The 49,139-nt window shown below is 67.2% G+C and carries 44 protein-coding genes and 8 pseudogenes; 24 read left to right on the top strand and 28 right to left on the bottom strand.

Going from position 1 to position 49,139, the window contains the following annotated elements:
* Positions 1-117, top strand: a pseudogene (locus ACTWP9_RS34935) (IS5/IS1182 family transposase); the annotation flags it as partial.
* Positions 118-1,331: 1,214 nt separating this feature from the next.
* Complete coding sequence (locus ACTWP9_RS34930; RefSeq protein ID WP_443250348.1) at positions 1,332-2,030, top strand: hypothetical protein; 699 nt, start codon at positions 1,332-1,334, stop codon at positions 2,028-2,030.
* Positions 2,031-3,064: 1,034 nt separating this feature from the next.
* Here the strand turns inward: ACTWP9_RS34930 and ACTWP9_RS34925 are convergent.
* From ACTWP9_RS34925 to ACTWP9_RS34900, 6 genes and pseudogenes are all read right to left on the bottom strand, one after another.
* Positions 3,065-3,388 (bottom strand): annotated as a pseudogene (locus ACTWP9_RS34925) (hypothetical protein); the annotation flags it as partial.
* Between the two features lie 259 nt (positions 3,389-3,647).
* Positions 3,648-3,944 (bottom strand): annotated as a pseudogene (locus tag ACTWP9_RS34920) (toxin glutamine deamidase domain-containing protein); the annotation flags it as partial.
* A 330-nt stretch (positions 3,945-4,274) separates the two neighbouring features.
* Positions 4,275-5,441, bottom strand: a complete 1,167-nt coding sequence (locus tag ACTWP9_RS34915; RefSeq protein ID WP_443250347.1) for an NAD(P)/FAD-dependent oxidoreductase — start codon at positions 5,439-5,441, stop codon at positions 4,275-4,277.
* A 67-nt stretch (positions 5,442-5,508) separates the two neighbouring features.
* A complete protein-coding gene (locus tag ACTWP9_RS34910; RefSeq protein WP_443250346.1) occupies positions 5,509-6,279 on the bottom strand; it encodes an amino acid ABC transporter ATP-binding protein in 771 nt (256 codons plus the stop codon).
* Positions 6,276-7,184 carry an amino acid ABC transporter permease gene (locus tag ACTWP9_RS34905; protein ID WP_443250345.1) on the bottom strand — a complete coding sequence of 303 codons (909 nt, stop codon included), beginning with the start codon at positions 7,182-7,184 and terminating at the stop codon, positions 6,276-6,278. The genes ACTWP9_RS34910 and ACTWP9_RS34905 overlap by 4 nt, the downstream gene beginning before the upstream one ends.
* A 50-nt stretch (positions 7,185-7,234) precedes the next feature.
* Positions 7,235-8,095 (bottom strand): ABC transporter substrate-binding protein, encoded by an 861-nt coding sequence (locus ACTWP9_RS34900; protein WP_443250344.1) that lies wholly within the window; start codon positions 8,093-8,095, stop codon positions 7,235-7,237.
* Between the two features lie 314 nt (positions 8,096-8,409).
* Here ACTWP9_RS34900 and ACTWP9_RS34895 point away from each other — a divergent pair, with 314 nt between their 5' ends.
* The gene (locus ACTWP9_RS34895) at positions 8,410-9,345 is read left to right on the top strand and encodes a LysR family transcriptional regulator (protein ID WP_443250343.1); all 936 of its coding nucleotides are present in this window, start codon (positions 8,410-8,412) and stop codon (positions 9,343-9,345) included.
* Positions 9,346-9,549: 204 nt separating this feature from the next.
* The gene (locus ACTWP9_RS34890) at positions 9,550-10,056 is read left to right on the top strand and encodes a recombinase family protein (RefSeq protein WP_443250353.1); all 507 of its coding nucleotides are present in this window, start codon (positions 9,550-9,552) and stop codon (positions 10,054-10,056) included.
* Positions 10,057-10,274: 218 nt separating this feature from the next.
* Here the strand turns inward: ACTWP9_RS34890 and ACTWP9_RS34885 are convergent, their stop codons facing one another.
* Positions 10,275-10,727, bottom strand: a complete 453-nt coding sequence (locus ACTWP9_RS34885; protein ID WP_443250342.1) for an Lrp/AsnC family transcriptional regulator — start codon at positions 10,725-10,727, stop codon at positions 10,275-10,277.
* 81 nt (positions 10,728-10,808) lie between these two features.
* Between ACTWP9_RS34885 and ACTWP9_RS34880 the strand changes: the two genes are divergently transcribed.
* Both ACTWP9_RS34880 and ACTWP9_RS34875 read left to right on the top strand, forming a co-directional pair.
* Positions 10,809-12,002 carry a MalY/PatB family protein gene (locus ACTWP9_RS34880; RefSeq protein ID WP_443250341.1) on the top strand — a complete coding sequence of 398 codons (1,194 nt, stop codon included), beginning with the start codon at positions 10,809-10,811 and terminating at the stop codon, positions 12,000-12,002.
* A 258-nt stretch (positions 12,003-12,260) separates the two neighbouring features.
* Positions 12,261-13,769 carry an APC family permease gene (locus ACTWP9_RS34875; protein WP_443250340.1) on the top strand — a complete coding sequence of 503 codons (1,509 nt, stop codon included), beginning with the start codon at positions 12,261-12,263 and terminating at the stop codon, positions 13,767-13,769.
* Between the two features lie 233 nt (positions 13,770-14,002).
* Here the strand turns inward: ACTWP9_RS34875 and ACTWP9_RS34870 are convergent, their stop codons facing one another.
* On the bottom strand, positions 14,003-14,131 hold the full coding sequence (locus ACTWP9_RS34870; RefSeq protein WP_443250339.1) for a hypothetical protein: 129 nt from the start codon (positions 14,129-14,131) through the stop codon (positions 14,003-14,005).
* A 35-nt stretch (positions 14,132-14,166) separates the two neighbouring features.
* Here ACTWP9_RS34870 and ACTWP9_RS34865 point away from each other — a divergent pair, with 35 nt between their 5' ends.
* A complete protein-coding gene (locus tag ACTWP9_RS34865) occupies positions 14,167-14,412 on the top strand; it encodes a LysR family transcriptional regulator (RefSeq protein WP_443250352.1) in 246 nt (81 codons plus the stop codon).
* A 110-nt stretch (positions 14,413-14,522) separates the two neighbouring features.
* Here ACTWP9_RS34865 and ACTWP9_RS34860 read toward each other — a convergent pair whose 3' ends face one another.
* Both ACTWP9_RS34860 and ACTWP9_RS34855 read right to left on the bottom strand, forming a co-directional pair.
* The gene (locus tag ACTWP9_RS34860; RefSeq protein WP_443250338.1) at positions 14,523-15,785 is read right to left on the bottom strand and encodes an IS701 family transposase; all 1,263 of its coding nucleotides are present in this window, start codon (positions 15,783-15,785) and stop codon (positions 14,523-14,525) included.
* 92 nt (positions 15,786-15,877) lie between these two features.
* A pseudogene (locus tag ACTWP9_RS34855) lies at positions 15,878-16,570 on the bottom strand (IS701 family transposase); the annotation flags it as partial.
* A 356-nt stretch (positions 16,571-16,926) separates the two neighbouring features.
* Between ACTWP9_RS34855 and ACTWP9_RS34850 the strand changes: the two are divergent.
* The 5 genes and pseudogenes from ACTWP9_RS34850 (at position 16,927) to ACTWP9_RS34830 (ending at position 20,899) form a co-directional block, all read left to right on the top strand.
* Positions 16,927-17,445, top strand: coding sequence for a TetR/AcrR family transcriptional regulator (locus ACTWP9_RS34850; RefSeq protein WP_443250337.1), 519 nt, complete (start codon positions 16,927-16,929; stop codon positions 17,443-17,445).
* Complete coding sequence (locus ACTWP9_RS34845; protein WP_443250336.1) at positions 17,442-18,032, top strand: dihydrofolate reductase family protein; 591 nt, start codon at positions 17,442-17,444, stop codon at positions 18,030-18,032. The genes ACTWP9_RS34850 and ACTWP9_RS34845 overlap by 4 nt, the downstream gene beginning before the upstream one ends.
* A 65-nt stretch (positions 18,033-18,097) precedes the next feature.
* Positions 18,098-18,493 carry a DoxX family protein gene (locus ACTWP9_RS34840; protein WP_443250335.1) on the top strand — a complete coding sequence of 132 codons (396 nt, stop codon included), beginning with the start codon at positions 18,098-18,100 and terminating at the stop codon, positions 18,491-18,493.
* Between the two features lie 115 nt (positions 18,494-18,608).
* Complete coding sequence (locus tag ACTWP9_RS34835; RefSeq protein WP_443250334.1) at positions 18,609-18,866, top strand: hypothetical protein; 258 nt, start codon at positions 18,609-18,611, stop codon at positions 18,864-18,866.
* Between the two features lie 798 nt (positions 18,867-19,664).
* Positions 19,665-20,899 (top strand): annotated as a pseudogene (locus ACTWP9_RS34830) (IS701 family transposase).
* Positions 20,900-22,132: 1,233 nt separating this feature from the next.
* Here the strand turns inward: ACTWP9_RS34830 and ACTWP9_RS34825 are convergent.
* The 5 genes from ACTWP9_RS34825 to ACTWP9_RS34805 are packed head-to-tail and all read right to left on the bottom strand — an operon-like array spanning position 22,133 to position 26,361.
* Positions 22,133-22,735 carry a hypothetical protein gene (locus ACTWP9_RS34825; RefSeq protein WP_443250333.1) on the bottom strand — a complete coding sequence of 201 codons (603 nt, stop codon included), beginning with the start codon at positions 22,733-22,735 and terminating at the stop codon, positions 22,133-22,135.
* Positions 22,732-24,051 carry a hypothetical protein gene (locus ACTWP9_RS34820; RefSeq protein ID WP_443250332.1) on the bottom strand — a complete coding sequence of 440 codons (1,320 nt, stop codon included), beginning with the start codon at positions 24,049-24,051 and terminating at the stop codon, positions 22,732-22,734. Before ACTWP9_RS34820 ends, ACTWP9_RS34825 begins: the two co-directional genes overlap by 4 nt.
* Positions 24,048-24,848, bottom strand: coding sequence for an ABC transporter ATP-binding protein (locus tag ACTWP9_RS34815; protein ID WP_443250351.1), 801 nt, complete (start codon positions 24,846-24,848; stop codon positions 24,048-24,050). Before ACTWP9_RS34815 ends, ACTWP9_RS34820 begins: the two co-directional genes overlap by 4 nt.
* Entirely contained in the window at positions 24,848-25,750 is a 903-nt protein-coding gene (locus ACTWP9_RS34810; protein WP_443250331.1) for a zf-HC2 domain-containing protein, read from the bottom strand. Before ACTWP9_RS34810 ends, ACTWP9_RS34815 begins: the two co-directional genes overlap by 1 nt.
* Positions 25,747-26,361, bottom strand: coding sequence for an RNA polymerase sigma factor (locus tag ACTWP9_RS34805; RefSeq protein WP_443250330.1), 615 nt, complete (start codon positions 26,359-26,361; stop codon positions 25,747-25,749). Before ACTWP9_RS34805 ends, ACTWP9_RS34810 begins: the two co-directional genes overlap by 4 nt.
* A gap of 412 nt (positions 26,362-26,773) precedes the next feature.
* On the opposite strand from ACTWP9_RS34805, the gene ACTWP9_RS34800 reads away from it, so the two are divergent.
* From ACTWP9_RS34800 to ACTWP9_RS34790, 3 genes are all read left to right on the top strand, one after another.
* Positions 26,774-27,217 carry a hypothetical protein gene (locus ACTWP9_RS34800; protein WP_443250329.1) on the top strand — a complete coding sequence of 148 codons (444 nt, stop codon included), beginning with the start codon at positions 26,774-26,776 and terminating at the stop codon, positions 27,215-27,217.
* Between the two features lie 240 nt (positions 27,218-27,457).
* Positions 27,458-28,213 carry a transposase family protein gene (locus ACTWP9_RS34795; protein ID WP_443250328.1) on the top strand — a complete coding sequence of 252 codons (756 nt, stop codon included), beginning with the start codon at positions 27,458-27,460 and terminating at the stop codon, positions 28,211-28,213.
* 205 nt (positions 28,214-28,418) lie between these two features.
* A complete protein-coding gene (locus ACTWP9_RS34790) occupies positions 28,419-28,715 on the top strand; it encodes a hypothetical protein (RefSeq protein ID WP_443250327.1) in 297 nt (98 codons plus the stop codon).
* 566 nt (positions 28,716-29,281) lie between these two features.
* On the opposite strand, the gene ACTWP9_RS34785 is transcribed toward ACTWP9_RS34790, so the two are convergent.
* The 6 genes and pseudogenes from ACTWP9_RS34785 to ACTWP9_RS34760 all read right to left on the bottom strand — a co-directional run bounded on the left by ACTWP9_RS34785 (position 29,282) and on the right by ACTWP9_RS34760 (position 36,040).
* On the bottom strand, positions 29,282-30,139 hold the full coding sequence (locus ACTWP9_RS34785; protein ID WP_443250326.1) for an immunity 49 family protein: 858 nt from the start codon (positions 30,137-30,139) through the stop codon (positions 29,282-29,284).
* A 733-nt stretch (positions 30,140-30,872) separates the two neighbouring features.
* Entirely contained in the window at positions 30,873-31,385 is a 513-nt protein-coding gene (locus ACTWP9_RS34780; protein ID WP_443250325.1) for a hypothetical protein, read from the bottom strand.
* Between the two features lie 40 nt (positions 31,386-31,425).
* A pseudogene (locus ACTWP9_RS34775) lies at positions 31,426-31,611 on the bottom strand (glucose-6-phosphate dehydrogenase); the annotation flags it as partial.
* A gap of 993 nt (positions 31,612-32,604) precedes the next feature.
* Entirely contained in the window at positions 32,605-33,816 is a 1,212-nt protein-coding gene (locus tag ACTWP9_RS34770; RefSeq protein ID WP_443250350.1) for an NAD(P)/FAD-dependent oxidoreductase, read from the bottom strand.
* A gap of 42 nt (positions 33,817-33,858) precedes the next feature.
* On the bottom strand, positions 33,859-34,980 hold the full coding sequence (gene tal / locus ACTWP9_RS34765) for a transaldolase (RefSeq protein ID WP_443250324.1): 1,122 nt from the start codon (positions 34,978-34,980) through the stop codon (positions 33,859-33,861).
* A 400-nt stretch (positions 34,981-35,380) separates the two neighbouring features.
* Complete coding sequence (locus ACTWP9_RS34760; protein WP_443250323.1) at positions 35,381-36,040, bottom strand: uracil-DNA glycosylase family protein; 660 nt, start codon at positions 36,038-36,040, stop codon at positions 35,381-35,383.
* A 293-nt stretch (positions 36,041-36,333) separates the two neighbouring features.
* On the opposite strand from ACTWP9_RS34760, the gene ACTWP9_RS34755 reads away from it, so the two are divergent.
* The 4 genes and pseudogenes from ACTWP9_RS34755 to ACTWP9_RS34740 all read left to right on the top strand — a co-directional run.
* Complete coding sequence (locus ACTWP9_RS34755; protein WP_443250322.1) at positions 36,334-36,714, top strand: DUF488 domain-containing protein; 381 nt, start codon at positions 36,334-36,336, stop codon at positions 36,712-36,714.
* Between the two features lie 526 nt (positions 36,715-37,240).
* Positions 37,241-38,905, top strand: a complete 1,665-nt coding sequence (gene ctaD, locus ACTWP9_RS34750; RefSeq protein ID WP_443250349.1) for an aa3-type cytochrome oxidase subunit I — start codon at positions 37,241-37,243, stop codon at positions 38,903-38,905.
* The gene (locus ACTWP9_RS34745) at positions 38,902-39,264 is read left to right on the top strand and encodes a hypothetical protein (protein WP_443250321.1); all 363 of its coding nucleotides are present in this window, start codon (positions 38,902-38,904) and stop codon (positions 39,262-39,264) included. The genes ctaD and ACTWP9_RS34745 overlap by 4 nt, the downstream gene beginning before the upstream one ends.
* Positions 39,265-39,387: 123 nt before the next feature.
* Positions 39,388-39,726, top strand: a pseudogene (locus ACTWP9_RS34740) (hypothetical protein); the annotation flags it as partial.
* Positions 39,727-39,803: 77 nt separating this feature from the next.
* On the opposite strand, the pseudogene ACTWP9_RS34735 reads toward ACTWP9_RS34740, so the two are convergent.
* The 4 genes and pseudogenes from ACTWP9_RS34735 to ACTWP9_RS34720 form a co-directional block, all read right to left on the bottom strand.
* Positions 39,804-40,331 (bottom strand): annotated as a pseudogene (locus ACTWP9_RS34735) (amino acid transporter); the annotation flags it as partial.
* Between the two features lie 650 nt (positions 40,332-40,981).
* Positions 40,982-41,461 carry a hypothetical protein gene (locus ACTWP9_RS34730; protein ID WP_443250320.1) on the bottom strand — a complete coding sequence of 160 codons (480 nt, stop codon included), beginning with the start codon at positions 41,459-41,461 and terminating at the stop codon, positions 40,982-40,984.
* Positions 41,458-43,263, bottom strand: a complete 1,806-nt coding sequence (locus ACTWP9_RS34725) for a glycoside hydrolase family 15 protein (RefSeq protein WP_443250319.1) — start codon at positions 43,261-43,263, stop codon at positions 41,458-41,460. The genes ACTWP9_RS34730 and ACTWP9_RS34725 overlap by 4 nt, the downstream gene beginning before the upstream one ends.
* Positions 43,260-43,841 carry a transaldolase family protein gene (locus ACTWP9_RS34720; protein ID WP_443250318.1) on the bottom strand — a complete coding sequence of 194 codons (582 nt, stop codon included), beginning with the start codon at positions 43,839-43,841 and terminating at the stop codon, positions 43,260-43,262. Before ACTWP9_RS34720 ends, ACTWP9_RS34725 begins: the two co-directional genes overlap by 4 nt.
* Positions 43,842-44,034: 193 nt before the next feature.
* Here ACTWP9_RS34720 and ACTWP9_RS34715 point away from each other — a divergent pair, with 193 nt between their 5' ends.
* The 3 genes from ACTWP9_RS34715 (at position 44,035) to ACTWP9_RS34705 (ending at position 46,667) form a co-directional block, all read left to right on the top strand.
* On the top strand, positions 44,035-44,325 hold the full coding sequence (locus ACTWP9_RS34715) for a hypothetical protein (protein ID WP_443250317.1): 291 nt from the start codon (positions 44,035-44,037) through the stop codon (positions 44,323-44,325).
* 742 nt (positions 44,326-45,067) lie between these two features.
* Positions 45,068-45,781 carry a GTP cyclohydrolase I gene (gene folE / locus ACTWP9_RS34710; RefSeq protein ID WP_443250316.1) on the top strand — a complete coding sequence of 238 codons (714 nt, stop codon included), beginning with the start codon at positions 45,068-45,070 and terminating at the stop codon, positions 45,779-45,781.
* Positions 45,774-46,667 carry a dihydrofolate reductase family protein gene (locus ACTWP9_RS34705; RefSeq protein WP_443250315.1) on the top strand — a complete coding sequence of 298 codons (894 nt, stop codon included), beginning with the start codon at positions 45,774-45,776 and terminating at the stop codon, positions 46,665-46,667. Before folE ends, ACTWP9_RS34705 begins: the two co-directional genes overlap by 8 nt.
* Positions 46,668-46,976: 309 nt before the next feature.
* On the opposite strand, the gene ACTWP9_RS34700 is transcribed toward ACTWP9_RS34705, so the two are convergent.
* From ACTWP9_RS34700 to ACTWP9_RS34690, 3 genes are all read right to left on the bottom strand, one after another.
* Positions 46,977-47,135 carry a hypothetical protein gene (locus ACTWP9_RS34700; protein ID WP_443250314.1) on the bottom strand — a complete coding sequence of 53 codons (159 nt, stop codon included), beginning with the start codon at positions 47,133-47,135 and terminating at the stop codon, positions 46,977-46,979.
* Positions 47,136-47,725: 590 nt separating this feature from the next.
* Positions 47,726-47,884, bottom strand: a complete 159-nt coding sequence (locus tag ACTWP9_RS34695; RefSeq protein WP_443250313.1) for a DUF397 domain-containing protein — start codon at positions 47,882-47,884, stop codon at positions 47,726-47,728.
* Entirely contained in the window at positions 47,877-48,095 is a 219-nt protein-coding gene (locus ACTWP9_RS34690; RefSeq protein WP_443250312.1) for a DUF397 domain-containing protein, read from the bottom strand. Before ACTWP9_RS34690 ends, ACTWP9_RS34695 begins: the two co-directional genes overlap by 8 nt.
* Before the next feature lie 43 nt (positions 48,096-48,138).
* Here ACTWP9_RS34690 and ACTWP9_RS34685 point away from each other — a divergent pair, with 43 nt between their 5' ends.
* On the top strand, positions 48,139-48,447 hold the full coding sequence (locus ACTWP9_RS34685; protein WP_443250311.1) for a transposase: 309 nt from the start codon (positions 48,139-48,141) through the stop codon (positions 48,445-48,447).
* Complete coding sequence (locus ACTWP9_RS34680; protein WP_443250310.1) at positions 48,444-49,010, top strand: DDE-type integrase/transposase/recombinase; 567 nt, start codon at positions 48,444-48,446, stop codon at positions 49,008-49,010. Before ACTWP9_RS34685 ends, ACTWP9_RS34680 begins: the two co-directional genes overlap by 4 nt.
* Positions 49,011-49,139 lie beyond the last annotated feature (129 nt).

Genomic DNA, 49,139 nt, shown 5'->3' with positions numbered 1-49,139 from the left:
TCCTGGCTGGCCGGGTGCCGGCGCCTGCACCGCCGCTACGAGCGCAAGGCCGAGCACTTCCTCGCCTTCGTCGGCATAGCCGCGGCCCTCATCGGCTACCGCCGACTCACCAACTGAAACGACGTCTAAGTGGGCGAGTACCAGCCGGCGCGGCCAAGCCGAAGGGACGAAGGCAGGCGCGTGCGGTCCCGAATCCGCCGGTGTATCCGTGGGCCTTGATCTCCTCCCAGAGTGTCGACACATCGGTGCAGCCCTCGGCCCATCGTCCGTGCAGACAGGAGGGTTTGAAGTCGTCGAGCCTCGTGGATCGGTTTTGCCACTGTCTTTGAAGGCAACCGCCATGTGTGACCCGGGAGATCGACGTTGTGGGAGGTGAGGAGGGGAAGACAGCCGCGCGCCATCAGGCCGAGGTGATACTTGAGTGTTTGTCGTGGATCAGGAGCAGCGACGCGAGCAGAAGGACTCGAAGTCTCCGCGAATAGCCGACGCACATGTTTCCCTCTCCGGCCGTGCCGGGGAAGGTTCGAAGCTGCGACCAGGGGCAGCCGTGGTTCCGTGCTGCGGCACGCTTCTGAGCTGGGTTTTTGTGGAGAGCGCAGCGAAGGGTCGCTTGTCGTGCCGTCACTCACACACGCCTGGCCTGCGTGACCGGAGTTGCAAGGACGAGAGACAGGAAGCCCGTACTCCGCCCCTCTCCCGAGGTACGCGGTGGTCTCTCCCCGTTGATGTCACTCGTGGATATGTGGATATCAGGAAGCTCCTGCGGTCGTCACTTCTTGCCGCGCTTCCGGCTCTTGCCACTCCTCGGCTTGCTCTTCCGCCAGCCCGCGGCCTCCCTCGACCAGGGGCCGCAATGGATGTCACAGCGCGAAGCGCCGATCAACGCCAACCGCTGACAGCGTGTCCCCTTGGTCGTCATTGCACCGCACTTGGACTGTGTACGCGCCACGAACGCTCGCCCCCTGGTCCTCGACGTCCTCGAATCCAACCGGTCCGGCAAGCGTCTTGCGCGATATGCCGACCGTGGAAGGCGCATACGGCCGCAAAGGGAGTGCTCCGGCGCATGGTGCATCCGGCCGATGAGACCGCTGCCGTGCGGGAGACGTGTTCACCCGGACCGCGAAGGAGCCGGGCGGTTTTCGAAGGCGCTCGAAGTGCGAGCAGCGGCAAAGCGCGGACGACGGACGACCGCGGATCACGGCGTCCAATGCGGGTTCCAGCGAGTCCCCTCACCGTGCGGAGGAATGAGCATGGAAGGAGGGCCGAGACGTTTACGTGAGCGTTGCGGAATCCCCCGTCTCGCAGGCCGAGGTGCACGTTAACGTCTGCGTGTGCGATACGACGATGAGAACTGGCCCTCCTCCTGGGCGGGTCCGCTCCCGGGCGAGGACGCCGAGTGGTTCGACATCACGGGCCGTGGAATCGTGCCGTCCGTCGTGATGTCCTGCGTCGCGCTGATGGTCGGCTGTGCCGCGCTGCGGCTCGTCTTCGCGGGTGACAGCGAGGTCTCCTCCCGGGTGGTGCTCGGCGTCATCGCCCTGATGCTCCTCGGGGTCGCCTATGGGCTGCTGCGCACTGTGGTGAGGGCCGTGCGCAACGGCCGTATCCGCTTCGGTGTCGACGGGCACGGGGTGTGGTGGTGGATGAAGGATGGCGCCGCCCTGGTGCCGTGGGAGGAGATGCACGGGCTGGGCACCGCGAAGCTGGAGCGGCCGCTCGGCACCGCGGGCAAGATGCGATTCACCGACCGCGTGGAGGTTTTCCCGCACGCGGCACTGGACGCCCGGCATCAGGTGCTCCGCCACTTCCACCGCGGGGGCCAACCCGCGCGGGAAGGGCTTCCTGCGCCGTACCTGCAACTCGTCCTCCCCTCCTCCACCGCCCCCGGGTCCTCGCGGCGCAGCCGGGCCTCGATCCGCGTCGAGGAGGCCGTACGCCGCCACTGTCCTGCCCAATGGCTGGGGCATGAGGCCCGGCAACTCACCCCCGACGACCGCGCGGTGACGACCCCCGGCGCCGGCCGCCGGTAGCGCCGAGTTCGTCGGGGAGGTGTTCGCCAGTCGGTACGGCTCGGTCAGCGGCCCAAGGGCGGGCTGCAGCTACGAGTGGGACGCTCCTCGTTGCCGCCGGGGCCGCGCCGCTCGAGGTGACGGAGGTCTCGGGCGCGGCCAGATCAGCATCACCACGGACATCTACACGCACGTCGTCGTGCAGGACACCCAGCGGAGGCCATCAGCCACCTGGACCGGCTGCTGAGGAGACGCCCGGCACGGAGTCCTGACCGTGCCTGACCGCCGCCGTTGATGTCAGATGTGGATGCCAAAGGCCCCGGACCATGATCGGTCCGGGGCCTTTTCGCTGGTGCCCCCAACTTGCCACAACGCGAAAAACGAGATCCTCATCGAGGCCCCACCCCTCAATCTCCTCCCCGCGCATGCGAAGGTCCGAAGGGAGGGCTACCGCTTGTCCAGTGGGTCGGGCCGGAGGACCTGGAGACGTAGCCAAGGTACGGCTCCAACGTCCGTATACCGCTCGCCGCCGCTTTGTGGCCCGATGTTCCATCAGGCGTGCAGGTCAGTGTCAGCTGGGGGCGGCCCGTCATGGGCCGTCCCCACTGCCGTTCCCGTTCCTGGATCCGTGCTGGTTTGACGAGCAATCCCCCGAAACAGCCCGCTGGCCGCAGGTTCGAGTCCTCGGCAGGAGCCACCCGCAAGGGCTGGTCGTGATGCAGCCGCTGGGACGTGTGGGGAGTCGCTTGTCGTGACGATGTCGATGCGTCTTCCGAGAACCCGTGGGGGCTGACGCGGTGAATCGGGCTTCTCCGCGCGCATGGCGTGCGGGCATGAACCTGCGTCACAGGCGTCAAGTCGCGGCGTAGCGGCGCCCGGGGGTGCCGCCGGGCGCGAGTGGTACCGAGGGCCGGTCAGGGGTACCGCAGCAGCCGGAAGCCGCAGGCTTCCAGAGCGTTCAGGTCCGTCACCGGTTCCGATGAGCTGTCGATGAGAGCCGTGCGGCCCTCCGGTGTCCGGAAGGCGTTCAGCAGCAGCCCCACACTTTCCCGGCCCTACGTGTCCAGGCGGCGGACCCAGACCAGCGCGCGGGCGCCGGGCGGCAGGGTGGCCAGCTCGTCCAGCACGGCCGCTAGTTCGGTGTGCGTGGACACCGACCGCAGGTCGCCGAGCTGCTCCAGGGTTGGTGGTAGCCATGCCGCGATGGTGGGGTGCGGCGGCTCCGGCAGACCACCGTCGCCCGGCTCGGTGCCCTGGTCCCAGGCGTCGAACCAGGCCCGCGGGGCGGAGTTGGGCACGCTGAAGGGAGGTGATGCGTCCTTGGGCACGACGAGTGCGGCGTCGAGCATGCCCCGCGCCCGGTCGCTGCCGTCCAGGAACGCCGTCGTGTTGCCAGGCGAACAGCCGGCCGCGCCGGCGTTCGTCGTCGGGAGACGGCTCGACGAGTTCCACCGGTTCCTGGTAGGTGTGTGCCAGCCATGTCTCTGCCTTGACCCCGGCCGTCGTGAAGCTGTCGGCGGGGCGCTGCCACGGGGGAGCGGGCGGAGCGGGAGGGGCGTTGGGCGAGGGACGCCGACCGGCGTACTTCAGAACCCGGACGCCCGTCGTCTCCAGATGGGCGAGCCCGCCGGTCACCCCGTCGAGGAAGACGACCTTCCCGTCAGCGTTGTGGACGTGCACCAGATGCCCGGACACCTCCACCCCGGCCGCCTGCCGCCGGATCCACACCACGCCGCGGGTACCTGGCCCCGTCTCCCGCGTCGCGCGGACGACCTCGTCCCAGTCGACGCAGGTCAGCCGGTCGGCGCCGGGGAAGTACCGGTGCAGCAGCAGGTCCCACCAGCCGGCGCCTCGTGCGCGGGCGACCTGATCGACCACTGCGGCGTCGTGGGTCACGCCATGACCGCCGGTGATCTCAAGGCCGTCGTGCGTCATGCTGGTGATGTCCGTCCTTACGAGTCCGTTCCGAGACCGGCATGCGCCGGTCGGACGGGTGGACAAGACAGGTGACGGGGCTTCTGGACCAAGCGCCTGAAGCGCTATGAGGTCCAAACGCCGTCCGGCCGCGTGGCGTGGTGACGCCGTGCGGGCCTACACACCCCGAACAGGACAGGCGGAGTGTCAGTCAGTCAGAGCACGGGTCAGACCAGCCATTGGCGTCACCACGAACATCGTCACTGTCAAAGCCCGGGCAGCAGGGCCAAACCATCCCGGCGACCAGATGCCAACCGCAGCCGTGGCCCGGCGGGAATTCTGTCGTCGCGTTCAGTTTCCCGCGAGAGACGGCTGGTCGCTCATCACCTGCAAGCTCTCGTCCTGTACCTGGGCCGGCATATCGCGGCCGGGCCGGTAAGGGGCGAGACGTGAATCCGGCTGATCGCTGATCATCTCCTGGACCGCAAGCCGACCCAGGACGGGCGCGAGGTTCACGCCGCTGTGTGTGACCAGGTGGTAGAGGCCCTCGGCCTGGGGGGTCGTGCCAATGAGGGGGAGACCGTCTGCCGGCACCGGGCGGACACCGAGACGGGCCCCTGCGAGACGCGCCGTACGCAGCGCGGGAAGGACCTCTTGCCCCAGTCGGTGCAACTTCTCTTCCAGCCGGAGGTCAGCGCCGGAGGCGGGTCCGGACGACAGCATGGCATCGACGGACCAGGAGATTGAGCAGATCCGGGAGCCCGGTGCGGGGCGCAGGTCCACATCAGGCGCGGCGACAATCGCGCTCAGCCCGGCCTCGGGTACTGGTGTGCTCTCGCCGACCAGGCCCGGGATCTGTTTCAGTGGAAGGGAGACGCCCGCGTGCCGGGCTATCCGGTCAGCGTCGGGGCCCGCGCAGTTCACGACCCAGTCGGCTTCCCAGCGGCGTGAGCCTGATTCGACGCCAACGATTCGGTCGCCACTGCGGATCATGCCGGTCACCCGGAGGCCGTACCGGATATCGGCTCCCATGAGGGCTGCGCGGTCGAGGAGAGAGCGGACGAAAAGTGGCGCGTCGTACCAGGCGGAGCGGTCGTGGACGACCAGTTCCTCGGCAGCACAGGCGGCGGCGTCCACTGTCGGCGCGAGTTCGTTCAGTTCTGTGGGTTCGGCGAAGCGGCACGGATGTCCCCAGGAGCGCAGCCGGACGGCCCGGTCCCGGATGATCTGTTGCTCCCGGGCGGTGTGGCCCCACTGGATCAGGGGCATCGGATGCCGCCAAGAAGGAGCGCCCAGCTCTTCGGCGAGCACAATATGCTCCTCGGCGCTGAGCCGGTTCAACTCGTAGTAGGAGCGGGGCGTCTTCAGATGGGTGACGTCGATGGAAAAGGTCGCGCTGGATGTGCCGGAGGCCGGGCCACCTGCCTCGAGCACTGTGACCTCCGCTCCCGCGAGAGCGAGATGGTAGGCGGCGGATGCACCCAGCACACCGGCACCGAGAACGATTGCACGGGACATATGTAGTCCTAGTGGTAGGAAAGTACCGCGGCGAGCCGGAGAACTCCGCGGGACGTCAGAGAGGGCGTCAGAGAACTTTGCTGAGGAATGCCTGGGTGCGCTCGTGCCGGGGAGCGCCGAGTACGACGTCGGGGTCCCCCGACTCGACGACCACTCCGCCGTCCATGAAGACGAGCGAGTGGCCGACCTCCCGGGCGAAGCCCATCTCATGAGTCACGACGATCATCGTCATGCCGTCGTCGGCGAGGCCGCGCATGACGTCGAGCACCTCGCCCACGAGTTCGGGATCGAGGGCGGATGTGGGCTCGTCGAAGAGCATGAGGTCGGGCTGCATGGCGAGGGCGCGCGCTATGGCGACCCGCTGCTGCTGTCCTCCTGACAGCTGTGAGGGATAGGAATCCGCCTTGTCCGACAACCCAACTCTGCCGAGCAGTTGCCGTGCGCGCTCGCGGGCCTCATCCTTGGGCTCTTTTTTGACCTCGACAGGTCCCTCCATGACGTTTCCCAGCGCGGTCATATGAGGGAACAAATTGAAGCGCTGGAAGACCATGCCGATGCCGCGGCGCTGCTTGGCGACTGCCGTCTCCCTGAGCTCATGGATCTTCCCATCGTGCTCTTCGTAACCGATCAACTGACCGCGTACGTAGAGCCGGCCTGCGTCGATGGCCTCCAGATGGTTGATGCAGCGCAGAAAGGTGGACTTGCCGGACCCGGAGGGGCCGACCAGACACATCACTTCCCCTGGTGCGACCGCGAGATCGATGCCCTTGAGCACCTCCAGGGATCCGTAGCTCTTGTGTACGCCCTCGGCTCTGACGATCGGCGCGACTGTCTTCATGAGGGGGACTCCTGTTTCGCGGCAAGGGCTGCCCGCAGCCGCTGTACTGGTGTGGGCGGCAGGTCGCGGCTCGCACCGCGCTTGAATCTGCGTTCCAGGTAGTACTGGCCCACGTTCAGCACCGAGGTCGCCACCAGGTACCAGAGGCAGGCAACGGTGAGCAGGGGGACTTGCTGGAAGTTGCGGGAGTAGATCCCCTGGATCGAGGTGAGAAGTTCGGGCACGGCGATGGCGAAGACCAGGGAGGTGGTCTTCAGCATCGAGATCGACTGGTTGCCCGTCGGCGGGATGATGATGCGGAGGGCCTGCGGGAGGACGATCCGCCGGAGAGTCTGCCGACGGGTCATTCCCAAGGTCTGTGCCGCCTCGGTCTGCCCTTCGTCCACGGATGTGATCCCGGCGCGCACGATCTCAGCCATGTAGGCGGCTTCGTGCAGCCCGAGGCCGAGGACTGCGGCAGTCAGCTGGGTGATGAGCACGTTGGTTTCGAACTCGACGAACGTGGAGCCCCACGGGATGCCCAGACCGATCTTGGGAACCACCGCGGAAAGGAAGTACCAGAACAGCAGTTGGACCAGGAGCGGAGTCCCGCGGAACACCCAGACGTAAAGCCAGCCGAGATTCGCCAGAATTGGGTTGGCGGACATCCGCATGACGGCGAGCACTACCCCGCCCACGATGCCGATGGCCATGGCGAGCACAGTCAGCATGAGCGTGGTGCCCAGTCCCTCGAGAACCACAGAGGCGAACAGGTAGTCGCCGACAGTCGCCCACCGCATGCGCGGATTTGCCGACCACCCCTGGAGCAGGAAGACCAGCAGGAAGATGAGGACTGCGGCAGCGCACCAGCGGCCCGTGTGGCGCAGCCGCACCGCCTGGATCCGCGTGTGGTTCGGGGCGGTCATGCCTGGCTCTTGTACCTCCGCGCGATGAGTAGGGAGCGCGGACTGCTCGCTCACGACGTGCCGCCGTTCAGCGTGGCGCGGTCCAGAGCGCCGGACTCGACATCCCACTGCTTCAGGATTTTGCTGTAGGTGCCGTTGCCGATCAGCTTCTGCAGGGCCTGTTGGACAGCCTTGGCCAGGGACGAGTCTTCCTTGTTGACCAGAATCCCGTATGGCAGGAACCGGTAGGGCTTCCCGGCCTGCTTCATCTGCCCGTTCGACTTCTTGGCCTGGTAGGCAACGGTGGGGGAGCCGCCTACGAAGGCATCGGCCCGCTTGGTGGAAAGGGCCTGGAAGCAGCCAACCGAGTCGGGAAAGATGAGGACCTTCACGGGGCGCTTGCCGGCCTTGGAGCACTTCTTTTTCTGGAGCTCGGCGTCGTCCGCCTGTGCGGTGCCCTGCTCGACGGCGACCGACTTGCCGCACAGGTCGTTCAACCCGTTGACCTTCCCGGCGTTCTTCTGGCCGACCAAGATGGAGCTGCTCGTCTTGAAGTAGTCGACGAACGTGACCTGCTTCTGACGGTCGGGCTTATCCAGCATCGCCTGGATCGCCAGGTCGTAGCGGCGCGACTGGACGCCTCCGATGATGCTGTCGAAATTGGCCTTGACGAATTTCACCTTGACGCCCAGTACCTGGCTGATGGCTTTCATCAGGCTGGGCTCCATGCCGACAAGCGTTTTGTTGTCGGATCCGAGGAGCACGAGCGGCGGGTAATCGTCACCCGCAGCCACGGCCAGAGTGCCGGATTTTTTGACCTTGTCCGGCAGCAGGTCGTGCAGCTTCTGGTCCTTCTTCGCTGCTGGAGGGGCCGCCTGCCCGGTTGGGTCACTGCTGCCACAGGCCGCAGTGCCGGCGAGGAGTCCCGCCACGACGAGTCCTGCAGCCAAACCGCGCGTCCGTCTGCGGGCACATGGCCCGGGAAGCCGTATATCCATGGGGAGGAGCCCTTCTTGGGTCGGTCAGCCGTCTTGGTCGCTCAATGTGCGGCAGCTCCGAGACCTTGCGCAAGATAAACCAGGATGAGCATTAGCACACACAGTGTTCAGTTGAGCTGTCGCTCGCGCCTGTGACTTGTGCGACTGGCACGCGCAACGCCACGCCGGGCCACCCCAGCCGAGGGGGGCGCCAGACGCACATCGGCGAACCCTGTTGACGGAAGAGCGCTTGGTGTTAAATTCAGCTAATGCTGACCCCCATCCAGCTGCAGGCGATACGCGACGTCGTCGCAACTGGTTCTCTCAGGACCGCTGCCAAGCGCCTGGGCTACACGCCGTCCGCTGTCTCACAGCAGATCGCTTCCGTGGAGCGGGTGCTTGGTGTGAAGCTCTTTGAACGTTCCGCCCGCAGCGTGCGGCCCACCGAAGCGGGCGCTCAGCTCGCCCGCCGGGCAGCTCGATTGCTGGCCGAACTCGATGCGGCCGAGGACGAGATGCGCTCATTCGCCGACGCCGAACGCGGCCGGCTGCATCTGGGCAGCTTCTGGTCGGCCGGATTCCGGCTGGTCCCCGCCGTGCTGGCAGATTTCCTGTGCGACCGCCCTCAGGTCGACGTCCGATACGAGGAGGGCGATCCCCAGGTCACCACGCCGGCAGTCGTAGACGGACGACTCGACCTCGCCGTGGTCTTCGAGTACGGGACCGTCCCCCATAACTGGCCGAGCGACCTGGACATGACACTGATACTCGAGGAGCCGCTCTACGTCCTGGTTCCCACCGGGCACCGCCTGTCGGGGAAGCAGCACGTCCAGGTCGGCGATCTCTCCAGGGAACGGTGGATCTGCTATCGGGAGGACACCGACGCGGCCCGTTCCCTCTTGCGCATCTGCGCAAAGAGCGGCTTCCGACCCGAGATACTTTTCCGCACCAATGACTACAACCTGCCCTTCGAACTCGTGCGCCGAGGCCTAGGGGTAGCAATCGTGCCCCAGCTCGCCATGATCGAGTCGCACGATGTGCACGTCATCCGCCTCGCGGACCCCGCCCATGTCCGGCGCGTCTTCGCTGTCCGCCGGGCGGCCGACCCCAACCCGTTCCTCGACCACGCGATCACCATGCTTCGGACGGCCGCCAAATCCTTCGATCAACCGCTTTCCCCCTCCGACGTGCCCACTGCCTTGTAAGACCGCGTGAACCCGGAGACGCACGTGCAAAGGACGACGCGTCCGGACGAACCGAACCAGGCCCTCCAGGAAGACCCCTGGACATGGGTATGCGGTCAGCGCTCTGTCGCATTCCAAGGCATCCCGGACAGGAGGTGTGTGGTGCGACCATCGCGCAGGCCCTGTGCTGAGCCCAATGAGCCAGGGCAAGCGGTGCGGGTTGCCATGTGCATCCGTTACCACACGACGAAGATCACCAGCGGTACAGTCTGGCGGCTCAGGAAGCGAAACTCACCGCGTACATCCAGTCGCAGCCCGGGTGGGAAGCGATCGGAGCGCCCTTCCGAGACGAAGCCTCCGGGGGCCACCACTCAGCGCCCGGGACTCCAGAGTGCTCTGGCTGCCGCAGAGGCCGGGCGCTTCGATGTTCTGCTGGTCCACCGGGTGGACCGGCTGTCCCGTTCCCTCCGGGATCTGGCCGAGATCCTGGATCGGCTCGATGCCGGGGACACTGCCTTCCGGTCGGCCACGGAGCCGTTCGACACCTCGACACCGGTCGGGCGAGTGCTGGTCCAGATGCTCGGGGTCGTCGCTCAGTTCGAGCGCGAGACCATCATCGACCGCGTCATCAACGGCACGGAGCGCAAGGCCGCCCGAGGCCAGTGGTGCGGCGGTTATCGTCCTTCGGCTACGAGTCGACCAGCACCAAGGCGGCGGCCCAGTCGCCGCTGACGGTGCGCCCGACGGGGGTCCCCAGCGTCGGCCTCACTGCCCGCCAGGTCCAGATGACGGCAGTCGGCGGAGCCACCGGCGTGTGCCTCTTCCGCGGGCTGTCGGTCAGTGCCATATCACCGGCTTGATCAGTCCGACGGGTGACTGCGACGTGGCGTTGTTCCGCTACTACTGCAGGCCACGATGCTTTCCAGCCTACTGGCTCTCGCCCGGTGCTGTCAGACGGGCATGGGGCGGGCAGCGACAACTCGCTTCATGACGAGCGTCGACATGAGCCGGTCCACGCTGGGCAGTGTGGCCAGCTTCTCCTCGAAGAGCCGCTGGTAAGTCTCAAGGTCTTCGGTCACCACACGCAGCAGGTAGTCGGGGGCGCCGAACAGCCGCTCCGCCTGGATGACCTGAGGGATGGCTGTGAGCGCTTCGTCGAAAGCCGTGAGGTGATCGCGGTCACCCTGGCGCAGGTGGATGAAGACCATCACCTCGAAGCCCAGCCCGACGGCGGCGCCATTGAGGGCGGCGTGGTACCCGCGGATCACGCCGGTGCGTTCGAGTTCTCTCAGCCGGCGCTGGCAGCGGGACACGCTGACCCGTACACGTTCGGCCAGTTCCGTGATCGTTTGCCTGCCGTCCTTTTGGAGCTGAGCAAGAATTTCGCGGTCAATATCGTCCATGCGAGGAATCTTCGCATCTGGTCCCCCATCTGACCATAGAAGGCAAACACCTGGCACGGGATGACGCATACTCTTTGCCGCATGGAATGGAACCGCGATATATCTGGCGAAACGAACCCTTTGCGGCGGCTCTCCCTTGACCAGCTTCGGTTGCGCACGAGCGAGAAATGGCGCGTCTATCCCCGCGACGTGCTGCCGCTGTTCGTGGCCGAGATGGACGTACCGCTGGCGGAACCGGTGGCCCGGGCCATCACGGACGCGGTCACCCGCGGGGACACCGGCTATCCGGTCGGCACCGCATACGCAGAGGCACTGGCGGAGTTCGCCCGTAAACGGTGGGACTGGGACGGCGTCAGCGTGGAGCGCATGGCGATGATGCCGGATGTGATGCACGGCATCATCGAAATCCTCGACGTGATCTCCTCCCGGGCAGACGCCGTGGTGATCAACTGCCCTGTCTACCCGCCCTTCTACCACTTCGTGCAACACACCGGCCGGCCCATCGAAGAAGCCCAGTTGGGCGGTGACCAGCGCATCGACTTCGCCGCCCTGGAGGAGGCGTTCGGGCGGGCGGTGCAGTACGGCCCGCGGCCGGTGTATCTGCTGTGCAGTCCGCACAACCCCACCGGGACCGTGCACACCGCCGACGAGCTCGCCGCTGTCGCTGCCCTCTCCGCACGTTACGGCGTCCGCGTCGTATCCGATGAGATCCACGCCCCGCTCGTGATGCCGGGAGTCTCGTTCGTGCCCTACCTGAGCGTTGCGGGCGCCGAGAAGGGCATGACGCTGATGTCGGCGTCGAAGGCATGGAACCTGGCCGGGCTCAGGGCAGCTGTGGCCCTCGCCGGCCCGGCCGCGGCCGATGACCTCGCCCGGATCCCCGCATGGGTTCAGGAAGGCCCCAGCCACCTCGGCGTCATTGCCCACACCGCAGCCCTGCGCGATGGCACCGCATGGCTCGACGACCTGCTGGACGGCCTGGCGGTCAACCGCCTCCTCCTCCGCGATCTCCTCACCGAACACCTGCCCGGCGTCCGCTGGCGACCCGGCGAGGGCACCTACCTCGCCTGGCTGGACTGCCGGGACCTGGGCCTGGGCGACGACCCCGCAGCTGTCTTCCTCCAACACGGCAAGGTCGCCCTCAACGCCGGGCCCTCCTTCGGCCCCGGCGGCGCAGGACACGTCCGGCTCAACCTGGCCACCTCACCCGAGCTGCTCACCGAAGCAGTACGGCGTATGGCCGCAGCAACAGCCATCGCAACAGCGCGCGGCTAGGCGCAAGCTCCACGCCCCCAGTAAAAGTCATTCCGCCTCCGCGCCGTCAACGCCGCGGCCGGCGCCCTCGCCCGCACGCGGCGCAGGAGAACACGCCGCGCAACGCCCGCCCCCATCGAGCAGGCCCCGACACTCACCCCCTAACAGACAACGGACACCGCCCAACCCTGTCCACAACGGCAGGGCCGGGCCGGGCAGCCCCTTCCCCGCTTTCCGCCTCGCAAATTCCCCACTCCCCGCCTCGCAAAAGAGCTGCTCATGCCAGAAACCCCAGGAACCCGAAGAGCAACCGGAACACCAGCCCGCAACCTGCTGCGCCGCAAACCCGTGGCCGTACTCGTCGCCGAGAGCGGAGCCGACACGCACCGACCCGGTGCCCCCGAGCACGACGGGGGCACCGGAATCCACCTCCGGCGCTCGATCGGACTGTGGCAGCTGTCCGCCATCGGCATCAGCTGCACAATCGGGACCGGCATCTTCTTCGTGCTCAACAGCGCCGTTCCCGAGGTGGGCCCGGCCGTCCTGCTCTCCTTCGTCATAGCCGCGATCACCGCCGGGCTGACTGCCCTCTGTTACGCCGAGCTGACCTCCGCGATCCCCGTCGCCGGGTCCTCGTACTCCTACGCGTACGCCACGCTGGGCGAGATCGTCGCCTTCGGCGTCGGTGCCTGTCTGCTGCTGGAGTACGGTGTGTCCGCCTCCGCCGTTGCGGTCAGCTGGGGCGAGTACCTCAACAAGTTCCTCGACCTGACCGTCGACGTCACCATCCCCAACGCGCTCGCGGCGCCGCCGGGCGGCGGCGGCTACTTCAACCTGCCTGCCGTGGTCCTGGTCGCCCTGTGTTGTCTTCTCCTGGTCCGCGGTGCCAGCGAGTCGGCCAAGGCCAACGTCGTGATGGTCGGCATCAAGGTCGGCGTGCTGGTGCTGTTCGTCGCGATCGCCCTCACCGGCTTCCACTCCGGCAACCTCACCCCGTTCATGCCGCTCGGCGTCGGCGGAGTGGGCGTCGCCGCATCCACCATCTTCTTCTCCTTCATCGGCCTGGACGCCGTCTCCACCGCGGCAGAGGAGGTCAAGGACCCCCGCCGCACCATGCCACGGGCCCTCCTCATCGCCCTGACCGTGGTCACCCTCGTCTACATCGCCGTGGCCCTCGCCGCGGTCGGCGCCCAGCGGTGGACGCGGTTCAACGGCCAGGAGGCCGGCCTCGCCGAGATCCTCCAGAACGTCACCGGAAGCACCTGGCCCGCCCTCGTACTCGCCGCAGGGGCCATCGTCTCGATCTTCAGCATCACCCTGGTCACCCTCTACGGGCAGACCCGCATCCTGTACTCCATGGGCAGGGACGGAATGCTTCCTCAACGCTTTGCCCGCACCTCGCCCCGCACCGGCACGCCCGTCTGGAACACCCTGGTCGTCGGCTCAGGGGTCGCTCTGCTCGCAGCCTTCGTTCCGCTGGACGCCCTTGCCGACCTGACCAGCCTGGGAACTCTGGTCGCCTTCACGATCGTCTCGGCCGGAGTCATGATCCTTCGCCACACCCAGCCCGATCTGGACCGCGGCTTCAAGGTCCCCGGCTACCCCCTCACCCCGATCCTCAGCATCGCCTTCTGCCTATACCTCATCTATGGCCTGCGCCTCCCCACCTTCGCCATGTTCGGGGCGTGGCTCGCCGGCGCCGCCTTGCTCTACTTCGGCTACAGCGTCAAGCACTCCCGCCTTGCTCAGCACCAGCCGCAACAGGAACAGCCCGCGGAGCCCCGCTAGCCGCACCCCCGCCCATTCCCCGCGCCGTGGCCCTCCCGCAACTCCGGCAACTACTCCAACGGCCGGATACTCCGCGGCCCGGCAGAAGCGTGTGCGGACCGGCCTGGATTGAACGTAGAGGTCGTGGAGGACTCCGTCGCGCAGATCGACCCCCGGCGCCGGGGAAGGAGGAGGCGACATGGTGCGTCTGAACTCTCGCCCGCAGTTCACCTCCGGCCTCACGCTGTGGGCGATCAGCGGGAGCGTGCCCCGGCCTGGCCGCCCGCAGCGGACTTGAGGTGGACGCCCACGGGCGTGCAGTGGTTGGCGAACATCTGTTCCGCGTGACCGACCCACGGATCCTCGTCGTCCCGAGTGTGCATTGTTTGCCATACGAGGAGGATCAGTGAACGATCGGATGCTTCGCGCATTCGTGACCTGTGCGCGAACGGGCAGCGTCACACGGACCGCCATAGAGCTGGGCTACTCAGCCGCCAGCATCAGCGACCAGATCCGTCAACTCGAAGTCCACACCCGACGGACGCTGTTCCAACGCACGCCGGGAGGAATGAGCCTGACGGAAGCGGGCAGGCGAATGCTTCCGTTAGCGCAAGACATCCTCTTGAGGATGGACTTCCTCAGCCGCTGTGAGGAAAAGCACTAGTAGTGCTTGGTCAGGTTGGTATTGGTTCTGGCATGTCGCGGTGACAGGTGGGGCAGTGCCGGTCCAGAACGCGAGGAGTAACTGCAGTTCGCGGGCGACCCGATAGAGGCTCAGGCCGACGCCGTCTCTTTTGGGGACCGGGTGATGCGCTGGAGGGTGCAGAAGGCGTGCGCGACGGAGACGAGGGTGACGTGGTGGTGCCAGCCTCTCCAGGTGCGGCCTTCGAAGTGGGCCAGGCCCAGGGCCTGTTTCATCTCGCGGTAGTCGTGCTCGATGCGCCAGCGCAGTTTCGCGGTGCGCACGAGGGTGGCCAGCGCAGTGTCGGCGGGCAGGTTGGACAGCCAGAACTGGACGGGTTCGGGCTCGGTTGCGGGCCATTCGGCCAGCAGCCAGCGCGCTGGCAGTTCGGGGCCGTCGGTGTTCTTGCGGATCTCGCGTCCGGCGGGCCGGATCCGCAGGGCCACGAAGCGGGAGTACATGCGCTTGACGCCGCTGCGGCCGCTGCCCGGGCGGGAGCCTTCCCGCCACTGCACCGGCCGGGCCGCTTGCTTGCCGGCCGCGATGACCAGCTTCTTCACCGTATGGGCCGGCTCGGGATAGACGGGCCGGGGCCTGGGGCCGCGACCTGCGTATGGCGGGGTATGCGGCTGTGCCGCTTCCGGCTGGGCGGTGGTCGTGGTGGAGATGCCGACCGTGTAGCTGAGGCCGCGTTCTTCCAGGCCGAGGCGGAAGGCTGCCGCATCGCCGTAGCCGCCGTCGGCCACGACCAGCGGGACGTCGATGCCCCACGACCTGGTCTCGTCGATCATGTCCAGGGCCAGCTGCCACTTCTCGACATGGCCGACCTCTTCGGGGATGCCGCACGTGGTGCGGCGGGCCACCTTGGCCGGATCGGCCTTCGGTGAGGCGGGATCCCAGCTCTCGGGCAGGAACAGCCGCCAGTTGACCGCTGCCGAGGCGTTGTCGGAGGCCAGGTGCAGCGAGATGCCGGCCTGGCAGTTGGTGACCTTGCCCGCGGTGCCGGTGTACTGCCGGGCCACACAGGCCGAGGCGTTCCCGTCCTTGAGGAAGCCGGTGTCATCGACGATGAGCGCGGTCGGTTTGATCACCTGCAGCATTCGCCAGGCGAGGCGGGCGCGCACATGCGCCGCCTCCCACGGGCTGGTGGTGATGAAGTGGGCCAGGGCCTGCCGGTTGCCGTCCTCGCCCAGCCGGGCGGCCATCGGTTCCACCGACTTGCGCCGCCCGTCCAGCAGCAGCCCCCGCAGATACACCTCGCCCCACCGGCGCTGATCCGCCCGCGCGAACGGCTCGAACATCTCCGCCGCGAAGCCCTCCAGATCACACCGGACCGCGGCCAACTCCCCACCCATCACACCCGCTCAACGACACACCCGCTCAAACAGACACGCCACCGGCGAACGAACCTGACCAAGCACTACTAGTACTCCAGCGGTTTCATGATCTATCCAGCAGGTTCGTTGGCGGATCGTCGCCGGTAGTGGCTGTGTCGGGCTGCTGCCTGGTGGTGTCTGCGCCAGGTGGACCAGTGCAGCAGCCGGGCCGCTGACGGGGCCGGCGGGTCGAAGACGATGGCGAGTAGACGGCGGATCTCCGGGACGGTCAGGCTGATCGGACTGCTGCTGCGGGCGGGATGGTGAGGATCGTCGGGGCCGGTTGAGGGCCTGGCTGGCGGCGACGGCGGTCAGGAAGGCCAGGGCGAGCATGGCGAGTGTGATGTGCCGGTGCCATGCGGCCCAGTTGCGGACCGGGTAGTGGTCGAGCCCGACCTGGCTCTTGGCGGCCTGGAAGCACTCCTCGACGCTCCAGCGGACTCCGGCGACGCGGACCAGTTCCGCAAGGGTGACCGTGGTGGGTGACCAGCACAGGTAGAAGGCGAGCTCACCGCTGGTGCGGTTGCGGCGGATCAGCAGGTGGCGGTGGTTGTCTTTGCCGATGTGGATCCAGGCGCAGTCGTAGTAGCGCGTGCCCTTCGCGCCGTTGCCTGCGCTCTGTCGCTGCCAGGCGGTGGCGGGCAGGCGGCCGGCGACGGTGTCTGCGCGGATGGTGGTGCGGCCTGAGTTGATCCGCACCCGCTAGAGCAGGCGACGGCCATCACATACCCGATGCCGATCTCGTCCAGGCGGGCGCGGACCTGCACGGTGCGGCGAAGGCGAAGGGTCGCAAGATCCACCTGCTGGCCGCGCTGAGCACACCACCGGCCTGGTCCTTGCCCGCTTGGAGGTGGAGGGAAGACCCAACGAGATCACCTGCTTCCAGCCGCTCCTGGACACCGCCGCCGACCTGGCCGGAGTCGTGGTCACCAACGACGCATGCCCCGCACACTCAGCGTGAGCACGCCGACTACCTCCTGGCCCGCGGGAGCGGGGCGTTTCGGGGTGACACAGGAGTTCTCGTCCTTTCGTGGCGGCGGAGCGATGAGGTCGGAGTGCCAAGATTAGTGAATCGTGATTTACTAATGGCATGGCTAGACCGAGACGAGATGAGCAGCAGGTGCTTCTGAAGCGCATCGGGATCGCGTTGCAGGAGCGGCGGTCGCTGGAGCCGTGGACTCTTGCTGAGATTGCGCCGACTGCTGGGCTCAGCCCTGCGGGGTTGCTCAAACGGTTCGGGTCGCGGCAAGCGATCCTGGTCGCGCTGAGTCGCTGTTGGATCGACTCGATTCCGGCCGCTCCGCTGGGGACGAGCCCGCCGGAGGTGGAGCTGCGCTCGTGGGTTGAACGGCGATTTGCCGCCGACGGTCCCGAGGGGGTGGCTCAGGGGCTGGTCAATCTCCTCGACGACCTGATTGACGATGAGCTGCGCGAACTCCTCGCGGAGGGCTGGGCGAAGGAGATTCGCTACCTGGCCACACTTCTGGGCCAGATGAAGCTGTCCCGGGCTGGTGGCGCGAATCAGTGCGCGTCTCTCCTCTTCGACGCCCTCAACGGGGCAATGCTGCGCCGCGCCACGGGGCCAGCTGCGCCTGGACCGACACAAGTTCTCGACGACCTGCTGGAGGTATGGACATGACCTATCGACGCGACTGGACGGGCCGGGTCTTCATCGGCGCAAGTCTTGACGGCTTCATCGCCCGCCGCGACGGAGAGATTGACTGGCTCACCGATCCTGCACCCGGACCGCACCACACAACCGTCACCAGCAGCACCGAAGTCGAGGGGTGGGAGACCTTCTTCCCGAGCATCGACCACCTGGTGATGGGGCGCGGCACCTACGAGAAGGTGCTCACCTTCGATGGCTGGCCATATGACGGCAAAAGGGTCATCGTCATGTCCACAAAACTGGAATCCGACGACGACCGCATCACGATTGTCCGCAGCCTCGACGATGCCCAACGCGCACTTGCCGCATCTGGGGCGCAACAGGTCTACGTCGATGGAGGAACGGTCATCCAGGAGTTCTTGCGTGCTGACCTCATCGACGAGATCAGCATCGGATGGGCTCCAGTCCTTATCGGTACCGGACTACCCCTCTTCGGCTTCCTCGACCGCGACATCCAACTCTCGCTGGTGGCGACGAACGCCAGCACCAGTGGCATGGTCCACGTCACCTACGCCGTACACCGGCATGCCGATATCGCGACGCACCAGAGCCGTTGAAGCCGGTCGGAACGCAGCGAGGGACGAGACCGGTGTCGACATCAAGCGAAGAAGGAAGACAGCTCATGAGAATTGCCGTGTGGATCATATCCGCCCTGTTGGCCCTGATGTTCCTGGTCGCTGGTGGGCTCAAGATCGTGGGAAGCGCCGCTGACCTGGAGGCCATGGGCGAAGGGATCCCCACCGTCCTGTTCCGGATCGCCGGGATCGCGGAAGTGCTCGGCGCGCTGGGGCTCATCCTTCCGGCGGCCACTCGCATCCTGCCGTGGCTCACGCCGATCGCCGCAAGCGGTCTGGTACTCACCATGATCGGGGCGGCCATCGCCAACCTCGCGACCGGCGCCTACTCCGTCGTTCCCCAGACCGTCCTCATCGGCGCGCTCGCCGCCTTCGTGGCCTGGACCCGCTTCGGCACCCATGCCATCGCGCCTCGCCCGCAGAACGCACCCCCGGTGACCTGATTCACCATCACCCGGCAGGGTCTGCAAACAATCTCAGCCCAGCAACGAGTTTGACGGTGCGTCTGGGCCAGTGGTGGGAGGTGCCGCCCAGTAGAGGATCTTTGAGGGGAAACGGATGAGGAAGACAGCTCAGCGGGTCACCGGCCTGCTGATCGCAACCGCCGCCGCCATATCGGTCATGGGGGTCACGGCGCCGGGTGCGCAGGCGCTCGACTGGAAGTGCAAGGGCACGAAGGTGAGCCGTTGCATCGCCAAGGCCGGCGAATTCAAGGTCTTCGTGAAGTTCGAGAACCACACGAATCAGAAGGTGAACGGCAGCATGGGGCTCACTCTGCGCTGGCTACAGCGGCCGGAAGGTCTACACCCTGCATAAGGGCCTGCCTGGCCGATTCGGCGTGGATCTCTTCCAAGAGGACCTGTTCCAGCGGCTACAACAACCACGCCTTTGGCTGGTACAGGGACGGAGAGACGTCACGCCGGACTATCTACTTCTGACCGGGGCTGCTCGGGCGGGCCGATGCTCACGCAACCTACGTGGTGTCGGCCCTGCCCCGGGACCATCCGGCGAGCGCCAACATTCTCATCAGCCTTCCAGGGTCTCCCACGTCGTCGACCTCCGGTTCGAGATCAACTACGGTGTCCCCGCCGCCTACGAGGCGCTCAGTGCGGTCCCGTCAACGGTGGCCCGTTCAGCGAGAAAGGGGGATTATGCCTTCCAGTACTGCTACGCCTGCAATGGCTGTGCTCCCTCACCGGTTCGTTCGTGCCCAACCACCGTTTCACCCCACATCGGCGAATGGTTGTCGGTTGTGGACGATGGGCTGAGGGCCCCGGCATCACCGCCGTCTTCGGTGGAGGAGTTCGGCTACTCCGAACTGGAGTAGTTCGGGGACACGAAGGCGGCGGAGCACGCCCCGCCGCTCGACCCCGACCGTGGCCGTGATCGGGTTCCGCTCGTAGGAGCCGGGCCCTACGAGCGGTGCCTGGCGATTAATGCAGGGCCGAAGGCTTGACTATTTCCAGGCCGTGGGCACTTAGTACTCCAGTTGCAGTTCTCTATTCCTGCTGGTCAGGAGCCTGTTTCTGAGTGTAGATGGCTGACTGGCCGTCAGGTGGCGGGAATTCGTGACGGCGATGCGTGATCGCTGTTGTTCTGATCGTGCATGATGATGTGTGCCTTGACGTGTGGGCCGGGGGGCTTGAGAAGGTGCTGCTGCGGGTCGGTCACCGGTTCGGCCGGGCTGATGTGCGGCGGCGCATGCGGGACTGCGTGCGGGCTCTGCTCGGGCCGGTGGGGCGGAAAACAGCTGGCAACTCGCCGAACATGCCGGTCACAGCGGACCTCACGGGCTCCAGATCCTCCTCAACCGCGCCCGGTGGGACGCTGATGAGGTCCGTGACGACGTGCAGGCATACGTCGCGGAACGGCTTGGCGAGGAGAACGGTGTTCTCGTCATCGACGAGACGGGTTTCCTCAAGAAGGGAGACCCTCGGCCGGTGTCCAGCGGCAGTACTCGGGCACGGCGGGCCGTACCGCTGCCAGGTCGCGGTGTTCGCCGCCTACACCTCGTCGAAGGGCCGGACTCTGGTGGACAGGGAGCTGTACCTGCCCAAGTCCTGGACATCCGACCGTGAACGGTGCCGGGCGGCGACGGTGCCTGACGGCTGTGGTTTCGCGACAAAGACCGAGCTGGCCCGGATTCTGGTCACCCGGGCCCTGTCCTCGCCGCTGCTGGTCTCCTGGGTGACCGCGGACGCGCTCTACGGCCAGGACTGGCACCTCCGCCGCATGATCGATGAGGCTGGCCTCGGCTACGTCGTCGCGGTCCCGAAGTCACAGCAGGTCACGTCCCTCGCTGGGTGCTGGCGCATCGACCAGCTCATCGGCGACGACCCTGACGACGCCTGGGAACGGCTCTCGCGTGGTGACGGTGCCAAGGGCTCGCGCGTCTACGACTGGGCGGCTGCCCAGCTGCCGGCCGTCCCGTTCTTCGACGGTGACGAGCCCTCCCACCGCCGGTGGGTGATGGCCCGCCGCAGCATCTCCCGGCCGGATGAGATCGCCTTCTACGTGGCCCACGCTCCCAGCGGCACTACTGTTGACCAACTGGTCAACGTCGCCGGCAGCCGCTGGGCCATCGAGTCGTGCTTCCAGAGCGCGAAGAACGAGTGCGGCCTGGACGAGTACGAAGTCCGCCGCTACCCGGCCTGGTACCGGCACATCACCCTGGCCATCTCGCCCACGCCTTCCTCGCCGCCATGACCGCCCAGGCCGGAAGCGAAAGGAGGGCCGCAGAAACGGATCTCCCCTCGCCCCGCCCAGCCTGGCAGAAATACGCAGGCTGCTGGCAGCTCGGCGCTCGGGGACGGCCCACCACCAGCGTCGCCACGTCGACCGGGCACTGAGGTGGTCCCGCTGGCGCCGCCGACACCAGGCCACCGCCATGCGCTGCACTACAAACGCCGCATCGCCCGTCACGAACTCCCGCCCCCTGACGGTCAGTCAGCCACCTACACTCAGAAACAGGCTCCTGACCAGCAGGAATAGCGAACTGCAACTGGCGTACTAGGGCGTACACAGTCGGCTGGCCTCTCCAGGGCAAATCGCGGCGCCAACCTGCAGCTTCCCGTGAAACGGGCAGCCGCAGGTTGGCGCCCCTGGCAGGGCACACCACAGATGGGAAACGACAGACTCTGTACGGGCCTGGGGCCTCCGTCGTAATTGAAGTGGCATACAAGCTTGCACGCCCGTGCGCGATGGCCGCCTCGCTTGCAGCGAGGGGAAGAGGGCGCCAGGGCCTGCGCCCGGTCAGCCGGGGGAGGAGAACGCCAGTTCCTTGGACAGGCGCCGCCCGCAAGGCTGGGCATCACCATCGACGTGAGCTGGCCTGGAAGGTACTCCCTCTGCCCAGCTTTCAACCTCTTCCACCATTTCGGTAAGCAGGGACGAAGCGCGCTTCAGCTCTGGCCTGGCAGAGGCGCTGGAGCTGGTCTTCCGTGGGCAGTCGCGTGATCGTCGCCGGGGCAGCAGTGCGGCCACCATCTCGGTGATGCCGAGCCGACGGTCACGTCTGCGGCCCGAGGGGGAAAGCCGGACGGCGCGATCAACGGGCGGCGCGCAACGTGCAGGGCCCACGTGAACGAGGGCCCGTTCGGCAGGGGGCTGGGTGAGGCGGGCGCCGCACCGAGGAGGTCGCAGGTCGCGTGGTGGACGATCAGATGGGCGAAGATCTCCTGCCTCACCCCGTCCGGGCGCCTCTCGCGAAAGGCCCACCGCTCGTCGGTCAGCCCGCCCCCTTGCCCATACCTCATGCAGTGGGCTACCGCAGGGGCTCAAGGCCCGTCAGCCCCTGCCGACCCCCTGCTTTGAAGGTCAGTAGTTGCTGGTTTCACCGGACGACCGTCAGTGAGATTCGCTTGTGCGCTGCAGAAGCGTTGAACTGAACCGCTGCGGTGAGGGAGCGGTGGGCGCCTGGCACGTGCTCAACGCAACCGACCCGGGAAAGGCCCAACGAACGGCGTGAAGAGTGCCACCGCAATGCCGTAGTGGGGGGGGAAAAAATTGCCGTGGGGGGGAACACCCCCCCGCGTGGTTTTCCTCCCCACTACGGGAGCCAGAAGCCGTATACCGCTCACCGCTCACCGCTCACCGCGCGACGCCCGAGGAGCGCGCAGGGCGCAGACCGTAACGCCTGCGGCAAACAGGGTGAGCGCGGTGGCCCACGCCGCCGGCTGGGGGCCCGGCTGAACGGGCCAGGCCCAGATGGTGGGCGGTCCTGTGGTGCCGCGCGGGGCCGCGAAGTAGGCGGCGCCCGTGTAGGCCAGGGGCAACAGCCAGCCGAGGCGGGCGCCGAAGACGACGGCCGAAAGGGCGGCGAGGCCGGTGGTTCCCAGTACGTTGCGGAGCATGGCCTGGGCGCCGAACTCCGCGGGATCGAGCAGCACCGTCGAGGCCAGTACACCGGCGAAGAGAGCGGTGCCGAGCAGCAGATGGCCCGCTCGCCAGCGCCCCATGCGGCGGGCGGCGCAGGCTTCGAGTTCGGCGGAGTGTGCGTGCAGCGACGCGGCGAGGGCGCAGCCGGCGAGCAGGGCGGACAGGGTGATGACGGGCACCCGTGCCACGGCGCCGCCGAAGCGCGGTGAGTCGAGCATCCAGTCGGCGCACCACCAGGTGGCCAGGGCGAGGGCGAGCAGCGTGATGAGCAGGGTGGGGAGTCCGCGGGAGCGGGCGTACAGAGTCACGGCTTGCGCACCTGCCCCGGGTCGCAATCGGCCACTGCGGCGAAGTAGTCCGTCAGCCAGGCGGTGCGCTCGGGTGCCGACATCCTCTCCAGGGCGCGGCGGGTGCGGTCGATGGCCGCGGGGCGGTCGCCGTGGTAGACGATCGTCGGGTCGGGGACGCCGGCGAGCCACTCCACGACACCGGCGCTCACGTCCGGCCAGCTGACGCTCTCCCGGCATGCGGGTGTGGCCACGCTGTGCGCCACCCAGCCCCGGTAGGTGCGCGCGTTGTCGATGCGGAGGCGGTCGGGGGGAATGATGGTTTCGGGCAGGATCGCGGTACCCGTCGGCGGCGCCTTGAAGTCGTCGTCGAGGGGCGATTCGGCGAAGCGCTTCGGTACTCGTTGCACGCCCTTGAGCTTCGTGTGAACGGCGTCCACCTGCGCGGATATCTCGGGCAGCAACCGGCTGTGCAGACGGCTGACGCACACCTTCGGTGCGTCACCGGTGCAGACCGGGGCGGCGATGGAGGAATTCGGCCGCCACACGTCCGCCGATGCCTGCACGAGCAGCGTCCCAGCGACCACGGTCGCGGCCAGCGGGACCGCGGCTCGGACCCGTCGGTGAGCTGTGGACAGGAGCAGGGCGGTCGCGGCGACACTCCCGGTCCACAGCATCTGGAGCGGGCCCGCCCACCACGTCGGCCGGTCCCAGATCCCGTAGTGCTCGTTGGCCGGGCTGAGCCATCGCAGCGGGGAGTCCTCGCCGTACGCGGTCATACCCAGTGCCGCATAGGTCACAGCTGCCAGGGCGACTCCGGCCAGCCGCCAGGGGATGACCCGGCCCGCGGCGAAGCCGAGCGTGCCGAGTGCGGCCATCGCCGTCGCGTCCGCCGCCGTCAGGGACAGGTTCGGGTGCCCGAACTGCGCGTCCGGCAGCGTGGTCAGCAGGCAGACCGCCGCCGCGAGCAGGTAGCCGGCCGCGGGCCAGAGCGCCGCGGGCGCACAGGCGAGCAGGGTCTGGCGCAACGGCCCCCGCGGCATGCTCGCGCGCAGTTCCCCGGTGCGGCGGCGCCGCTCGCGGCCGCCCAGCCAGCAGCCGCCCGCGACGGAGATGGGGCCGCAGAGCAGCGGGCCGGTGCGGCGGAGCTGGTCGGTGGTGTGGATCCAGGTGCCCTGCCAGTCGGACACGTCGAGGAACATCAGGAAGGTGAGCGTGACCGCGATCAGCACGCCGATCGCCGGGCCGATCCCGCGGCGCAGCTCGGTCGTGTATGCCGCCGGGAGCAGCGTCCTGGGTGTGCGCACTGCGGCCGGGTCTTCCAGGAGGGCGGTCACAGGATGGCTCCCTGTGTGGTGCCGGCCCTGTGGGCGTGCAGTGCCGCTGTGTAGCCGCGCTCGATGGGGTTGTCGCCGTCGGTATCGTCATCGCCCTGGGAGGTGAGCTGCTGCGTGGTGCCGCGGAAGGCTACGCGGCCTGAGTCCAGCAGCGTCACGTTGCCACACGCGGCGGCTACGTCCTCCACCAGGTGCGTGCAGACAACCACCGCCGAGGTCTGGCCCAGCGTCCGCAGCAGGGTGCGGAACTCGACCCGCTGCTCGGGATCGAGGCCGGCCGTCGGCTCGTCCAGGAGCAGCAGGGCCGGGTCGTTGACGATGGCCTGTGCGATGCCCACGCGCCTGATCATGCCGCCGGAGAGCGTGCGGACCTTGGAGTCGATCCGGTCGGCCAGACCGACCTGCCGGACCGCTCGCTCCACCGCGGCCGGAACGCGGTGCCGGGGGATCTCCTTGAGCCAGGCGACGTAGCCGACGAACTCACGGACGGTGAAGCCCGGGTAGTAGCCGAAGTCCTGGGGGAGATAGCCGAGCTTTCGGCGGATCTTGGTGCGTCCCTTCGGGATGGCGGTGTCTTCGCCGAGGAGGTGCACCGCGCCCGCAGTGGGCCGGGCCACCGTCGCCAGTACCCGGATCAGGGAGGTCTTGCCCGCGCCGTTGGGACCCAGGAGGCCGTGCACCCCGGTGTCGAAGGAGAGAGTGACGCGGTCGAGCGCGGTGGTACGACGGTGACGGACCGTCAGTTCGCTGATGTGGGCGGAGGCCGCAGGCGTCGCTCGAGTTGGTGGTGCGGAGATCACAGGCGCTCCAGTCGGTGGAAGGAGATGTGGTCGAAAGCGTGCCGCCGTGCGACCAGCAGCCCGGCGCCCAGCACGACGGCCGCTCCCCAGGTGCTCTGCGCCGCCGGTGCGGCGGTGAGAGTGGACAGAGCCGAGGCCAGCCGCTCGTCGGCGGGCAGGTCTGGGCCAATGGACAGTGCGGCCATGGCCAGCAACCAGCCGCCGCCGAGCAGCGCACAGGCGAGCCGGCAGCCGATGTACGAACTGAGCCACAGCGAGCCCAAGGTCAGCGCGAGCCCCGGCAGCAGCCAGGCCCATGGCCCGGGTACGCCAGGGGAGTGCGGCAGCGCCCACCCGGCGGCGGTGACCAGCGGCACGGCGGTCGCGAGCACCACCGTGGTGCGGATGAGCAGCAGCCGCAGGCCGCCCCCCGGGGTGGCGACGGTGACCTCGTGCATCGGATCGGCGTAGGGCCCGTAGGAGGCGGCGACGCCGGCCAGGGGCAGGACCGGAGCGAGCGCGACGAGCAGCGGACCGCCCCCGTGGTGTCTGGTGGCGGCGCCCGCTGTCACGGCGCCGAGGATGACGAGGATGATCGAGAGCAGCCACGGCCCCCGCAGCGCAGGACCGGCGGCCCACATGAGACGGATGCGCAGGGCAGCGGCACGGCTTCGGGTGGTGCGGCGTTCCACAGGGGCGGCGGGAGCCGCCTCGGCCAAAGCCGTCCCGGCGAAGTCCAGTACCGCCGTTCGGACCGCCGCCAGCCGCGGTGCCGCCGCGGTCGCAGCGACCGCGGCCGACACCCGGCCCGCACAGGCAGAACAGCCCTCCACGTGCTTCTCCAGCGACCAGGCGTCCGACTCCGGCAGCCGGTCCTCTGCGTACGCCGCAGCCATTTGATCGGTTACGTGCCAGCTCATGCCGTCCCTCCCAGCGGCCGGGCCCCGAGTGCGCCGAGGGCGGCGCGCAGTTCACGGCGGGCCCGCATCGAACGGGTCTTGACCGTGCCCTCGGGTATGCCGAGGTGTAGTGCCGCCTCGCGGACGGTCAGACCGTCGATGACGGTGGCCCGCAGCACCATGCGGAGCTCCGGAGAGATGCGGTCGAGTGCGGCACCCATGTCTCCGAACTCCAGACCGTGTGCCAGTACGTGCTCTTCGGCGGAGAGCTCCGGAGCCATCGCCGTGTCCCGTGGGCGGGTGGCCCGTACCGCCGCGCGCTGGGCGTCGACCAGGCGGCGGGCCGCGATGGTCCACAGCCACCCTCCGGCCTCGCCGGAGGCACCGGCACGAAAGGAGCCCGCGGTTCGCCAGACCGCGACGAAGGTGTCCTGCAGAACCTCACTCACCGTCTCGGCGTCCGCACAGCGCCGGGTGAGTCGGACGTGCAACCAGCCCGCGTGCCGGTCATAGAAGTCCGCGAGGGCATCGGCGTCGCCCGCTGCGACGGCACGCAGCAGGGCGGCGTCGGAGGCGGGCCCTTCTGCAGGGACTTCTCGGGTGGGGCCGGCAGCGGCCCGGAACACTCGCACACCCCATTATCGAGCGCGGCCACGGCGACGGTTCACGCCTGGGCGACCAACTGCCCCACCATCGCGTCGGCTCCCGAACCTCCGGCCGATGGTGACCGCGCGCTACTGCCCGGTCTTCCCGTCCCCAAGGAACGGCGACTCCTTCGTGACCGTTCGCGCCGCTGTGCCGGTATCGCAGCGCGCGCTGTGAACGCCGTCGGCTGAAGAAGATGGCCTGCGGCCGCAAGACCCCTTGGCAACTCCGGCGGCTGCCTTGAGCAGGGCTCCCATCTCCGAAAAATATGCAAGTGCGTGACACCACTGGACCGTGTCAGAGTGCGCCGATGAGCCGTCAGCTCCCGGCCCGTTGTCCGATGGGGGGCGCAGAGATGGATCTGCTGCGCGCAGAGCGCGACATGTACCGGAGGGTCCAATGAACATCGTTCGTCACATCTACTTCGGCATCGTCACCCGCGAAGGCTCCCGGTACCGGGCCAGAGTCGAGGTGCCGGGCGGACCGGCCGTGGTGGTGCTCACGGACTCGGACCATGACCTGATCGATGACATCAACCGCGAGATCGCAGACCATCTCGGCGTCGACCCTGATGACGTCGAGACGCACCTCTTCGGGCACGAGGGAGGCAACGGGACGCCAATCTACGCGGGGGCCGCCGTGTTCGACGGAGATCGGTGGTACACGCAGTTTCCTGCCCAGGAGGACCTGCCTGTCGCACTGTTGGTGCCGCCGTCGCCGACTTACGATGTCGCGGCAGAACAAGCACGGCGGCAGTTGGCTTCTGCGGTCGGTCGTTCTGAGCACAGCCTTGACATCGAGTTCTTCGAGATCGTTCCCAAGGAGCACGCTGAGAACTCCTGACGAAATGATCTCCGAGGTGGTTGGATCACTCCGGAACCGACGATCCCAATCATGGTTGTGTGGTGGGGAACGCGTCTTGTGCAGCGATCATCAGCGACCGGAGGATCACGGGCCTGTCGGCTGACGTGATCGCTGCACTCGTTGGCCGGGTTGGGCCCGTTGTGGCATGAGAGGCACCAGGCCAGGCTTGCGTCCAGACCCCGGAAGCGCGCCCTGGGTGCCGGTGCAAAGCATCGGCTGGTGTTCGTCGACCGGCTCCTGGCCGCCCTCGTTCATCTCCGCCACGGGGTCACGCACGACGTGCTGGCCTGCTGGTTCGACGTGGACCGCTCCACCATCACCCGCGCAATCGGCGAGGTACGACCGCTGCTCGCCGAGCGAGGATGCACTGTGGGCCCTGGCCTTCGGCTGCGGACTCTGGCCGAGGTCGTCGACCATCTGGGTGCCGGCGGGAAGACCGGGATCGTCGACGGCACCGAGATCCGGGTCCGGCGGCCGGCCGCCGGACGCAAGGACCGGGACAAGTTCATCTCCGGCAAGAGCAAGCAGAATGCCGTCAAGGCCATGGTGCTCACCGACGCGGACGGCCGGATGCTGTTCTGCAGCCCGACCAGGCCCGGAAGCTGCGCGGACATCACCCACGCCCGCCGGTTAGGGCTGGTCAAGCTCCTGGACGACGGTCCCCCGGTAGAGATCCTCGCCGATGCCGGCTACCAGGGTCTGGGTGCGCAGACGGGCGGGCGGGTGGTGACACCACCGCATCGCAAGATCAAGAAGAACACCCCGGACTGGTACGAGGAGATGTACGAGCGGCAGCGCAAGGCGCATTCTTCACGGCGTATCTGGGTCGAGCACGGCATCGCCCATCTGAAGAACTGGCGGGCACTCGCCCGCCACCTCGGTCGCCGCGAGCACATGAGTCAGACCATCCAGGCCATCCCCGGACTGCTGTCCCATCAGCAGACCGCGGACCTGACGTCGGCACGGCAGACCTGAACATCGAGTCCCGCCGCCATCCTCGACGCCTCACCGCCAACCATGCACGAGCTCGTTAGGCGAGGTTGGAAAACGCTCAGTGTCGTGCTGCTCCTGGCGCATCGGTACCGACCTTTCCAGGATGCCGGCCGCTTGGGGCTGGGGCAGGGGAAGGCCAGTCGAGTCGCACCAGAGATTCTGGGAGAACTTCAGGAAGCGGCCGGGCATGTACGTCGGCCGCATCAACTACGACGCGGTGACGGCTTACCTCAACGGCTACGACTATGCCTGTGGCGGAGCGCTGTTGAACGGACTCCGGCAGTGGCTCACTGACACGAACCAGGTCGGCCAGAACCTCATGTGGTCCGCACAGGTCGCGCAGGTCGTCTTTCCCGCGGGCCGATTGACCGAGCCGAGGTCGGAAGACGAGCACCGCCATGCTGTCGCGGGGCTCTTCACCCTGCTGGAGGAGTTCTTCCAGCACCTCGCCGACCGCGACGACGCCACACCGAAAACCGGCTGACGCGCCCGAGCCGGTCCGCGCGGCGAGCCCATCAGCGACTACTGCTGGTCCAACCGCCCCAACTGCCCACTCGGCGAACTTATGCGGTCACATTGCGCAAAGTGCATTGGCCTCCGCCGGAACTCCGTTGCCTGGGTGAGCGCGTCCCTCGCCGCGTTGGACACGGGCACGGTGAGAGCGAACTCGCGGTGGTCTCAGTTCTTGGCCGCTTGGCCCTGGCAGCATTGCTTCGAGCTCTCTGAAGTCCACGGGTATCCGACATCGGCCGCAGTGAACCGTAGCGCTAGTGCGCCTATTTCCTCGGTGTTCGTACAGTCGAAATGTCCCACACCCACCGTCTCCCGTGCCTCTCTGCTTGCTCGAGACCCACGCGCGTGTCAACGAGGTCGGCCAGTGGGCTACTTCACCGTTCCTGCCACCCCCTCCGACACGCACCGGGGCACGGAGACGCGGCACGCACCGCGCTGCAACGGTTGGAAGAGCAAGAACAAGCGCACGTCCAGCAGCAGTCCGGTGCCGCCGCAGTTCGGAGGGGCGATTCCTTCGGGTCATCGTGCTGGCAGAGTTCAGGCGGGAAGCTGCTCTCCGAGGAGCAGGTTGCGGGGCAGATACTCGCTTTTGACCTCAATGTTCATGCCGGATTGCTTGGCGAGTACGGTGACCGCCAAAGGCGCGAGAGCGATCATGCCGTACGATGTCGTTCGTCGGTCGGGAGTTGACCAGTACCGCTTGTGGGCGTGGAGTGCTCTCTGGAGCGACTCGTTGAACTGGTCCGTGTCACGCCTGAGAACATGGTAGAATATTTCGATGGGCGGGTAGAGCAGATCGAGAAGAACCTCCTCGGACACTTCTGTTGTCCGGTGAGGGGCTGTCCCTTCCATGGTTTCGACGAAGGATGCCTCAAGTTCTGCATCGCGGCGGAAGAACTTCTGAAGCGAATCGATCCAAGAATACTGGAATTCGTCGTACCGGATGTCGTACCGTGTACCGGATTCACGCAAGGCTGATATCGGGGTCGATGTCAAACGGGCGATCCCAGCGGCGTTCCTTAGGACGATGGAGAGCCAGAGGGAAGTCAGCCAGTACTCCACCTTGTGGTATCGCCGCGGCCCCGTTCTCTTGAGCAAGAAACTCCGGCCGGTGATGTCGTAGCGCAGCGGGTCGGCAGGTCCGTCGGCGGCGACGAACAGGGCGACCGACGATTCCTGGGCCGTCTTGAAATGAAGCACTGTCGCGTTGTGCACTCCGGCTGGATCGACCGCGCAGTGCAGTGTGCCGAGCATAAACGACTCCTGGAATATGGGCTCCAGGACGGCGTTTTTCGTGCCGAGGCGCTCGAAAATCTCGGTGCTGTAAGGCTCATGTGAATCAATACGTGCTCGGATTTTTTCCGCGTCCACCGAGTGCCGTGCAACGTATTTCACGGTACGCTTGGTTCCCCTCAATTTCGGCCCGTTGAGGTGTCCCGACGACACCCTGGATATGCTTGAGGATATATCCTGAGCCCTGGGGTGTTGCCGTCCGGGGCGTTGGGCGAAACCGCACAGCGGGGCTGTGTGTCAGGAGCCGACCACGCTGGATCGGTGCTGGATGTGAGAGCCCAATCGCCGTCTCCGCAGGTGGCAGCCCCGTGTCTGACGTTCGGGTTCAATGTGTCGCGCGCAGGAATAACTGATCGTCCGCGCCCAGTCAAACTCGCAGATCAGACGGGGTGAGCCCGTTTTGGGGCCCACCCCACCGGGACTACGGTCGCTGGTTGGTCGCTGGTGAAACTGATGCGTCGTCACCTGTCGTCATCCATCGTTATCCGTACGGTCGCTGGATATGCGCGGGTTGCTCCTGATGAAGCGTCAGCTATCAAACGCCGGGGGGCGTTCCCAAATCCGCCGTCATAAGCTCCGTTGACCGCGGTTTTTGTGTCCCGCCCGAAGCGGCGTGCCGGGCCGCTGTCGGCCCCGTGGCCGTATTCCGCGGTTGGGACCGGCCCGCCCGCCCCGGCCGCGTGCGCGTGGCGGCACACGGCGGGCGACCCCGAGTGAGTCTCAATTCCCTGTAGCCGCAGGTTCGAGTCCTCGGCAGGAGCTACTCGCAAGGGCTGGTCGTGCCGCACCTTCACTGACCTTCGGAGATTCGCTCGTGGTGATGATGTCGGTACGTCTACCGAAAACGCGCGTCGGCTGATCTGGTGCGCTCGCATACGACGCGCCGGGCCGCGCCCGCCCCGGCCGGCGGCTCCATCGCGATCAGAGCGAGCACCTGCAGCAGATGGTTCTGCACCACATCGCGCAGCGCCCCGACCGGGTCGTAGAAGGCGCCTCGGTCCTCCACCCCGAAGTCCTCGGCCATCGTGATCTGCACGCAGCAGACGCTGCCCTGGTCCCACAGGGTCGCCAGCGCCAAGTTGGCGAACCGTAGATACTCCAACTCGATGACCGGTTCCTTGCCCAGAAAGTGATCCACTCGCAGGATCTGGTCCTCGGACAGCACTGCGCGCAGCCGGGCGTTGAGCTGCCGGGCGGAGGCCAGGTCGTGCCCGAAGGGTTTCTCTACCGCCACCCGTGCGCCCTCGGTCAACCCGGCAGCCGCGAGCCGCTCGACGATCGGCCCGAACAGCGAGGGCGGCACCCTCCAGGTAGTACAACGGGCGCCGGCGATCGGCGAGCCGCTCACCGAGCCCGTCGTACAGTGAACCGTCAGCGACATCCCCGGCCAGGTACGACAGCCGACCGGCCAGCCGGGCGAACACCGCGTCCTCCAACTGCTCTCCCGCGCCGGCGATCGCCTCCCTCGCGCGCTGGACCAACTCGTCACCAGACAGCTCGTCGCTGGCCACACCGACGATCGGGCAGGTCAGCAAGCCACGCCGCTCCAGCCGGTACAACGCCCGGAACGTCATCTTCCGCGCCAGATCCCCGGTGATCCCGAAGACCACCAGTACATCCGCCATAGGCCGCTGCCCGGTCACGGCTGGTCCGCACTCGCCATACCCCGCCTCCTCATGCAGGAAGTAGGCAATCCGCAGCATGGGCCCGATCACCTCGCACCTGCCCAGATTGTCGTGCGTCCCGCGCCACCCCGCCTGTCGGGGCAGGAACGGGGCAGCGCGAGATGACCAGGAGCCGAATGGGAGGAAGAAGGCGTCCATGTGGCCGCCGGGTGTTGATGCCGGTCGGCGCGGCGCTCGGCTCGGCCGCGATCCGACGCTCGCTGATGCCTCTCGGTCGTAGCAGTGCGGGACCATGCAGCCGGCGGGCGAATTACGGCGCTGAGGCTGCCGCACTATCGACACACTGGCCCGGAGCCGACGTGTGACGAAGTGAGGTCGCTGTGCCGATTGGGCTATCCCCACGGCAAGGCGTGCCCGGTTCGTGGACGGTGTCGGTCACCGCCTGCCGGGCGACATCGCGAAGCTGTTCGTACGGGTTGTCGTCGCCCCACCGGCACGGTCATCCATCCATGGCCCGTACGACGAGCAGGGGTGTAGTCGTAGGCGCACACTGCCCGCAGATCGGTGCCTGGCAGTTGTGCCTCATGCAGAGCGAAGAGCACGGCCTGCCGGGCGTGCGGGGTGCCGTCTGTACCGTCCACGGTCGGACCAGCGGGGCGTGCACGGGGGTGTCGGTCATCGGGCTTTCTTCCCGGGCAGCTCACATCCTCGGTCGGGCAGCCGTGCGATCAGCGTCAGGAAGTGGTCGTTGTATCTCATGCTCCGCTAACGGTGCAGTAGTCTCCAGGCGGCCATCGGCCATCGGCCATCGGCCATCGGCCATCGGCCATCGGCCATCGGCCATCGGCGAGCGGGTCGAGGGCCTCGGGTCTCTCCAGCGTCCGGTGGTGGACCTGAACCTCACGGCCACACCAGCTACGGGGTGGCCGGTCACTGGATATCTCATCGGTGCCGGGCGTTGGGGAGGAGAGACTCGAGGGGCACCTGTGGGTCGGTGAGCCTTCGTGTGTCGACTGGCTGGGCGGTGCGGACGAGGGCTTGGATCTGGTCGTTGACGTCCCAGATGTTGACGTTCATGCCTGCGAGCACCCGGTTGCTGGCGAGCCAGAAGGCGATGAACTCGCGTCTGGCCACGTCGCCGCGGAAGACGACCTGGTCGTAGCCGCCGGGCTCGACGTACCCGGCGTACTCCATGCCCAGGTCGTACTGGTCGGTGAAGAAGTACGGCACCTTGTCGTACACCGTGTCCTGCCGGCCGAGCATCGCCCTGGCCGCGGACTGCGGCTGGTGCAGCGCGTTGGCCCAGTGCTCGACTCGGATGTGCTTGCCCAGCACAGGGTGGTAGGCGTTGGCGACGTCACCGGCGGCGTAGATGTCCGGGTAAGAGGTACGCAGCCGTTCGTCGACGCGGATGCCGTTGTCGACTTCCAGGCCCGCCTCCTGCGCCAGCCCGGTGTTCGGCTTGATGCCTACCCCGACGATGACCACATCGGCGTCGATGCGGGTGTCGTCGGATAGCCGCACCCCGTTGGCGGCGCCACCGCTGCCGGTGATCTCGGCGACGTGTACGCCGAACCGCAGATCCACGCCGTGGTCGCTGTGCAGGTCTGCGAAGACCTGGGCGACCTCACGGCCGAGGACCTGCAACAGCGGCAGTTCGGCCATCTCCAGCACGGTGACCTCCACACCGGCGGTGCGGGCGGCAGCAGCAGTCTCCAGACCGATCCAGCCCGCGCCGATGACCACCGTCCGTGACGCGGATCGGAACGCTTCCTTGATCCGGTCGCAGTCCTCGACCCGCCGCAGGTACAGCACCCGTTCCAGGTCCGCACCGGGGACAGGCAGGTGGCGCGGTGAGGATCCAGTGGTCAGCAGCAGCTTGCCGTAGCCGGTCCGGCTGCCGTCCGCGAGCGTCACCTCATGCGCGGCCGGGTCGACGGTGGTGACCGCATTGCCGAGCCTCAGGTCCACGTCGTGCTCGGCGTACCACTGGGGCGGGTGGACGTAGATCTGCTCTCGCTCGTCCGTGCCGGACAGGTAGCCCTTGGACAGAGGTGGCCGTTCGTAGGGTCGTTCACCCTCGTCCCCGATCAGAGCCAGCGGGCCGTCGAAGCCCTCCTCGCGCAGGGTCTGCGCGGCCTTCGCCCCGGCCAGGCTGGCCCCGACGGATCACACACCCGTCCTCCGTGGACATCGTCAACCCCCTTCCCGGGCTGCGGGCCGACTCCGCAGCGTGCCGGCGAGTTGCTCGGAGAGCTGCTCCCAACTGGCGTCGAACTTCGACACACCATCGTCCTCAAGGCTTTGTACGAGGTCGTCGTAGTCCACGCCGGCGGCCCGCAACCCATCGAGTACCTGCTGAGCGTCGTCGTAGTGGGCACGGACCGAGTCGGCCGGTACGTGGCCGTGATCGGCGACCGCACGCAAGGTGGCCTCGGGCATGGTGTTGACCACGCCTGGCGCGACGAGCTCGGTCACGTAGCGGGTGTCGGGGTAGGCGGGGTCTTTTACGGACGTCGAGGCCCACAGCGGACGCTGCGGGTGGGCGCCCGCCTTCCGAAGGGTCTGCCAGCGGGGTGAGGAGAACACCCGCTCGTAGTGCTGGTAGGCCAGCCGTGCGTTGGCGATCGCCGCCCGGCCGCGCAACTCTGACGCCTGCGCAGTGCCGATCTTGTCCAGCCGCGTATTCGCCTCGGTGTCGACCCGGGAGACGAAGAACGAGGCCACCGAGCCAATCCTCGACAGATCCCGGCCCGTGTCGCGGGCGCGTTCCATCCCGCTGAGGAAGGCGTCCATGACCTGGTCGTACCGGACGAGGGAGAAGATCAGCGTGACGTTGATGCTGATTCCCTCGGCCAGGCACGTGGCGATCGCCGGCAGGCCCTGCCGGGCGGCCGGGATCTTCACGAACAGGTTGGGCCGGTCGACCAGCCACCACAGAGCCCGCGCCTCTGCGATCGTCGCCGCGGTGTCATGCGCCAGCCGGGGGTCGACCTCGACGGAGACCCGCCCGTCGACACCGTCCGTCGCGTCGTAGACCGGGCGCAGCACGTCGCACGCCCGCCGGACATCGGCCGTGGTCAGCGCCCGCAGCGCCTCACCGACCCCGACTCCGCGGGCCGCCAGGTCACGGATTTGGTCGTCGTAGGCGTCGCCGCTCGTGATGGCCTTGGCGAAGATCGTCGGATTGGTGGTCACACCCACCACCCGGTCCCGCGCAACCAGGTCCGCCAGGCTCCCGGACACCAGCCGTTCCCGGCTCAGATCGTCCAGCCAGATCGACACCCCGGCATCGCTCAGCGTGTTCAAAGGATTCATGACGCTGCCGCTCCTCCCGCGCGCCGAGCGGAGTGAGCAGCTCAAGGCTTCTTGCTGCTCGTCCGCGGCCTGCACCAGAGCTTGCCTGTCATTCGATCGTCTCCGGAAAGCCAGTGGCCCGCAATCCGCACACCCGACCAGACCGACGGAGTGGTGGCCGGCCTGCACGGCTGACCAACCACCGCTCACGGTGCCGCATGCCTGATCTTCAGTGACGTCCAGGTCGAGCCGCTGGGTTACGACGAGCACCTGGTCGCCGTCCACACCGGCACGACTGCTCCCTGGTTCCCACACCGCCCGGACCAGGGAGACGCCGGGAACGAACGATGGTGCTGAACGCCAGGCCGGGCGCGAGACCGCCACATTCCACCGGCCCCCATCGGCGTCCCACTGCTGCCGACTAGGAACGGCGCCACGGATGACAGAACCCGCACCAACTACGGCAATGGCTGGTGCGCTGGCCACATGGTGATCGAGGCCGGTTCACCGATGCCCAGGGCCGGACGCGCTTCCGCCCGCGGGCAGACCTGCCGCATACGCAGCCCCGGCGAGCACCTCCCGGAGTATCGCCGGGGTGAGCCGACCGGTGAAGACGTTGCGCTGGCTGACGTGATAACAGCCGAACACCGTCACCACGGCGCCCGACCCGTCCACAGCCGTCAGCGCCGCCCGTACCCTGTGCCCGAACGCCGGGCGGGGCCGGGGCACATTCCATCCCGTGCTCCAGGGCCGGCATAGCGGCCTGCCAGCCGAAGGCACCCAGAACGACAACGGAACGCACCGTCGGCCGCAACAGCCGCAACTCCTGAACCAGCCACGGGCGACAGGTGTCCCGCTCACCTGGCGTAGGCCGGTTGCCCGGCGGCGCACAGCGCACGGGCGTGGTGACCCTGACCCCGTTCAGCTCCAGCCCATCATCCCGCCGCGTCGAAGCCGCCTGGGAAGCCAGCCCAAGCCCGTGCAGCGTCGCGAACAGCAGGTCACCGGTCCGGTCGTCGGCGAACATCCGGCCCGTCCGGTTCGCGCCGTGTGCCGCGGGCGCGAGCCCCGTGATGACCATGGCAGCGTCTGCGGGACCGGAGCCGGGTACTGGCCGTCCCCAGTATTCCCAGTGCCGAAACGCCGGACGCTTGACCCTGGCGGCCTCCTCCCGTCACGCCACCAGGCGCGGGCAGGCCCGGCAGCGCACCAATTGCCCGTCCAGACCCGCCAACGTGCGAGCCCGGGCAGCCGCGCGGAGCGGGAAAGCCTCGGCATCAGGCATGACCCACCCGCTTTCTCGGTACCCGCACCGGCGAGGCCACCGACCCGCCACCCATGAGAGCGGCGGCACCCCAGTGCCCCGGAGGAATTATGACCAAGGCCAAGAACATCAGATATCACCGCATCTACGAGGAAACCTCACGTGAGGACGGCGTCCGGGTTCTGGTGGACCGCGTCTGGCCGAGAGGGCTGCGCAAAGAGGATGCCCACCTCGACGCATGGATGCGCGACGTCGCTCCGTCGACCGAACTGCGCCGCTGGTACGCCCACGATCCCGAGCGCTACGCGGAGTTCCGTCGGCGCTACCTGGACGAACTGCGCGATCCCGACCACCAACAAGCCCTGCGCGAACTAGCCGAAATGGCCCGCCACGGCCGGGTAACCCTGCTCACTGCCACCCGCGACGTCGACCACAGCCAGGCCGCCGTCCTCGCCGACCGGCTCTCCCACGGAAACCGCGCGGCGGCGTGACCGCGGCGCTGACTTCTTGCCGCCCAGCATGCTCGGGCGGTGAACTCCCCCTTGGAGGCGGACTCATTCCTCCACAATCCAATAGCGCGGTGTCATCGCTTCGTGCGGGGACTCCGCCCGCCAGTGTCCCCGCGGGAGGTGCCCGGCGAAAGACCGCGCAGTTAGTCCCCGGGCGTCACCGCAGAGCCCGCTCATCGAGATCAGTGAAAATGCCCGCATCGCGGTCTTCTGCAATACACTTCAGAACCGCTGGACATCATCGCAGCAGTCACACTGGTGCTCCGATTTGAGCACCTTAAGGACTTTCAACTCGCCTCAGCGCCATTGGCCCGCTCACTCGGCACTCCGACCTCGTCTCCGGACACGACGCAAGAAGCACCCGAGCGGAGGAATCGGTCAAGCTCGGTGGAGCAACGCCATGGTGGCTGTCAGGCATATGCGTGACCGTTGACCGTAGTGTGCCGCAGTGACCACAACGTACAGTGCGGGAGCAGCCGTACCCGGCGACCACGGTAATCCGCAGCGGATGCGGGGCGGCGAGATGGTGGTGGCGTGGTTGACGACCACCGACCACAAGACGATCGGCTCGCTGTATCTGATCACATCGTTCGCGTTCTTCATTATCGGCGGCGTCATGGCGCTGGTCATGCGCGCCGAATTGGCCCGCCCTGGCTTGCAGATCATGTCGAACGAGCAGTTCAATCAGGCGTTCACGATGCATGGCACGATCATGCTGCTGATGTTCGCGACACCGTTGTTCGCCGGCTTCACGAACTGGATCATGCCGTTGCAGATCGGCGCCCCCGACGTAGCGTTCCCGCGCCTGAACATGTTCGCCTACTGGCTCTACTTGTTCGGCTCGCTCATTGCGGTCGGAGGCTTCCTCACGCCGCAGGGCGCAGCCGACTTCGGCTGGTTCGCCTATGCGCCGCTGAACGACGTAGTCCATTCGCCGGGCATCGGTGGCGACATGTGGATCATGGGCCTGGCCTTCTCCGGATTCGGCACGATCCTAGGTTCGGTCAATTTCATCAGCACGATCATCTGCATGCGCGCGCCGGGCATGACGATGTTCCGCGTGCCGATCTTCACGTGGAACGTGCTGCTCACCGCGGTGTTGGTGCTCCTGGCCTTTCCGATGCTGGCCGCCGCTCTGCTGTGTCTGGAGGCAGACAGGAAATTCGGCGCCCATGTCTTCGACGCCGCCAATGGCGGACCACTGCTGTGGCAGCATTTGTTCTGGTTCTTCGGGCACCCGGAGGTGTACATCATCGCGCTGCCGTTCTTCGGCATCGTCACCGAGGTCATCCCGGTGTTCAGCCGAAAGCCGATCTTCGGATACGTGGGGCTGATCTGCGCGACCATCACGATCGCCGGTCTTTCGGTGACGGTGTGGGCGCACCATATGTTCGCCACAGGCGGCGTCCTGCTGCCGTTCTTCTCCTTCATGTCCTATCTCATCGCGGTCCCGACCGGTGTGAAATTCTTCAACTGGATCGGCACCATGTGGAAGGGATCGGTGAGTTTCGAAACTCCGATGCTGTGGGCGACGGGCTTCATGGTCACGTTTCTCTTCGGTGGCCTGACCGGCGTCCTGTTGGCCTCGCCGCCTCTGGACTTCCACGTCACGGACTCGTACTTCGTCGTCGCTCATTTCCACTACGTGGTCTTCGGCACCGTTGTCTTCGCGATGTTCTCCGGCTTCCACTTCTGGTGGCCGAAGATGACGGGCAAGATGCTGGACGAGCGGCTGGGCAAGATGACCTTCTGGATACTGTTCGCCGGTTTCCACGGCACCTTCTTGATTCAGCACTGGCTTGGTGCGGAAGGGATGCCCCGTCGTTACGCGGACTACCTGGCGGCGGACGGGTTCACCGCGCTGAACACCATCTCCACCATCAGTTCCTTCCTCCTGGGCTTGTCGACGCTGCCATTCTTCTACAATGTGTGGAAGACAGCCAAATACGGCAAAAAGGTCGGGGTGGATGACCCGTGGGGCTACGGCCGATCCCTGGAATGGGCTACATCGTGCCCGCCCTCACGGCATAACTTCGTCACCCTTCCCCGTATCCGCAGTGAATCGCCGGCGTTCGACCTGCACCACCCGGGCATCGCCGCGACAGAGACGGAACTGCTGGACGACTCTTCCAGGCAAGCGCTCTTGAGGCATGGCGAAGGCGATGAACGGTGAAGCGCTCCAGCCTCGGAATGCGTGCCGAGCGACACAACCAAAAATGTGCGCGCGGCCTGAACGAGTTGGAGGGCCATCTGCTGGCACAGGCCGAAGTGACCGAGGCCCTCAACTGCGCCGAGGCGTTCGCTGCACAGCTGACATGGCTGACAACAGCTCAACGCGAAGAGGTCGTACGCCTCTACACCACACACCGGCTCCAGATCTCGCGTGCAGCCCTCCAACGCGTCACCGACCGGGCACGGGAGTTGCAGTGTCACTACTCCAGCCGTTACCACGCGCTACAGGTCCGGCTGCTGGGGCTCTTCCTCTCAACTCTCGCCGTGTTCGTTGTTGTGCTGGTGATTCTTGCGCGCTGATCAGCCGCACCGAGTTTTCTGGACATGGAGTTCAGGACATGAAGGTGCTGGTGGCGAGGCAGGCCCGCCTCGGCGCCCTGATCGTCCGGGTCCTCGCCGCGGCCCGCAGCTGATGTCACCCTCGTCGACCTGGATGAGGACCGCATCGCCGAACTCAAGGCCACCTCGCCGTACGGCTCGTCGCAGGAGCTGCCTGCGAAGGCGCCCCTCCGAGAGCACGCCGGGGCGCACACCACCGGACTCTTCATCGCCGCCACCGGAGGCGATGAGGATCACCTCGTCATCAGCCTGCTGGCAGAACGCCGATTCGCTGTCCCTCACATGGCCGCTCGCGTCAACGGCAACGAGACCCACCTGGCTGTTCGATCACCGCCGCGTGTCGACCTACCGTTCCCGCTGCGGGCCCTCCTGATCTCCCAGCCCGTCATCGATGGCGTCGTTCAAGACGGAATCCATCGATGATGAATGCCTCAGCGGCGGGGCGAACGCCGTGGTGGTGCTGGGTGACAGGCTCCGCTCTACAGACCCGCTGCCGGGCATATTGACGGACCCGTGGTCAGCAGCCTCTTCGTGCCTCGGATACGGCCGGTGGGGAACTGTTCGGTGTCGCCAGTGGCCCCTTCCACATGCGGCATGACCGCCACGCCCGTCTCGAAACCGGACAGGCCCAGAGCCAGCTTGGGGAAGACCAGCAGGGCAAGCCCCACCATGGCCAGCGGGCTGCCGTGCTCGGCGGTCAGGGCATGGGACCAGTCGGTGATCAGGTGGGGAGCGGTGACCACCTGCCACAGGCCCGTTCCCACGACCACCACGTTCAGTGCCAGGTAGGCCCCGACGAGGGCGACCGCAATCCCGATCGCCCCGGTGAACCCTTTCAGGAACACCGCGCCCAGCCCTGCGATCAGCACGAGGGTGACCACCACGCGGTGACCGCTCAACACACCCGTCAGGTGCGGGTTCTTCGTCAGGTGCGCAGTGGCGTCCGCCGCCGACAACGTGATCGTGATCATGAAGTCGGTCGCGGCGAAGCCGAGCAGCACCAGGACGAGCAGCTTGCCCTTCCAGAACGGGGGGGACTACTCGGCAGGGCGGACACCCGGCCGACGCGGAGTCCCTTCACCCGTGCAGCCCAGGCCGCCTGCGGGCTGAGCGGTGAGGTGCTGGGACGGAGCCCGGAGGTATGCCCGTATGGCTCGGAAATTGAAGAAGGTGCCGGATGGCGCATCGCCGTCAATGGGCTCGGTCGCATCGGATGGGCCGCATTCAAGATCTTCACGAGAGCGGCGGTGTCGAAGTCACCGGCTTGGTGAGTGCCGAGAGCCTCGCCTGCCTGCTGCGCCCACGACACCGGCTACGGACGCTACGGAAGGAAGGAACGTCGACGCATCCGGCGACGGTGACGCTCTGGTCGTCGACAGGCAGGCCATCTCGTTGCCTGGCCGCCGGGACCCGGGCGAACTGCCGTGGGGCGAACTCGGCATCGACTTCGTCCCAGACCGTCTCCCCTGTGCCGGCGGGCGGGCCGACAATTCCCGCCCGGGCCTGGTCACCGGACTGGAATTGCTGCCCGACCACCCCGTGTGAGCCGGCCTGATCAGCGCGAGACGGCGGGCGTTCTATCTTGCTCCGCTGCAGGTTCCATCGCACGAGTCCGGTGGGTCCGTCCTCTCGTGCCTGATGCACCGCCCCGGACCAGGCGGTGGTGGCCGGCAGGCTCTCAACTCGATGTCAGGAACCCTCCGACGAGGGTGCCGTAGCCGACGTGTGCGACCAGGGTGACGGTGGGGGTGCCGAGTCCGTAATTGAGCATGAGGAAGCCGGGTGGTTCGAGCAGCGCGACGTCGGGGGCGCTGGTGTCGGTGGTGCCCATGCGGGGGTGGACGAGGGGCAGCAGGATGCCGACCAGCGCGGTGCCGGCGAACAGGCCGTGGATGAGGCCGAAGACGGCGCCCAGCCACCAACTGCTGTAGCTGATCGCGGAAAAGACCGCGTAGTAGAGCAGCGCGAAGATCAGGCCGTTGATGAAGTGTGCGCCGTAGCCGAGGGCTTTGGCGCGGGTCCGGTCGCTGGTAAAGGCGGCGCCGAGCAGAAACGGCAGGTCCATACGGGTGAGGTTGAAGGCATTGGCCGTACGCAGGCATGTTGTCAGGACAAGGGTTGCTGTGAATCCGCCCGCCATCGCGGCCCAAATGCTCATCGGGTGGCCTCCCCGATCGCGCAGGCAGCGCTGATCAGGGCCAGGTGGGTCAGGCCCTGGGGCAGATTGCCGAGGTAGTCGCCGGTGGTGGGGTCGATTTCCTCGCTGTAGAGGCCGACGTCGTTGGCGAGGGCTATGAGCTCGTCCATCAGATGGACGGCGTCATCGACGTGGCCGCATCGGGCAAGGGCTTCGGCGAGCCAGAACGAGCAGGCGAGGAAGGCGCCCTCTCCACCGGCCAGGCCGTCGGAGCCGAGGTAGCGGTTGACGTAGGGGCCGTCTTGCAGGGCCCGCTGAATTGCTGCGACAGTGCCGCGCATGCGCGGGTCGCCAGACGGGCGGTACCCGTGCAGCAGCCCGAGCAGGAGGCCGGCGTCGAGGTCGTCGCTGTCCGCGGAGCGCACGTAGCTGTTCAGCCGCGGGCTGAAGCAGCGGTCGTCGACGAACTCGGCGACGGCCTGTCGTTCGCGCCGCCAACGGGCCTGGTGCCGGTCGGGGATCAGCTGCCGTTCAGCCAGGTCAAGGGCACGGTCGAGAGTGATCCTGCACATCATTTTGGACTGTGTGAAGTGCTCCGGGCCGCTGCGCACCTCCCAGATGCCGGCATCGGGCTGGTGCCAGAGGGTACAGATGAAGTCGGCGGTCTCGGCGAGTCTGCGGGCAATGTCGGCGTCGAGCCGCCGGCCCGCGTTGGTGTAGAGCCAGGCGGTCTGCAGCAGTTCCCCGTAGGTGTCGAGTTGGAGTTGACCGGCGGCTGCGTTGCCCACGCGCACGGGCGCCGAGCCGCGGTAGCCCGACAGGGGCAGGGCCCGCTCAGGGGCGCGGGTACCGCCGTCGAGGCGGTACAGGACGCGCAGGCGGGGATGGGTGAGCTGGGAAGCATGCATCAGCCACCAGAAATATCCCGCCGCCTCCGGCGCGCAGCCCAGCTTGAGGAAGGCGTCCAGGGTGAACGCGGAGTCGCGGACCCAGCTGAAGCGGTAGTCCCAGTTGCGTTCTCCGCCGAGCTCCTCTGGTAGCGAGCAGGTCCCGGCGGCGGCGACCGCACCCGACGGTGCGAAGACCAGGAGCTTGAGCGCGAGAGAGCTGCGCAGTACCTCCTCGCACCAGGGTCCGGCGTAGGTGCGGTTGTCCGCCCACTCTCGCCAGGTGGTGATCGTGTGGTCCAGGCGGGCCTCGCAGTCGCCACGGAGGGGGAGTACAAGCGGTTCCTGGTACGCGTACGGCAACGCGATCAGAGCCCGGGTACCGGATTCGGCATGGAAACGTGCGGTGACTGAGTCGGCCGTGCACTGCGGTCGGCCGGCATTCCAGGCGCAGACCCCGACTGCATCGGGGCCGCGGGTGGCCACCGGAACGCCCGCACGGAGCGCCACGTGCGGTGCGCCGGCGCCGTAGCCGAAGCGTGGTTGGACGCTCCAGCGAATCGGAACGCTGCCCGCGAGGCCCTCGACCCGCCGGACCAGTTCCCTGCCGGGTGCCAAGGAGTGGCTGTCGGGAAGGGTCAGCGCGTCGGTCACCCGGACCGTGCCGCCTGCGGTGGTGAACGTCGTCTCCAGCACATTGGTGCCGGGCAGGTAGCGGCGGGCGGCGGTGTAGGCCCCCTCAGGCTGAAGGAGGAACCTGCCGCCGCGGGCCGGGTCGAGCAGGGCGGCGAACAGGGTCGGCGAGTCCAGGTCCGGCCAGGCCAGCCAGTCGACCGTGCCGTCCCGGCCGATCAGAGCGATGGAGCGACCGTCCCCGGTCACCGCGTAGTCCCGCAGCGCGGCATACCCGCCCACTCGTTCCGGCCGGATGCTCATGGCACCAGGCCGATTCGCGTACGGCGGCGCCTGTCCAAGCCCGGCGATGCTTCGCTCCATCTGGAGCGCGTTGCTGTCAGAAGATCAGCGTTACGTTGATGCTGATCCCCCTCGGCCAGGAGGGTAGTGATCGCCGACAGGCCCTGCCGGGCAGCCGGGACTTTCACGCACAGGCTGGGCCGGTCGACCAGCCACCACAGCGCCCATGCCTCCGCGATCGCCGCCGCTGTGTCATGCGCCAGCCTCGGGTCGACCTTGATCGAGACCCGCCCATCGTCTCCGCCGGCCGCCTCGTAGGCCAGTCGCAGCACATCGAACGCGCACCGCGCATCCAACGTGGTCAGCGCCCGCACAGCCCCACCCGGTTCTACGCTGCGGGCCGCGAGGTCGGCGGTGTGTCCGTCGCACGCCTGCCCGCCCGTCATCGCCTTAGCGAAGATCCTTGGGTTCAGGGTCGCCCCGACGACATGGTTCCGAGCAACCAGTTCGGCAAGGCTTCCGGACACCGGCTTCTCCCGGCTCAGCTCGTCGAGCCGGATCGATACCCCAGCATCGCTCAGTATGCTCAACGGATTCATGGTGCTCCCGCTCCTACCCGCGGTCCGGCCGAAGCGAGCGTTGCGGTTTCCTCCTGACTGCCGTCGTCCTCGCCGGAGATGCTTTTCGGTCCATCGTCACTCGGAGTCCCGGGGTTCGCATCCGCACACCGGATGGCATGCCCGCCTCATCCGGCTTGCGCGGCTTTCCGCACTACCGGGATACAGTGACGATATGTCCGATGAGTCGGTGGAATACCACGTCCAGGCACTGGGCGATCACGAGTACCTGGTCGTGATCCGCAGCGGCGCGAGTGAGACCGAGTCGCGGTTCCGTGCCAGCCCGGACGTTCTGGACGCTGTGGGCCCCGACAGCGCCACGGAAGAACGCGTCGTCCGCGAGACCGCGGCCTTCCTCCTCACTCATCAGCCACTCATCGACCTGCCCTCAATGATTTACCTGGAGGACGTCGCCGCGGCCTACGACGGTTACCTCGACCAACTGCGGCAGCGAGTGGCCCGCTGAGCACTGCGGGCACTGACGGGCGTCACACGGCGTGGGCTCGCAGCGGACCCGGCACCCGCCGTGCGCGTTCATCCGACAGTGGCGGATGCCACGATTGGAACACGGCGACGGTGGCGCGTGGTGCAGGACCTCGGTACTGGTCAATCCGAGGACGAGAGAGGCCCCCGGATGCCCGTGCCGCTGCGCACGGAGTGATGGTTTGTGCACCTGACGGAGGCAGCAGGCAGCAGTAGAAGGGCCAGCACGCGATTGGCACCAGCGGGCCAGGGGCAGCACCCTGGCTCCCTTCAGGTCAGCTGGGGAGGGGCGGGCGACGAGCGAGCACTCAGCTCGGCCATCGTCCTCGCTCTGTTGCCGATGCATGGGTATCTGGAACGGAGGATCAGGAGCAAACGCCGCATTGCCCGTTCGGCGTCAAGGTCCCGACCAACTGGCCAGCCAACACCGTCCGCCACCGACCATCACCTCGACCTGCAGAGGGCAGTGACCCACAGAAGCAACGGTATTGTCATGCTTTCGACAGGGCGGCAAGTTTTGCCGGACACGGAGGTCAGCGGCCCTCTGCAGGACCGGGAAGTAGATCACGGGGTCCACTCGGCACCGGGACGCGCTTCCTGCCTCACCGCGCTGCCGCAGGGGGCGGCGTCAGCTCATGCAGCGTTCACCTGGAAATCGGTCGATAATGGCTGTGACCAACCCAAGCAAGATGTTCCGCAACGTTGATCGTGTTGCGAGGTTGCTCATGAATGATCAATTGCCGCAGGCGAACGGTCCCCCGCCCGTCGCAGGGCTGGTCGGGGAAGGCGTCCTCCCCGTCACGGACGAGGTGGAGTGGGCAGCGGTCTCTCCGCGGCAGATCACCACCGAAGAGTGGCAGCGGTTCGAGGACTACCTGAAGGAAATCTTCGCGGCGCTGGGCCTGGCCGCCGGGCCAGCGGCCACGGCCGACACCCCCCGCCGCTTCCTGCGCGCCCTCTTCGACGCCACCAGCGGATACGAAGGCGACGAGAAGCTGGTCACCGCATTCGAGACCGAATGCCACGGCGGTTCCGACTGCCGGATCAGCCAGATCGTCGAAGGACCGATCCCGTTCTTCTCCCTGTGCGAGCACCACAGCCTGCCCTTCTTCGGCAAGGCGTACCTCGGCTACATCGCCCACGAACACATCCTCGGACTGTCCAAGCTGACCAGGCTGGTGCGGCTGTTCGCCCGCCGGTTCTCGATGCAGGAGCGCATCGGCCGCCAGCTCGCCGAATCCATGCAGGAGATCCTGCAGCCACATGGCGTCGCGGTCCACCTGGAAGCGGTGCACCTGTGCACGCAGATGCGCGGGGTACGGGAGATCGAGTCCACCACCCGCACCACCCACTGGCGGGGCACCTACGATGACGATCCGCAACTGCGGGCCGAATTCTTCACGCTGTGCGACCAACGGGGCCTGGCCGGACATGGCTGAGCACCACACCACCCCTCCCACCGACGGAACGCCGGTCTTGTCGGAGCCACTGGAGCTGCTGTACGAGGAGGCCGGGCAGCCCCGCTCCGGTCTGCCTCCGGCGCTGGCAACCGCCTACGGCGGAGACCTGGGCTTCAACCCGCCGTGCGTGTACGCGAACTTCGTCACCTCCCTCGACGGAGTGGTCGCCCTTGGCCCCGAATATCCCGACTCCGGCTCGGCGATCAGCGGAAGCGCATCGGCTGACCAGTTCGTCATGGGACTGCTGCGCGCATGCGCCGACGCCGTACTCATCGGGGCCGGCACGCTCCGGGCCACACCCGGCCACCAATGGACACCCGACCACCTCTGTCCGCAAGCCGCTCCCCACTTCGCCGAGTTGCGGCGCAGCCTGCGACACGCCACTCAGCCTCAACTGGTCGTCGTCTCAGCCAGCGGCGAAGTGCCCACCGAGCACCCCGCCCTGCAGGCAGGCGCACTCGTAGCCACCACAGCAGACGGCGCCCGCCGACTCGACGGACGCCTGCCGGCCGCATCCAAGACAGTCATCCCGGCCGAGGGAACCACCCTCCGTATGGCCGACGTGCTCGCGTCCCTCCGCGCCAACGGGCACACCGTGGTGCTCACCGAGGGCGGGCCGCACCTCATCGGTCACCTGCTCGGTGAGGGCCTGCTGGACGAACTGTTCCTCACCACATCCCCAGTGCTCGCCGGCCGGGCCGACTCCCCCCGCCCCGGACTGATCGCCGGCCTCGAACTGCTTCCGAGCCGACCACTGTGGACAGACCTGATCAGCGCGCGGCGACGGGATTCATACCTGTTCCTCCGTTACCGGCTCGGGCCGCCCGGCGCACGCGTCGGCCCGCACTCATCCCCGACCAGCTGACGCAGGCCGGGCGGGGCGCCGATTTTGCGGTTTCAGGCCGCACCGCCGGGTGCGTCGTCGTCGGTAAGGATGCGGTAGGCGGTGGCACCTGAGGGATGCTGGCCCTTGTCCTTGCCGGATGGAATATCAAGCGGCCCATCAAGACGAGTTCCCAACTCGTGCGCGAGGTGCCGACCGAGACGGTGATCCCAGGTGGGTCGCGAGAACATGCATCGTGCGGCCGCTTCTGGCCCCGAGTCCGGGCTCACTGCACGGTTGTGCCGGCGCCTTGGAGGTGGAGCGGGCGGCGACATCGTCGGCGTAGCTCATTCAGTCGCACTCGCTGGTTCGTTGACAGGTGACGGCGACGGATATGCGGACGCCGAGCATCTTGACCAGGAGCCCGGCGGGTACCCGGGTGGCGAGGGTGAGCAGGGCCGTGCCGCGACCCTGTCGCGCCTTGACGCCGGCCTTGATCAGTGGCAGCAAGAGTTGGAGGGTGGATCGGCTGCCTGCCGCGCGGCCGGGGAAGAGTCAGCCCCTTCGTACCGGAACAGCGTGTTCCTCGCCCAGGTGGCGACCAGCTCCAGCACTAGCTCATCCAGCGGTTCGGGCAGCTGGACTCGGCCGCAACAAACAGAGTCAGGAAATCGATTGCGATGCGGGTAGCTTCCGTGGCGTTCAGGAACGGCTGGGTCATGCACGGAACGCAGTACCGGGCAGGCGGCCTCCTCGGAGATGAGGAAGAGAAGCGAGTCGCGGTCACGCGAACGGCCCCTCTGGCATGACGCCATCGATGGGATCACACGCCATGACCAGATCCGGGATCAGGCTGCCGCCACATCGTCGTCGCCTTCTTCATCGTGACCGCCCGTCGGATTGTTCGCGAATACGTGACACCTGAAGATGCGGGGCTACCAGCCCCCGGGCCGGAGGCCACGCCGTACGCGAACGTGATTCTGCGGTGTGGCGTGCCGTTCTAACTCTGGCTGACAGCACTTGCCCGGCCTCCCAGGGGAGGGAGGCCGGGCCCGTCTGTAAACGTCAGACGGCGTCATCTCGAACGCTGTCTACGAAGGTCAGCCAGATCGCCGCATCGAAGATCTGGGCCACCCATTCACGGTCTTTGCGCCCCGTACGGCCTGTCGGCTGGAACGGAGCTTGCCACGTTCAACGCAGCCGTTGTCGCTACCGCTATAGCTGCACTTGTGCCAGGTCGCACCGTCCAGCTCACTCACCGACGTCGTACATGGAGCAGCAGCTCATCTGGACGTCAGGTTGGGCCTCTACGTCGAACTCGCCGTCGCGAACGCCCAGGGTGAAGGCTTTCCACTCGGCGGCCGTGTATCGGAGGGGAGGGTCCTCGGGATGAGCCGCGTTTCGCATCGCTACCGCGCCATCAGCCAGGTACGCGACCTCAATAGGGTCTGATGCACGATCGGGTGACATCTGAACTGGCTTGCCCTGTAGGGCGGGTGGAAAGGATGTCGTTGTGCCGAAGCCTTATCCCGAAGAGTTCCGCCAGGACGTGGTGCGGGTCGCGAGGAACCGCGGCCCGGGTGTCACGGTGGAGCAGGTGGCCACCGACTTCGGGGTCCACCCGATGACGTTGTGGAAATGGATGCGCCGGGCGGATATCGACGACGGGACCAAGCCCGGGGTGACCAGCCAGGAGAGCGCAGAACTGGGGGAAGCACGTCGGCGGATCAAGCTGCTGGAGCAGGAGAACGAGGTCCTGCGCCGGGCCGCGGCCTATCTGTCGCAGGCGCATCTGCCGGGAAAAGGATCTACCCGCTCGTGAAAGAGCTGGCCGTGGACGGGGTCCCCGTCACGGTGACGTGCCGGGTGCTCAAGCTCGCCAGACAGCCCTACTACCGCTGGCTGGGCAAGCCGGTTGCCGACGCCGTGCTGGAGGAGGCATATCGCGCGAACGCCCTGTTCGACGCCCACCGCGACGACCCGGAGTTCGGCTACCGGTTCCTGGCCGATGAAGCGCGTGGTGTCGGGGCCCGCATGGCCCAGCGCACCGCATGGCGAATCTGCCGGGACAACCGCTGGTGGAGTGTCTTCGGGAAGAAGCGTGGCCGGGGCAAGAAGGCCGGCCCGCCGGTGCACGACGATCTCGTGAGCCGCAACTTCACCGCGACCGGCCCGAACCGGCTGTGGCTCGCCGACATCACCGAACACGCCACCGGCCACGGCAAGTTGTACCTCTGCGCGATCAAGGATGTCTTCAGCAACAGGATCGTGGGCTACTCCATCGATGCGCGGATGAAGTCCCGCCTCGCCGTAGCCGCCCTGGACAACGCCGTGGCCCGGCGTGAACACGTCGACAGGTGCATCCTGCACAGCGATCGCGGATGACAGCTTGGGTTCAACCAGTCGTCGCAACACTCCTGATCAGAGAGGTGTGTTGTGGGACGGCCAGCGGGTTGGATGACGGAGTTGACGGGGCGGTCACCGATGAATTCGCCGGGGCGGCCATCGACGCGG

The organism is Streptomyces sp. 3N207 (assembly GCF_052246355.1).
Taxonomy (GTDB): domain Bacteria; phylum Actinomycetota; class Actinomycetes; order Streptomycetales; family Streptomycetaceae; genus Streptomyces.
Note: the sequence above shows the minus strand (reverse complement) of the source record. Positions and strands in the feature narration are given on the sequence as shown.

Bases quoted from the DNA above. Each gene is read 5' to 3' on its own strand.
- ACTWP9_RS34915 (WP_443250347.1), bottom strand. From the start codon at position 5,441: ATGTCCCGTGCAATCGTTCTCGGTGCCGGTGTGCTGGGTGCATCCGCC.
- ACTWP9_RS34910 (WP_443250346.1), bottom strand. From the start codon at position 6,279: ATGAAGACAGTCGCGCCGATCGTCAGAGCCGAGGGCGTACACAAGAGC.
- ACTWP9_RS34905 (WP_443250345.1), bottom strand. From the start codon at position 7,184: ATGACCGCCCCGAACCACACGCGGATCCAGGCGGTGCGGCTGCGCCAC.
- ACTWP9_RS34895 (WP_443250343.1), top strand. From the start codon at position 8,410: ATGCTGACCCCCATCCAGCTGCAGGCGATACGCGACGTCGTCGCAACT.
- ACTWP9_RS34890 (WP_443250353.1), top strand. From the start codon at position 9,550: ATGTGCATCCGTTACCACACGACGAAGATCACCAGCGGTACAGTCTGG.
- ACTWP9_RS34885 (WP_443250342.1), bottom strand. From the start codon at position 10,727: ATGGACGATATTGACCGCGAAATTCTTGCTCAGCTCCAAAAGGACGGC.
- ACTWP9_RS34880 (WP_443250341.1), top strand. From the start codon at position 10,809: ATGGAATGGAACCGCGATATATCTGGCGAAACGAACCCTTTGCGGCGG.
- ACTWP9_RS34875 (WP_443250340.1), top strand. From the start codon at position 12,261: ATGCCAGAAACCCCAGGAACCCGAAGAGCAACCGGAACACCAGCCCGC.
- ACTWP9_RS34870 (WP_443250339.1), bottom strand. From the start codon at position 14,131: ATGCACACTCGGGACGACGAGGATCCGTGGGTCGGTCACGCGGAACAG.
- ACTWP9_RS34865 (WP_443250352.1), top strand. From the start codon at position 14,167: ATGCTTCGCGCATTCGTGACCTGTGCGCGAACGGGCAGCGTCACACGG.
- ACTWP9_RS34860 (WP_443250338.1), bottom strand. From the start codon at position 15,785: ATGGGTGGGGAGTTGGCCGCGGTCCGGTGTGATCTGGAGGGCTTCGCG.
- ACTWP9_RS34845 (WP_443250336.1), top strand. From the start codon at position 17,442: ATGACCTATCGACGCGACTGGACGGGCCGGGTCTTCATCGGCGCAAGT.
- ACTWP9_RS34840 (WP_443250335.1), top strand. From the start codon at position 18,098: ATGAGAATTGCCGTGTGGATCATATCCGCCCTGTTGGCCCTGATGTTC.
- ACTWP9_RS34835 (WP_443250334.1), top strand. From the start codon at position 18,609: ATGAGGAAGACAGCTCAGCGGGTCACCGGCCTGCTGATCGCAACCGCC.
- ACTWP9_RS34810 (WP_443250331.1), bottom strand. From the start codon at position 25,750: ATGAGCTGGCACGTAACCGATCAAATGGCTGCGGCGTACGCAGAGGAC.
- ACTWP9_RS34800 (WP_443250329.1), top strand. From the start codon at position 26,774: ATGAACATCGTTCGTCACATCTACTTCGGCATCGTCACCCGCGAAGGC.
- ACTWP9_RS34790 (WP_443250327.1), top strand. From the start codon at position 28,419: ATGTACGTCGGCCGCATCAACTACGACGCGGTGACGGCTTACCTCAAC.
- tal (WP_443250324.1), bottom strand. From the start codon at position 34,980: ATGAATCCTTTGAACACGCTGAGCGATGCCGGGGTGTCGATCTGGCTG.
- ACTWP9_RS34760 (WP_443250323.1), bottom strand. From the start codon at position 36,040: ATGGTCATCACGGGGCTCGCGCCCGCGGCACACGGCGCGAACCGGACG.
- ACTWP9_RS34755 (WP_443250322.1), top strand. From the start codon at position 36,334: ATGACCAAGGCCAAGAACATCAGATATCACCGCATCTACGAGGAAACC.
- ctaD (WP_443250349.1), top strand. From the start codon at position 37,241: ATGCGGGGCGGCGAGATGGTGGTGGCGTGGTTGACGACCACCGACCAC.
- ACTWP9_RS34730 (WP_443250320.1), bottom strand. From the start codon at position 41,461: ATGAGCATTTGGGCCGCGATGGCGGGCGGATTCACAGCAACCCTTGTC.
- ACTWP9_RS34725 (WP_443250319.1), bottom strand. From the start codon at position 43,263: ATGAGCATCCGGCCGGAACGAGTGGGCGGGTATGCCGCGCTGCGGGAC.
- ACTWP9_RS34720 (WP_443250318.1), bottom strand. From the start codon at position 43,841: ATGAATCCGTTGAGCATACTGAGCGATGCTGGGGTATCGATCCGGCTC.
- ACTWP9_RS34715 (WP_443250317.1), top strand. From the start codon at position 44,035: ATGTCCGATGAGTCGGTGGAATACCACGTCCAGGCACTGGGCGATCAC.
- folE (WP_443250316.1), top strand. From the start codon at position 45,068: ATGAATGATCAATTGCCGCAGGCGAACGGTCCCCCGCCCGTCGCAGGG.
- ACTWP9_RS34705 (WP_443250315.1), top strand. From the start codon at position 45,774: ATGGCTGAGCACCACACCACCCCTCCCACCGACGGAACGCCGGTCTTG.
- ACTWP9_RS34690 (WP_443250312.1), bottom strand. From the start codon at position 48,095: ATGTCACCCGATCGTGCATCAGACCCTATTGAGGTCGCGTACCTGGCT.